The organism is Streptomyces sp. NPDC054866, assembly GCF_053610745.1.
Window position 1 is genome coordinate 915,894 of the sequence record NZ_JBSGZA010000001.1, and the last position, 57,117, is coordinate 973,010.

Sequence of the window (57,117 nt, forward strand, 5' to 3'; positions counted from 1 at the left end):
CCGCGTGCCGGGTGCCTGTGCTCTTCGGGGCTGGCCCGGGGCGCTCGTGCGCCGTCAGGACACTGTTCTTCCGCTGCACTCGCCCGAGGGGGGGGAATTCACCGCTTGAGGCACGGGCACCCGTACCCCGGCCCTTCCCGGAGTGATCGACCCGAGCGTGCTCGCGTGCCGGGCGCCTGTGCTCTCCGGGGCCGCCCCGGGTGCGCTCGCGCGCCGTCAGGTCACAGCTGGGCCGCTGCACTCGCCCGAGGGGGCACGGAGTTCACCACCTGTGGCCGTCCACCACCAACCGCACCGGCCCGCCGCCCTCAGGCGCTGGCACCCGCACCCCGGCTCGCCCCGGAGTGATCGACCCCAGCACGCTCGCGTGCCGGGCCCCCGTGCTCTCCGGCACCGTTCCCGGCAGCCCGTGTGCCGTCAGGAAGCCGAGGATCGCGAAGGCGTACGCCTCCTTTGCGGCGGACGGTAGGCCTAGCTCGTCGGACGTGCACACCGGGATCTTGGCCCCCGACGACTCGGCACCCAACTCGGCCCGCAGAAACGCCATCAGCGTCGGATTGCGCGTGCCGCCGCCGGAGGCGATGACCTCGGAGGCGCCCACCGCCCTGACGGCGTCGGCGACCGTGCGGGCGGTCAGGCGGGTGAGCGTGGCGACGACGTCCTCCGGGGCGAGGGACTCGTACGACTCGTGCCCGGTGAGAGCAGCCCGTAGGTAGGGCAGATGGAAGAGCTCCTTGCCGGTGGTCTTCGGGGCGGGGCGCGCGTAGTACGGCTCGCCGAGCAGGACCGCGAGCAGGCCTTCGTCGACCCTGCCGCGCGCTGCCATCCCGCCGTCGACGTCGTACGTGAGCCGCTCACGCGTCAACTCGCGCACGGCGGCGTCGATGAGCGCGTTCGCGGGGCCCGTGTCGAACGCGGTGCCGTCCGGGGCGGTGATGTTGGCGATGCCGCCGAGGTTCAGCGCGGCGGGGGAGCCGGGCCTGCCGCGCAGCCACATCCGGTCGACGATGCTGACCAGGGGCGCGCCCTGGCCGCCCGCGGCGATGTCACGGGGGCGGAAGTCGGCGACCACAGGAAGGCCCGTCGCCTCGGCGATCCACGCGGGCTGTCCGATCTGCAGGGTGCCGTGCACCTGGCCGTCCTCCACCCAGTGGTAGACCGTCTGCCCGTGCGACGCGACCAACTCGGCGCGCCGGTCGCACAGTTCGCGGTCCGCCTCGGCCGCCGCCGCGGCGAAGGCCTGGCCGATGCGGGTGTCGAGGCGGCAGACCTCGGCGAGCGTGGTGGCGGCGGGCGGCAGCGCGGCGGCGAGCGCCGTCCGCAGCTCCTCGTCGTACCCGCGGGTGATCAGGCCCAGCGGGGAGAGCAGCAGGCGGTCGCCGTCGATCGTCAGGTCGGCCGCCGCCGCGTCGATGGCGTCGTACGAAGTCCCCGACATCAGCCCGATTACGCGCACGTGCTGCCCCTTTCGCTCTCCTCACCAGTGCGTTTGATCATCGCAGCGACAAAGGGGCGCGCGCACTCGCACGCACGATCCAGTTCAGGCCATCGACACGGAGGGCGGGGCGACTTGCCCGTGTCCAGCATGGGATCGCCCGGTCCGGGCCCGGGGGCGCGACGTACGAACCTCACCCGAATCGGATGCGCGAACCTCACCCGAATCGACGGCATTTGGAACCGTCCGCTCCTGACACTCGGCGAGTCATGTCGAGGAACCTCGCACGACCCGCAGGAGGTGAAGCCCCCGCGTCAGCGCAGGGACAGGACGCAGAAGTCGTTGCCCTCCGGGTCGGCAAGGCACGTCCACGGCACATCGCCCTGGCCGAGGTCGGCGTTGGTGGCACCCAGAGCCAGCAGCCGGGCCACCTCCGCCGCTTTGTCGTCACCGGTGTACGGCGCCACGTCGAGATGGGCGCGGCTCACCGCGGTCGTCGTGCCGGACGTGCGGATGAACTCCAAATACGGGCCGACACCCTTGGACGAACGCATCCGCGCGTGATCGTCGGTCACCTCGTGCAGGGTCCAGTCCATCGCCTCGTCCCAGAACCGGGCCATGGCCCGCGGGTCGGCACAGTCGACCACGATCGCGGCGACCGGCCCGGTGTCCCGGTAGATCTCCCGGGGCTCCAGCACGCAGAAGACGTTGCCCTCCGGGTCGGCAAGGACCGTCCACGGGACGTCGCCCTGGCCCACGTCGGCGGGCGTCGCGCCGAGCTCCTTCAGGCGCGCGACCAGCTCCGCCTGATGGGCCACAGAAGTCGTGGCGAGATCGAGGTGCACGCGGTACTTCACCGTCTCGGGGTCCGGAACAGTGACGAGGTCGACGCAGATGGCGGAGGGATCCGGCCAGACGACGCCCTCTGGCTCGACATTGGTCACACCGGGTCCCTCGCTGGAAATGCCCCAGCCGAGCGCCTCCGCCCAGAACCGGCCGAGCGCCTCGTCGTCCCGAGCCTTGAAATTCACGTTCACAAGTCGCAGTGTCATGCTGCCGATCATATGTACCGGTGGATGGTGATCAACTGCCCTGACCCCCGGCCAGCACCAGGCGCCGGCACTCCCCGGGGCTGCCCCACGCACCGCGCAGCGCCCGCGCCTTCGTCAGCCACAGCGACAGGTCGTACTCCGCGGTGTAACCGATGGCCCCGTGCAGTTGCAGTGCCGCCCGCGCGGCGCCGTACGCGGCTTCGCCCGCCGCCACCTTCGCAGCGGCCACATCTGCCGTCGACAGGGTCAACGCCGCCCCGAACAGCAGCGGCCGGGCGAACTCAAGGCTGATCAGAACGTCCGCAAGCCGGTGCTTGACCGCCTGGAAGCCGCCGATCGCCGTGCCGAACTGGGTGCGCTGCTTCACGTACGCGACCGTCTTGTCGAGCAGTGCGAGCCCGACCCCCAAGGCCTGCGCGGCCGTCGCGAGCGAGGCCCAGTCGGCCCCGTACCGGGAAGCATTCGTCACCGCCGGGCCCGAGGCGAGGACTTCACCGGGCCTGAGCCGGGCGAGGCGCCGCACCGGGTCCAACGACCGCTCCACGCGCGCGTGCCCGGAGGCCAGGCGCAGCTCGCCGTCCGCGGCGGTCAGCCGCAGCGTCGCCGCGTCCGCGTCCAGCGCGAACGGCCCCCCTTCGGGGAGCGCGAGCGTCGCGAGGGCCTCCCCGGAGGCCAAGGACGGCAGGAGCCGTTTGGCCGGGGCCGCCTCGCCCAGCTCGGCGAGGCGGGCGAGCAGCGCGCCCGCCGCGACCGTCTCGACCACCGGCCCGGGCACAGCGTGCCGCCCCAGCTCCACCAAGGCGACCACCATGTCGACCGGGAGCAGCCCCACGCCCTCGTACTCCTCGGGGACGGCAAGGGCGAACACCCCCGCGTCCGCGAGACGTCCCCACACGGCACGCCCCGGCGCGTGGTCCCCGGCGGCCCACGCCCGCGCGGCCGCGGGGGTGTCCGCCGCCGTCAGCATCGCGCCGAGCGAGCGCGCGAACTCGCGCTGCTCGTCGTCGAGGAGGAACCTCATCAGCGGCGTCCCTTCGGCAGTCCGAGCAGCCGCTCGGCGATGATGTCGCGCTGGATCTCGTTCGTGCCCGCGTAGATCGGCCCGGCGAGCGAGAAGACGTACCCCTCGACCCATTCGCCGTGGCCTTCGCCTCCCACGTCGGCCAACTCGCCCTCCGGGCCCAGGAGATCCAGAGCGGTCTCGTGCAACGCGATGTCGTACTCCGACCAGAAGACCTTGTTCAGGCTCGACTCCGCGCCGATCGTCTCGCCCGCCGCGAAACGCGACGCGTTGGCCCAGGTGAACAGCTGATAGGCGCGGGCCCCGATCACCGCGTCGGCGACCCGGTCACGCAGCGAGGTGTCCGCGGGGTCGCCGTGCGCACGCCACTGCCGCACCAGGCGGTCGGCCGTGGCGACGAAGCGGCCGGGGGAGCGCAGCGTCAGGCCGCGTTCGTTGCCCGTCGTCGACATGGCGATCCGCCAGCCCTGGCCCGGCTCACCGATCACGTCCTCGTCCGGTACGAAGACGTCGTCGAGGAAGAGCTCGGCGAACGCGGGCTTGCCGTCGAGGCGTCCGATGGGGCGGACGGTCACGCCGTCCGCGTCGAGCGGGAACATCAGATACGTCAGGCCCCGGTGAGGCTTGGCGGAGTCGACGGCGGGGTCGCTGCGGAACAGGCCGAAGGCGCGGTCGGCGAACGCGGCCCGCGACGACCAGGTCTTCTGCCCGCTGATCAGCCAACCGCCGTCCGTACGGCGTGCGGTGGAGCGCAGCGACGCCAGGTCCGAGCCCGACTCCGGCTCGGACCAGGCCTGGGCCCAGATCACCTCGCCGCGGGCCATCGGGGGCAGGACCCGGGCGCGCTGCTCGTCGGTGCCGAAGTCGAAGAGGGTCGGCGCGAGGAGGTTGATGCCGTTCTGCGAGACCCGCCCCGGGCCGCCCGCGGCGAAGTACTCCTCCTCGAACATCAGCCACTTGACGATGTCGACGCCCTGCCCGCCGAACTCCTCCGGCCAGGAGACCACCGACCAGCGGTCGGCCGCGAGCTCGCCCTCCCAGGCGCGGTGGGCCGCGAAACCCTCCCGCGTCTCCAGCGAGGGCAGCGGCTCGGCGGGCACATGCCCGGCGAGCCAGTCACGTGCCCGCTGCCTGAACTCCCCTTCCCCGGCGGTGAAGTCGAGGTCCATCAGTGGCCCACCTCTTCGGTTGCGGTCCTTCTCCAGCGGTCTTCCGGTCTGCCGGTCTTCCCTAACAAGTGTTTGGTAGATTACCCTGAGTCGAGTCAGCCGTCGAGAGCGAGTCGAGAGCTAAGGGGGCCGAGCATGGACGCGCCCACGTACGTGCCGGGGCACGGTCTGCTCGCGGGCCGCACCGCCGTCATCACCGCCGCGGCCGGAGCGGGCATCGGCGGCGCCACGGCCCGCCGCTTTCTGGAGGAGGGCGCCCGCATCGTCATAGGCGACGCCCACGCGCGCCGCACCAAGGAGACGGTGGAGGCACTGGCCGGGGAGTTCGGCGCCGACCGGGTCGAGGGGACGCCGTGCGACGTCACGGACGAAGCCCAGGTGCAGGCTCTGTACGACCTGGCCGAGAGGCGCCACGGCGGCCTTGACGTCGTCGTGAACAACGCGGGACTCGGCGGCACCGCCGAGCTCACCGAGATGACCGACGAGCAGTGGGACAGAGTCATCGACGTGACACTGAACGGCACGTTCCGCTCCACCCGCGCCGCCCTGCGCCGCATGCGGGCCGCCGACCGGGGCGGCGTGATCGTGAACAACGCCTCGGTGCTCGGCTGGCGCGCCCAGGCAGGCCAGGCGCACTATGCCGCGGCGAAGGCGGGCGTCATGGCCCTCACCCGCTGCGCCGCCGTCGAAGCCGCGCCCCACGGCATACGGATCAACGCGGTCTCGCCGAGCCTCGCCATGCACCCGCACCTCGCGAAGGTCACCTCGCCGGAGCTGCTCGAAGAGCTCACCGCGCGCGAGGCGTTCGGGCGCCATGCCGAGCCGTGGGAGATAGCCAACGTCATCGTCTTCCTGGCCAGTGAGTACTCCTCGTACATGACGGGGGAGACGGTGTCGGTCAGCAATCAGCACGCCTAGGCGGAGAATGACCGTGTGTCGAAACAGAAGCAGAGCAGTACGAGCACGAGCACCGGTACGAGTAGCGGTACCAAGAAGACGCCCGCCAAGAAGGCTCCGGCCAAGAAGGCCGCGGTGAGTCCCTCGCCCGAGCGCCGCGGCGAACTACTCGCCATCGCGGCCGACGTCTTCGCCGAGCAGGGGTACAACGCGACCACGGTCCGCAAGATCGCGGACGCCGCCGGCATGCTCGCCGGCAGCCTCTACTACCACTTCGACTCCAAGGAGTCGATGCTCGAAGAGATCCTCTCCACCTTCCTCACCGAGCTGTGGGACGGGTACGACACCGTGCTCCAGTCGCGGCTCGGCCCCCGCGAGACCCTCGAAGCACTCGTCACCGAGTCCTTCCGGGAGATCGACCGGCACCGCTCCGCCGTCGCCATCTACCAGAAGGAGTCCAAGCACCTGGTCGCGCAGGCGCGCTTCCAGTACCTGGCCGACTCGCAGCAGCGCTTCGAGAAGACATGGCTGACGACGCTGGAGCGCGGAGTGGCGGAGCACGTCTTCCGCGACGACCTGGACATCCGGCTCGCCTACCGCTTCGTGCGCGACACCGTCTGGGTCGCCGCGTCCTGGTATCGCCCCGGCGGCGGCCACAGCCCCGAGGAGATCGCCCGCCAGTACCTCTCGATGGTCCTGGACGGCATCGCCGTACGCACCACGTAGAGCGCGTCGTCGCCCGGCGACCGCACCGACCGAGGAGCACGAGGAGTACGCAGTCATGGCCGAGGCCTACATCGTCGAAGCGGTCCGCACCCCCGTCGGCAGGCGCAAGGGCGGCCTCTCGGCCGTCCACCCCGCCGACCTGGGAGCCCATGTCCTGAAGGCACTCGTCGAGCGCACCGGAATCGACCCCGCCGCCGTCGAGGACGTCGTGTTCGGCTGCCTGGACACGGTCGGCCCGCAGGCCGGGGACATCGCCCGCACCTCCTGGCTCGCGGCAGGACTGCCCGAAGAGGTGCCCGGCGTGACGATCGACCGGCAGTGCGGATCCTCGCAGCAGGCCGTGCACTTCGCGGCGCAGGGCGTCCTGTCCGGCACACAGGACCTCGTCGTCGCGGGCGGCACACAGAACATGTCGATGATCCCCATCGCCTTCGCCTCCCGGCAGGCCGCCGAACCGCTCGGCCTCACCGAGGGTCCGTACGCGGGCAGCGAGGGCTGGCGCGCCCGCTATGGCGACCGGCCCGTCAACCAGTTCCACGGCGCCCAGCTGATCGCCGAGAAGTGGGGCATATCCCGCCTCGACATGGAGGAGTTCGCCCTCCGCTCGCACCAGCGGGCCGTGCGCGCCATCGACGAGGGCCGCTTCGACCGCGAGCTCACCGCCTATGGAGACGTGACCACCGACGAAGGCCCGCGCCGCGACACCACCCTGGAAAAGATGGCGGGCCTCAAGCCCGTCCTGGACGACGGCACCATCACCGCCGCCTGCTCCTCACAGGTCTCGGACGGCGCCGCCGCCATGCTCATCGCCGGTGAACGGGCCGTGCGGGCCCACGGATTGACACCTCGCGCCCGCATCCACCACCTCTCCGTGCGCGGGGAGGACCCGATCCGGATGCTGTCCGCGCCGATCCCCGCCACCGCGTACGCCCTCAAGAAGACCGGCATGAGCATCGGCGACATCGACCTCGCCGAGATCAACGAAGCCTTCGCGCCGGTCGTCCTCGCCTGGCTGAAGGAGACCGGCGCCGACCCGGAGAAGGTCAACGTGAACGGCGGAGCGATAGCCCTCGGCCACCCCCTCGGCGCGACCGGCGTCAAACTGATGACGACGCTCCTGCACGAACTGGAGCGCACCGGCGGCCGGTTCGGCCTCCAGACCATGTGTGAAGGCGGCGGTCAGGCGAACGTGACCATCATCGAGCGCCTCTGACGGCGTTCAGCTCCGGAGCCGACCTTCACCCCTTGCGGGAGTTGCTGTCCGGACCCGGCACCGCGAGGCCTTCTCCCCAGCTAGTCTCGATGTCTGTACGTCGATTGAGCGACCTCGGGAGGTAGCGCGATGACGCAGGGACGGCCCGGAGGTGCCTCCTGGGCCCCGCTGTGGGAGCGCGACGTGGAACTCGCCGCGGCCGAGCGGGCCGTCGACGAGCTGTGCTCCGACTCGACGACGGCGGGCGGGCTTCTCGTCTTCCAGGGTGAGGCGGGCATCGGCAAGACGGCGCTGCTCGCCGAGGTGCGCCGCATCGCGGAGGGGCGGGCCACGGTGTGGTCGGCGCGAGGCGGCGAGACCGTCACCTCCGTCCCCTTCAATGTCGTACGTCAGTTGCTGCAGCCGGCTCTCGTCGGTCTCTCCCCGGAACTGACACGGGAGTATCTCGGTGACTGGTACGAGATCGCGGGCCCCGCGCTCGGCATAGTCGAGCCGGCCGGCCTCCAGGCCGACCCGCAGGGTGTGCGACGGCCTGGTCGAGGCGGTCGCACGCCTTTCGGGACTGCACTGGCCGCTGGTCCTGCTCATCGACGACGCGCACTGGGCCGACCAGGAGACCCTGCACTGGCTGGCCGCGTTCTCCCAGCGCCTCGACGAACTGCCCGTCCTCGTGGTGGTCGCCCACCGGCCCGACGACGCCGTCGGCGACAGCGCGCGCCATCTCGCGGCGGTCGGCGCGGCAGCCCGCCCCTCGCCGCCGCTGCGCGCGCTCACCCCGGACGCGGCGGCCGGCCTCACCCGGGCCACCCTCGGCGAGCACGCGGACGCCCCGTTCTGCCGCGAGGTGTGGGCGGTCACCGGCGGCAATCCGTACGAATCCGTGGAACTGCTCGCCAAGGTGCAGGACAGCGAGCTCGAACCGGTGGAGAGCTCCGCCGCCGAACTGCGCGCCCTGAACCGCTCGGCGCGCGGCCATGGACTCGTCGCCCGTCTCGAGGGACTCGGCTCGGAGGCCACGCGATTCGCGTGGGCGGCAGCGATCCTCGGCAGCGGCATCTCGCTCGACCTCGCCGCGTCGCTCGCCCGGATCGAGCCCCGTGAGACGGCCGAGCGGTGCGCGGAGCGGCTGCGCAACGCGCGCATCCTGCGCGGCGGCGAAGAGGATATGGAATTCGTCCATCCGCTGATCGCGAGCACCGTCTACCGCTCGATCCCGACGGCTACCCGCACCGCGATGCACGGCATCGCCGCCTGGGCCGTCACCTTGTCGGGCCGTGGGGCGGCAGCCGCATCCCGGCACCTCCTCGAGGTTCATCCGGACGACGATCCCGAGCTGGTCAAGCAGTTGCGCGAAGCCGCGGCCGAGCATCTCGCGGTCGGCGCGCCGGACGCGGCCCGCCGCTGCCTCGAACGCGCCCTGCGGGAACCGCCGTTGCCCGAGGTGCACGCGCGCGTGCTCTATGAACTGGGCTGCGCCACGCTTCTCACCTCGCCCGTCAAGACCATCGGCCACCTGCGCGAGGCGCTCCACACTCCGGGTCTCGACCGCAAGCTGCGCGTGGACGCGGTGTGCCGTCTCTCCCAGGCCCTGGTGCACAACGACCAGTTGGAGGAGGCCCTGCGGGTCGTGGACGCGGAGGCCGAGCGGCTTGACCCCGGGCCCGACCGGATGCGCCTTGAGGGGGTCCACTACATGTGGGAGGGCATCCACGCGCGCGAGCATGACGCGACGGGCCGTTCGCGCAGCCTCGCGGCGGTCGCGGGACCGCTGCCGGGACGCGACAACTCCGAGCGTGCGCTGCTGACCCTGCGCGCCTTCGACGCCATGACCCGCGGGGAGAACGCGGAGGAGATCGTCGAGCTCTGCGACCGCGGCCTCGTCCACGGCCGCCTCGCGCCCGGGCTCGGCTGGACCGACACGGAGTGGGGCTTCGAACTCAAGTTGATGCTGGGCGGCGCCTACATCTTCACCGACCGGCTCGACCGCGCCGAGAGCCTCTTCGTCGAGGGGGTCCGCGGCTATGAGACGGCGGGCTGGAGCGGCGGCCATCTGGCCCTCGCCCACGCCTGGCTCGGTCTGGTGCACCGCAGGCGCGGACGCCTCGTCGATGCGGAGGCATCGCTGCGGGAGAGCCTGCGCCTGGCCGACCGCGTAGGCAGCGGGCTGCCGATGCACTGGGACGCCGCCTGCAAGCTCATCGAAACGCTGCTCGCCCGCGGCAAGGTCGAAGAGGCGCAGCAGATCGCCGACCGGTACGGCATCGCGCCGCCCTACCCCTCCACGATCTTCCTGCCCGACATCCACTACGTGCGGGGCCGCCTGCTGCTCGCCATGGGGCAACGGCGGGAGGGCGTCGCCGAATTGGAGATGGCGGCGAAGGCATCGAACGAACGCGGCCGCTACAACACGGTCGTCAACCCCTGGGCGTACGAACTCGCCCGGGTGCTCGCCGTGGAGGACCCTCGGCGGGCCGCCGAACTGGTCGCGGACGCACGGGTCCAGGCGGAGCTCTTCGGTACGGAGACGGCGATCGGCGAGGCGCTGCGGTGTGCGGCGTCCCTGGAGAGCGGCCAACGGGCGGTCGAGCTGTACGCCCGAGCCGTCGCCTGCCTGGAGGCGTCACCGTGCGCCTATGAACACGCGGTCGCCCGGGTCGAGTACGGGATCGCGGCGGGCTCCGCGAGCGAGTTGTCGCGAGGCCTCGCCCTGGCCGAATCCTGCGGAGCGACCGGCCTGGCCGCCCGGGCACGGGCTTCCCTGGAGGTGGCGGGAGTCTGAGCGGGACCGCCGGGCAGGAGAAGGCCAGCCTGTCAGGCGCCCGAGAACGCACTGGGCGAAGCCGGCGCCCGACGTCCTGCAAGGCCCCGGCGCGGGTGGCGCCCCTGGCGAGCAGCGTGGGGTCGGCCGCGGTGACGTGCTCCGGCACTGCGGCGTCCTCTGGGCGTCGCGAAGGGGCGGGGCCGGTGATCGAGGGCTCGCAAGGCTCCGGCGTAGCTGGCGCTCCTCGTGAGCAGCGTGAGGCCAGTCGCCGTCCTCGGCTCTGGGCGTCGCCAAGAGGCGGGACCGGGAAAAGACCGCCGGAGGCTTGCTCAGGTCTGGCGCAGTCGGCCCACCACCTCGGCCGCCTCCTTCATCACCCCCGAGATCAGTTCCTCGCACGACGGCAGGTCCTCGATGATGCCCGCGACTTGGCCGGACGCCATGACCCCCGCCTCCGGTAAACCGTCCACCATCGCTGTCTTCAACATCATCGGTGTGTTCGCGGCGAGCAGGATCTGACTCCATGTCATTCCCTTGCCGTGCCGCATCGCGAGGCCGTCCCGGACCATCTCGCCCCACCCCAGGCCGGATATCTTCCGGAACGCCGCCGCGTGCCTCACGGCCCGTGCGAGGGATGCCGCCCGACCTGACTTCTCGAGCGACGCGACCAACTCCGTCCGCAGCATCCGATGGGGGAGGCCGTCCACCCGTGTGGTCACCGTGACGTCCTTGACCGACGCCGCCAGATAGCGGGCCTTGACCGCGTCCGGCACCGTCGAGTCCGAGGTGAGCAGGAAGCGCGTGCCCATCGCCACCCCCGCCGCGCCATAGGCGAGCGCGGCGACGAGCCCCCGGCCGTCGAAGAAGCCGCCCGCCGCGATCACCGGAATGTCCACCGCGTCCACGACCTGCGGCAACAGCACGGTCGTCGCGACCTCGCCCGTGTGACCGCCGCCCTCACCGCCCTGCACGACGACCGCGTCCGCACCCCACGCCGCGACCTTCTCCGCATGCCGACGCGCACCGATGGACGGGATGACGACCACCCCGGCGTCCTTCAGCTCCGCGATCAGCTCCTTCGAGGGGGCGAGCGCGAAGGACGCGACCCGCACGCCCTCGTCGACGATGACCCGCACCCGGTCCCGGGCGTCACCCGCGTCGGCGCGGAGGTTGACCCCGAAGGGCTCGTCCGTACGGGACTTGACCTCGCCGACGGCGGAGCGCAGCTGGTCGACGGTCATCGTCGCGGAGGCCAGGATGCCGAGCGCGCCCGCGTTCGCCGTCGCGGAGACCAGGCGAGGCCCCGCCACCCAGCCCATGCCGGTCTGCACGATCGGATACCGGACACCGACCAGCTTCGTCAGCGCCGTCTCCATGCCCGCCGGGGCCGGCGTCACGACCGCACCTCGCGCTCGCGCAGACCGCGCGGGTCCACCACGTCCCGGATCAGCCGCAGTTCCTCCGCGGTCGGCTCGCGGGTGTACGGGACGTCGTCGGGCGTCGCGAGCATGAAGCCGGTCGACTCACGCACCTGCTCGACCGTCACGCCCGGATGCAGGGAGACGAGGCGCATCGCGTGATCCGCCGTCCCGAAGTCGAACACGCCGAGGTCCGACACGACTCGGCGCAGATCGTGGAAGCGGGTCGCGGAAGGACCTGCCGCCGCCGCGCTGTCGTAACCGACACCGCTGATCATGTCGACCTTCTCGACGAAGACCCGCGTCGAGTGCCGAGGGATCCAGTAACTCACCGGGTTGTTCAGGGTGTTGACCGGGGCGCCGCGTACCCCGAGCAGCTGGCGCTTGGGCCGCTCCCAGTCGCCGATGCAGGAGATGTTCTGATTCCCGAAGCGGTCGATCTGGCTCGCGCCCATCATCACGTGCCGCCTGCCGCCCATGACCATCGTCAGGTGTTTGCGGTACGGCAGCCAGCCCTCCGTCACCGCCGACGCCGCCCCCACGGCGGGCACATCGCCGATCAGCAGCGCCTCCCCGTCCGTGAGCAGCAGGTCCGGCGAGAACGTCAGCTTGGCCAGGCGGGCGGCGATCGAGGGGACCGTCCCCATCGGCGACGCGAGGATCTCGCCGGCGTCCCGCCAGGCCTCGGCACAGGCGATCACGCAGTACTCGGCGCGGGTGACGGCGGCCGTCTCGGACACACCGGCCACGCCGGCCGCGGCGGTCGGGTCGGTGTGCGTCATCGCTGCTCCTTGTGCCAGGTCTGGACGGCCGCTTGATAGTCCCGCTCGGAGCCGGTGAGAAGGCGGTCCTCGAATTCCTTCCAGGCGTCCGGGTCACCCGCGGCGGCGACGTACGCCTTCTGGAAGGGTTCGTCGCGGCCGTAGTCCGGCACGCACGACGTGAAGTGCGCGCCCTTGGGTGTCTCGGTCACGCCCGTCACCGCATGCCGGGAGATCAGCATCGTCTGCGGCGCCGCGTGCTCGGTCAGCTCGCTGGACTCGACGATCCGCTCGCACGACACGTACGCCGTGTCGGCCGCCTCGCAGAACAAGTCGTCGAAGTACGGATCAGGGCCCAGATACTGGGCGTTGCCCAGGCGGTCGGCGCGGTTCAGATGCACCAGCGCCGCGTCCAACCGCAGGGCGGGCACCGCGACCAGCTCCTCCCCGTCCTCGTACGGCGAAGTGACCGTACGCAGCTGGGGGTTGACCCGTAGGACGTCCGAGCCGAGGCCCGCGCGGATCGGCAGGAACGGCAGCCGCTGGGCCCCCGCGGTGAGGCCCTGCATGAACATCGCCTCGTCCAGCTCCACCATTTCGAACCCGCCACGCTCGCGTGCCGCGCGGAAGTGCGGCTCCAGGGGGATCGAGTCGAGGGTCGTGAACGCCGTGACCAGCTTGCGGATCTTTCCGGCCGCGGCGAGCAGACCGATGTCCGGGCCGCCGTACGAGACGACGGTGAGGTCCGTGATCCCCGACCGCAGGAGGGCCCGCACCAGCGCCATGGGCTTGCGGCGCGACCCCCAGCCGCCGATGCCGAGCGTCATGCCGCTCCGCAGCCGCTCCACGACCGCGTCGGGCGTCATGGTCTTGTCCGTCATGCCCTGCCCTCCTCCTTCTTCCTTCCGGGACCTGTCCCGGAGCCCGTTCCAGAACCTCCAGAACTCGGTCCAGAACCCGCTCCGAAGTCCTCGCGGATCCTGTCTGCCAGGCCGCTCAAGTTCGCCTCGAAGGTGAAGCCCTGCTCGAAGCGGTAGCTGCGGTGCACGTCCACGGGGTCGATGCCGTTGATCGCGGCCTTGGCGAACCGCAGCAGCGTCCCGTCCTTCCGCGCGATCTCCCGCGCCAACTCCAGGGCCGCAGCGCGCAGTTCCTCGCGCGGCACGACCCGCCACACGGAGCCGTGCGCGTGCAGCTCCGCCGCGGTGGCCGTGCGCGAGGTGTAGTACAGGGCGCGCATCAGGTGCTGCGGCACCAGGCGGGCGAGATGCGTCGCCGCGCCGAGCGCGCCCCGGTCCAGCTCGGGCAGGCCGAACGTCGCGTCCTCGCTCGCCACGATCGCGTCGGCGTTGCCGACCAGGCCGATACCGCCGCCCAGACAGAAGCCGTGCACCGCGGCCACGACCGGCACCTCGCATTCATACACCGCCGAAAACGCCTCGTAGCACCCGCGGTTGGCGCCTATCAGGGCGCTGTGGCCGCTGTCGCGCTGCATCTCCTTGATGTCCACGCCCGCGTTGAAACCGCGGCCCTCTGCGGCGAGGACGACGCAGCGCGTCTCGGAGTCGCGGCCCGCCGCGCGCACCGCGGCGGCCAGGTCGAACCACCCCTGCACGGGCAGGGCGTTGACGGGCGGGAAGTCGACGGTGACGACGGCCACGCCCTTGTCCGGGGTGGAGGTGGAGACAGACATCAGAGGATCCGCTACCTTTCAACCAGGCCCTTCAACCAAACATTTGTTAGTTAGAAAGGTAGCAGCGATGACTGACACCCGACAGGTGGTGGTCGTCACCGGCGGCACCCGAGGCGTCGGCGCCGGTATCGCCCGCAGCTTCCTCGCCGCCGGTGCGCGGGTCGTCGTCTGCGCCCGCAGACCGCCGGACCGCCCGGTCGAAGTGGCCGGTGCCGCAGCCGAGTTCCGGCCCCTCGACCTGCGTGACGCGGAGGCGGCACACACGTTCTTCGCCGAAGTGGCCGCCGATCACGGCCGCCTCGACGCCCTGGTGAACAACGCGGGCGGCACACCCTTCGGACTGCTCGCCGACTCCGCACCGGCCCGCCAGGCGAAGATCGTCGAACTCAACCTGCTGGCCCCGCTGTACGCGTCTTCGGCGGCGTACGAGGTGATGCGAGGCCAGAAGGACGGTGGGGGCAGCATCACCATGATCGGGAGCGTGAGCGGATCCCGCCCCTCACCCGGCACCGGCGCCTATGGGGCGGCCAAGGCGGGCCTGGAGAATCTCGCGCGCACGATGGCCGTCGAATGGGCCCCGAAGGTGCGGGTGAACACCGTCGTGCTCGGCCTCGCCCGCACCGAGAGCGCCCACTTGCACTACGGCGACGAGGACGGCATAGCGGCGGTCGCCCGCACCGTCCCGCTCGGCCGCCTCGCCGACCCGTCGGACGTCGGGGACGCGTGCGTGTTCCTCGCCTCCGACAGCGCGCGCTACATCAGCGGGGCTGCACTGCACCTGCACGGGGGCGGCGAACGCCCCGCGTTCCTGGACGCCGCGTCCGTCAACCACCCAACGAATCCGGACAGTTCCGCATGACCGAGGAGTTCCGCATGACCTCAGCCGACAAGCCGGGCACGGGAATCTGCGCGGGCCGCGTCGTGATCGTCACGGGCGCGGGCCGCGGCCTCGGCCGGGCGCACGCGCGCGCGTACGCCGCCGAGGGCGCCAAGGTCGTCGTCAACGACCTCGGGGTGGGGCCCGACGGCTCCGGAGCGTCCGGCGGGCCCGCGCACGACGTCGTGGAGGAGATCCGCGCGGCGGGAGGCGAGGCCGTCGCGCACGGCGCTGACATCGCCACGTCCGAGGGCGCCGCATCCCTGGTGCGGGCCGCACTCGACACGTACGGATGTCTCGACACCCTCGTCAACAACGCGGGGTTCCTGCGGGACCGGATGCTGGTCAATCTTGAGGAGGACGACTGGGACGCCGTGATGCGCGTACATCTGAAGGGGCACTTCCTGCCGCTGAAGCACGCGGCCGCGTACTGGCGCGGTGAGGCGAAGGCGGGGCGCGGGCGGCACGCGTGCGTGGTCAACACCAGCTCCGGGGCCGGTCTGTTGGGGAGCGTGGGGCAGGCGAACTACAGCGCGGCCAAGGCCGGGATTCTCGGGCTCACCCTGGTCGCCTCCGCGGAATTCGCCTCCTACGGGGTGCGGGTCAACGCCATCGCGCCCGCCGCGCGCACGCGCATGACGGAGCACACCTTCGCGGAGACCATGGCCGCGCCCGAAGGCGGCGGCTTCGACGCGATGGCTCCGGAGAACGTGTCGCCGGTCGTGGTGTGGCTCGGCTCCGAGGCGTCGGCCGGTGTCACGGGCCGTGTCTTCGAAGCCGAAGCGGGGCGCATCACCGTCATGGAGGGTTGGCGCCCTGGACCGACGGCCGACAAGGGGACCCGCTGGACCCCGGCCGAGGCGGGCGACGCGGCCCGCGAACTGCTCGCCGATGCCGAGGTGCCTCAGCCGGTGTACGGGGCGCGGTAGAGGGGCGCGGTTGAGGCGCGATGCCGCCGGACGGGCCCGCGACCAGGGCCCGTCCGGCGCACGAGGCGACCATCAGTCCCCGGATGCCACCCGCACCGGATCCGTGCCCTCCGCACTGTGCCGCGCCGCCCAGTTCGAGATCGACCGGGCGGTCCTGGGGCAGCGCCTCCAGCGCGTCGAGCAGCTTGGGGAGGCAGAGGAACGTGGCGTGCCCGCGTCGCGCGGGCGGGGCCGTGCGAGCCCCGCCCGGCGCAGGTCAGTGCACGTGCGGTCGGCAGTTCAGTGCACGTGCGGTCCGCCGGTCAGCTGTGGCTTTCCGCGCGGTACGAGTGCGAACGTGGCGGCCGCGCTGACCGCCGCGGCCACGGCGCACACCGTGAACGCGTCCGTGAAGCCGCCGGCGGTTCCGCCGTCGATTCCCGCCGCGGCGACCGTCGAGACCACGGCGACGCCGATGGAGCCGCCCACCTCGTGGAAGGTGTTGACCACGCCGGACGCGACGCCCGCCTCCTCGTGCGCGATGAAGCCCAGCGCGGTGGTGGTGGCCGCCACGAACACCGAACCGAGCCCAAGCGCGGCGACGGACATGCCCAGGGCGACACTCGTCCACGCGTTGCCGCTCGGCCCCGCGCCGGTGAGCAGAGCGGTGCCGAGCCCCGCTAGCGCGAGCCCCGCGGCCGCCGTGGGCCGCGCTCCCCACTGGCCCACGAACCGCCCGCCCAGGTGTGCGCCGACCCCGGTGGCCACGGCCACGGGAAGGAACAGCACCCCGGTCCGCAGGGAGCTGTAGCCGCGTACCTCCTGGAGGAACACCGACCCCAGGAAGAACAGCGAGATCAGCAACGCCGTCGCGACCAGCATCAGATAGGACCCCGCGACCACCGGACGGCGCCGCAGGACGGCCAGGTCGATCAGCGGCGCACGCTGCGCCCGCTCCACGGCGACGAACGCTCCGTAGGCCACGGCCGCCGCGGCCACCGGCACCAGCGTCCGAGGGTCCGACCAGCCCGTGTCGCCCGCGGCGACGAGTCCGTAGATGAGCGAGCCCGTGCCGGCGGTGACGAGCAGTGCCCCGGGGATGTCGAGGCGGGCGGGCCGGGGCGCGCGGGCGGGGACGACGGCGGGCAGGGCAAGCAGCAGGGCCACGCCGATGGGCACGTTGACGTAGAAGATCCACTCCCAGCCGGGGCCGTCGCTCAGGATGCCGCCGAGCAGGACGCCGATCGCGGCGCCCGCACCGCCGATCGCCGACCACACGCCGAGCGCGCGATGCCGGTCGCGGCCGTGGAAGGTCGTGGTGACGATCGCGAGGGCAGCGGGGGAGAGCAGCGCGGCCCCGACACCCTGCGCGGTACGCCCCGCGAGGAGGGTCGCCGGGCCCGTGGCGAGGCCGGTCAGGAGGGAGGCGGCGGTGAACAGGGCGAGGCCGCAGAGGAGGGTGCGGCGCGCCCCGAGGACGTCGGCGAGCCGCCCGCCGAGCAGCATCAGACCGCCGAAACAGAGCGTGTACGTCGTGACGACCCAGGTCAGAGTGGTGCGGCCGAGGTCGAGGTCGGCGGCCATGCTCGGCAGCGCGACGTTCACGACCGTCACATCGAGCACCAGCATGAACTGGGCTACGCACAGCAGCGTGAGCGCCGCCCACGGGCGTGAGCCGGTGGGGGGTGGCGCGGTCGGGGTCGGATGGGTGTGCGTCATGGCAGGTCCTTGGAGGTGGGGGACTGGGGTGGTGGAAGCATCTGAACTGTACTGGCTAGTTCATGTGAACTCAACTGTTCAGTTCAGTTCGCTGGTAAAGTGCGGCGCATGCGGAATGAGGGAAGCGGCGAGGTCAAAAGTGCGGGGCCCACAAGCTCCACGGGCCCCATGGGTCCCACAGGCCCGCGCGCGGCACGCAAGCGTGAGGCCATCGTCCGGGCCGCGCGCTCGCTGTTCCTGCGCGAGGGCTTCGGCGTCGGCATGGACGCCATCGCGGCCGAGGCGGGCGTGTCCAAGGTGACCGTCTACAACCACTTCGGCAACAAGGAGGCGCTGTTCGTCGCCGTGATCGCGGGAGCACTGGACGAACCCCTCGACGCCTCGTCATCGGTCGCCGCGCTCGACGGCCTCACCGAGGCGGACGACCTGCGCGAGGCTTTCCTGAACGTGGCCCGCGCCTGGGTCGACGTCGTCTGCAACGACCAGGAGATGAACGCCCTGCGCCACCTCGTCGCCCGGGAGATCCACCGCTTCCCTTCGCTCGGCGAGGCGTGGGGACAGCGCGGCCCCGAGGGCCATCACCCCGCGATCGCGGGCGCGTTGCGCGAACTCGCCGAGCGGGGGCGGCTCACCGTCCCGGACATGGAGACGGCGGTCATCCAGCTCTACTCCCTGCTGGTCTTCCCGCACCTCGTCTTCGGCTCGTACGGAACCGACATCAGCGACGACCTGACGGAGCGTCTCATCGTCGCCGGTGTCGACATGTTCCTGGGGTACTACGCGGCCACATAGCGCCACGGTGGCGATGCGCCCGCGTCGCCCGTATTGCGCCACCCGAAACCCCCGCGAAACCACCCCGCCGCGCCGCCCACCTACACTCCGGCCCATGGCGCGGATCCTGCCCTTCCAGCCCAGGCGGCTTCCCACCGACGACGAGAGCGGGGCCGCCCTGCGGTTCCGCACCGTGCACGGCTACCGGCGCGCGTACCGCGTCGCGGGTGAGGGACCGGCGATTCTGCTGATCCACGGCATCGGCGACTCGTCGGCGACGTGGTCCCCACTGATCCCCCGACTGGCCCGTACCCACACGGTCATCGCCCCTGACCTGCTCGGTCACGGCGCGTCCGAGAAGCCACGTGCCGACTACTCGGTGGCCGCGTACGCCAACGGAGTACGGGACCTGCTCGGCGTGCTCGGCGTCGAACGGGTCACCCTCGTCGGGCACTCGTTCGGCGGCGGGGTCGCGATGCAGTTCGCCTACCAGTTCCCCGAGCGCGTCGACCGGCTCGTCCTGGTGAGCACGGGAGGCGTAGGCCCGCAGGTCACCCCCGTCCTACGAGGTGTCTCGCTGCCCGGGGCCGCACTGCTGCTCTCCCTGCTCGGGCTGCCCGGCGCCGATCTGCCGGTGCGGGCGGTCGTCGCGCTGCTGCGGCTGCTCGACACCGGTCTCGGGCAGGACGCGCCCGAACTGATGGGCCTGGTCGACGCGTTGCCCGACGTGTGGGCGCGGGCCGCGTTCATCCGCACGCTGCGGTCCGTCGTCGACTGGCGCGGCCAAGTGGTCACGATGCTGGACCGCTGCTACCTCGCCCAGGGCATGCCCACGCTCCTGGTCTGGGGCGACCGCGACGGCGTCCTGCCGGTCGACCACGCGTACACCGCGCACGAGGCGATGCCCGGCAGCCGCTTGGAGATCTTCCCGGGGGCCGGGCACTTCCCCTTTCACGCCGATCCCGTGCGCTTCCTCTCGCTCGTCGAGGACTTCATCGGGTCGACGGAACCAGCCAGTTGGAGCATCGAGCAGTGGTGGCGTCTGCTGCGGGCGGGGCGGCCGGGCGAGGAGGCGTACGTCGACGCGATGGAGCGGCGGTACCGCGAGGCGAGCGAGCGCAGCGCCACCTAGGGCCGCCAGCCTCTGTCGGGCCCACGGGGCCACGTCTATGGGGTCATGCCTACGGAGCCCGCCAGACCGTCATGTCCGCGGTCAGGAAGCTGAACCCGTCATTCGGCAGCGCGGTCGACTTCACCTGGACCACTAGCAGGGCGATGTCTCCGGAGGGGTGCTTCACGCAGATCTCGCTGCCTGCCGCCACCGCCGCCAGCGGGAGGTCGTGGCTGTCGGCGCCCTTGAGAGCGAGACGGCACGAATCGAGGGTGGCGCCCGGCTTGCTGTACAGCATGGTGATCAGGCTCTTGTCGCTCTCCAGCGAACACCTGTCCTGCCCGCAGACGAAGCGGATGTCGCCCTTGCGGTCCTTGCGGCGCACCGGCTCCCTGAGGCTCACGGAGTTCTTCTCGTCGAACCACTCCTGGGGGTACGCGATGGGGCGCGGCGGGGTGGAAGCGTTCGAGGAGGACTTCGAGGAGGGGCGCGTCTCGTCTGACGACCCGTCGCCCTTCTCACCGGCTCCGGAGTCCGAACCGGCGGCTGATCTCTCACCGGCCTCGGATCCCGACGTGGACCCCGAGTTGGATCCCGACGTGGACCCCGACTCCCGTGCGGACGCCCCCGAACCGGACTTCGAGGCCGCGTCCCGGAAGCGGAGGTCCGTCGCGTCCATGACCATCCACGTCAGGCCCATCACCAGCAGCGAACTCCCCGTCACGATGGCCGTGATGAGCGCGTTGCGTCTTCGGCGGGCCCGCCGCTCGTCCGGCCCCGACGACGGAGGCGGCCCCTGCTGCTGCGGCGGCGCGAACAACGGCAGCGTGTGCACCGGGGTGGGGTGGGGGACCGGCGCCGGAACCATGACCTCCGGCCCCGTGACGTCCCGCCAGACGGCCAACCCCGCGCCCGCGTCGGTCTCCCCGCCAAGACGCTGACGGCACCACTCGACGATCTCCGCGGGGGTGGCACGCTCCGCCGGATCGGCGGCCAGGCACTTGGCGAACAGCGGACGGAGCTGCGCGGGGAGCAGGGTCAGGTCGGGCTCCGAGTGCACGATCCGGTACAGCACGCCGACCGAGGGCCCGTCCCCGTACAGCGGCTCGCCCAGTGCCGCGAACGCCGCGGTCTGGCCGAGCGCGAAGACGTCGGTGGCCGGGGTGACCTCACCGGCGGACGCCTGCTCCGGGGCCATGAAATGGGGTGTGCCGACGGTGGCACCCGTGGCTGTGTACGCGGAGGTGGCGCTGGAGGTCAGCGAGATGCCGAAGTCGATCACGCGCGGCCCGTCGGCGGCCAGCAGCACGTTCGACGGCTTCAGGTCCCGGTGCACGATTCCGGCGGCGTGGATGGCCTGTAGCGCCTCGGCGACCCCCGCCATCAGCCACAGCACAGCGGGCACCGGCAGCGGTCCGCGCCGGGCGACGGCCTCCGTCAGGGAGGGGCCTGGCACGTACAGAGTGGCGAGCCAGGGCGGCACGCCGTCCGCGTCGGCGTCGATCAGCTCGGCCGTGTAGGCGCCCCGGACCCGCTGGGCCGCCTTTATCTCCCGCCCGAACCGCCGCCGGAAGGCCGGGTCGTCGGCCAGCTCCGGCCGCACCACCTTGATCGCCACCGGTCGGCCGCCCTGCGTGTGCGACAGATAGACGCGACCCATGCCTCCCGCGCCCAGCCGGGCCGCGAGACGGTATCCGGCCACCACCGGTGGGTCCTCCGCCCGCAACGGCTGGAACACCTCAGACGCGTCGTTCATCGCCCCTTGCCCCCCTGCTCTCCCCTGAACCCCTGATCCCCCTGATCAGCAGCAGCCCAAGCAGCCTAAAGGGTCCCCGTGGCCGCTACTCCTCGGCGAGGACCCGCTGGGCCACCGCGAACGCCGAATTGGCGGCGGGCACACCGCAGTAGACCGCTGTCTGGAGCAGCACCGCGCCGATCTCCTCGGGTGTGAGCCCATTGCGGCGGGCCGCCCGGACATGCATGGCCAACTCGTCGTAGTGCCCGTGCGCGACCAGGGCGGTCATGGTGATCATGCTGCGTTCGCGGCGCGCGAGGGTGGGGTCGGTCCAGATCTCGCCCCAGGCGTAGCGGGAGATGAAGTCCTGGAAGCGGGCCGTGAAGGGCGTGGTGTTTGCCTGCGCGCGGTCCACGTGAGCGTCGCCGAGGACCGACCGCCGGGCAGCCATCCCGCTCGCGGCCGTACCCGTGAAGTGCGTGCGCAGTGCGGCGACGACGGCCTCCGGGCGCTCGGCCGGCGCGAGGTGCGAGGCGCCCGCCAGTTCCGTGAGGGAGGCGCCCGGCACCGCGTCGGCGATCTCACGCGCGTGGGCGGGCGGCGTCGCGGGGTCCTCGCGGCCCGCGACGACGAGTGTGGGAGCGGTGATCGTCGCCAGCGACTCCCTGATGTCGTACGCCGCCAGCGCGTCGCAGCATGCGGCGTACGCGTCGGGGTCGGTGGTCCGGTGGTCGTCGACCAGGCCGGGGACCGTGAACCCGGGGGTGAACCAGCGCTCCGGGGCGCTCTCCGCGAGCGTGGCGAGGCCCTCGCGGCGTACGAGTGCCGCGCGCTCCTCCCAGCGTGCGCTGCCGCCGAAGTGCGCCGACGAGCAGATCACGGCGAGGCTCTCCACTCGCTCCGGGTGGTGCGCGGCCAGGTGCAGGCCGACGGCGCCGCCGAGGGAGACGCCCGCGTACGCGAAGCGGTCGATGCCGAGGGAATCGGCGAGCGCGAGGACGAGGGCGGCCAGGTCGGCGACGGTCGCTCCCGGGTCGATCAGCTCGGCGGGGGACTTGCCGTGACCGGGCAGGTCCCAGCGTACGACCCGGTGGGTGGTGGAGAGATCGGGCGCCACGGCGTCCCACAGGGCGGTGGAGGTGCCGACCGAGGAGCCGAGGAAGAGCGGGGGCGCGGTCGGGGCGCCCTCGGTGGTGTGGTGCGGCAGCTTCGCGGGGGTCATCGTCGCTCCAGGGCTCGGTCCGTGAGGGTTCCGGCTGAGCCGGTGTAGTGGGCGGGGTCAGTGAGTTCGGCGAGGTCGACGTCCGCCAGAGCGGGCTCTTCGGCGAGGACCTCCGCGAGGGTCCTGCCCTCGTCGCGGGTGCGGCGGGCCGCCGACGTGAGGAGTTCCTTCGCGCGGGCCCGGCCCAGGAGGGGCGTCAGCTCAGCGGTGAGGCGCTCGGAGACGATCAACCCGTGGGTGAGGCCGAGGTGTTCGCGCATCGCCTCCGGGTGGACCTGGAGGTTCTCGGTGAGCTGTGCCGCGTGGTGGCTGGCGCCGCCGACCGTGCGGAGGAGGTCGCGCAGGGGCTCCCACTCCGCGTGCCAGGCGCCTGCCGGGCGTTCGTCCTCGGCGGCCATCGAGGCGTGGAGCGTCGCCGCCAGGGCGGGGGCGCGGCGGGCTGCGGCCGCGACGAGGGTGGAGCGCACGGGGTTCGCCTTGTGGGGCATGGCGGAAGACCCGCCACCGGCACCTTCGGTGACTTCGGCCAACTCCGTCCGGCTGAGGGTGAGGATGTCCACGGCGGCCTTGCCCAGGGCCCCGGCGGTGAAGGCGAGGACTCCGGCGAGGTCGGCGACCGGGGTGCGGAGGGTGTGCCAGGGGAGGGCGGGCTCGGCCAGCCCCAGGCAACGGGCATAGGCGCCAAGGAGACCTACCCCAGCCCTGTCCGCTCCCGAAGCCGCCTCCGCCCCCGGAGCCGCCTCCCGCGCCGAAGCCGCCGCCTCCGCTCCCGCCGAAGCCCCCGGCGAGTAGTTCCTCGCGTACGCCCCGAATGCCGCCAACGTCCCTGCGGCACCCCCCAGTTGAGCCGGAAGCGCGTCACGCACCGTCCTCACCCTGTCCCGCGCGTCGAGGGTCAGCGTTCGCCAGCCCGCGGCCTTGAGGCCGAACGTCGTCGGGACCGCGTGCTGTGTCAGGGTGCGGCCCGGCATCACCGTGTCCCGGTGTTCGGTCGCGAGGCGGGACAGCGCAGCCTCCGTGCGGGTCAGGTCCGCCAGGATCAGGTCCAGCGTGCGCCGCGCGACCAGCATCATCGCCGTGTCCATGATGTCCTGGCTGGTCGCCCCCCGGTGGACGTACGGCGCGGCCTCCGCAGGCACTGCCGCCGTCAGGTCCGCGACCAGCGGGATCACCGGATTGCCGCCGGAACGAGCGCGGAGAGCCAGCTCCCGTACGTCGAAGCGTTCGGCATCGGCCGCGGCAGTAACCGCCGTCGCCGCCTCCGCCGGGGCCAGACCCACCTCGGCCTGGGCCCTCGTCAGTGCCGCCTCCGCGTCCAGCATCGCCCGCAGAAACGCGGTGTCGCCGGTCGCGGCCTCGGCCGGTGAGCCCGCTCGCCCGGGGGCGAGCAGGCCGACGTCGGTACCTTCAAGGCCCGCTGGAACAAGACCCGCTGGAACAAGACTCACTGGAACTCCAGGAACACCGTTTCGCCCTCGCCCTGAAGGCGGATGTCGAAACGGTACGTGTGGCTCGCCTCGGGGTGGGCGACCAGCGTCGTACGCCGCGCCGGGTCGAGGGAGTTGAGGAGCGGGTCGCCGGGCTCGTCGACCAGATAGGCGCGGGTGTACAGGTGATGGAGCAGACCGCGTGCGAAGACCGCGACAGCGATGTACGAGACGCCGCCCGGCGGGAGCGTACGGACCGTCCAGTGCCCGTCCGCGTCGGTCGGGACGCGCCCGAACCCGGTGAACGCGACGCCGTCACGGCCGATGACCTCGCCCGTCACCGGGTCGTGCCGCAGCGATCCCGGCGCACCCGTGCGGGAGCCGTCGGGCGCGGGCTGCCAGGTCTCGATGAGCGCGTCGGGGACGGGGTTTCCCGCGCCGTCGTACACGTACCCGTGCAGGGTGATCGTGTCCGGATGGCCGGCCGGCGCGACCTCGCCGCCCCTCGGGAAGGGCAGCGCGTAGCCGTAGAAGGGGCCGACCGTCTGGGAGGGAGTCGGAGCGTACGACATCAGTGGTGGTCGCCTTCCTCGAAGAGCGTCGCGGCGGGGCCGTCGAGCACGATGTCCCAGCGGTAGCCGAGCGACCACTCGGGGGCGGAGAGATCGTGGTCGTAGGCGGAGACCAGGCGCTTGCGCGCCGACTCGTCGGTGACCGAGCGCAGGACCGGGTCGTAGGGGAACAGCGGGTCGCCCGGGAAGTACATCTGCGTCACCAGGCGCTGCGTGAACGCCGTGCCGAATACCGAGAAGTGGATGTGCGCGGGGCGCCACGCGTTGACGTGGTTGCGCCACGGGTACGCGCCCGGCTTGATCGTCGTGAAGGAGTACGTTCCCTCGTCGTCGGTCAGGCAGCGGCCGAAGCCCGTGAAGTTCGGGTCGAGCGGAGCCGGGTGCTGGTCCAGCTGGTGGGCGTACCTGCCGGACGCGTTGGCCTGCCACAGTTCCACCAACTGGCCGCGCACCGGGCGCCCTTCGCGGTCCAGGACCCGGCCGGAGACGGTGATCCGCTCGCCGAGCGGCTCGCCCGGGTGCTGGCGCGTCAGGTCGTGGTCGAGCGCCGTGATGTCGGTGACGCCGAACGCGGGTCCGCTCAGCTCGACGGCCTCCGGGTCACGCAGCGGGATCAGCGGCTGCTTCGGGTGGCGGAAGTGACTGCTGCGGTACGGGGGATAGTCGCGCGGCGGGTGATCGGCGGGCGAGGCCGCCGCGGCCTGCGCCTTGGCGACCTCCGTGTCTATCTCCTGCTGGCTCAGCCCGTCGGGCAGGGGTTCGGTGAGGGGCATGTCTCTCGGCTCCGTGAGTACGGCGTGCTGCGGAAGGGGGCGGCGGGGACGGTGGGGGCGCCTGGGACGCCGGGGGAGGGCGGCGGGTCAGCGTTCGAGGACCAGGGCCAGGCCCTGGCCGACGCCGATGCAGAGGGCGGCGACACCCGTGCCCGAGCCGCGCCGGGCGAGCTGGTGGGCGACGGTTCCGGCGAGCCGCGCGCCGGACGCGCCGAGCGGATGGCCGAGCGCGATGGCGCCGCCCTGCGGGTTCAGGACGGCCGGGTCGAGGTCGGGCCATTCGGCCACGCACCCCAACACCTGTGCCGCGAAAGCCTCGTTCAGCTCAAGCGTGCTCAGGTCACCGAAGGACCTGCCCGCCTTCGTGAGGGCGCGGTTGACGGCCTCGACCGGCGCGAGACCGAAGTAGTGCGGCTCGATCGCGGAGACGGCGGACGCCGAGACACGGGCCAGCGGCTCGCGGCCCGTCGCCCGCAGGCCCTCCTCGTCGACCAGGAGCAGCGCGGCGGCCCCGTCGTTGAGCGGCGACGCGTTGCCGGGCGTGACCGTGCCTGCCGGGGTGCGGAAGGACGGCTTGAGCTTGGCCATCGCCTCCAGAGAGGCGTCGGCTCGTACGCACTCGTCGCGCTCGAAGAGGACGGGCTCGCCCTTGCGCCGAGGGATCGCGACCGGCGCGATCTCCGCGTCGAACAGGCCCTTCTGCTGTGCGGCAGCGGCCTTCTGATGGCTCGTCAGGGCGCACGCGTCCTGCTGCTCGCGCGTGATCCCGTGCTTGTCCGCGATGAGTTCGGCGCTCTCGCCGAGCGGGACCGTCCACTGCGGCTCCATCTTCGGGTTGACCATGCGCCAGCCCAGAGTGGTGGAGTACAGCTCGGTGTGCCCGGCGGGGAAGGGGCTCTCGCTCTTCGGCAGCACGTAGGGGGCGCGGGTCATCGACTCGACCCCGCCGGCCAGGGCGATGGAGACGTCGCCGAGCGCGATGGCCCGCGCGGCCTGGATGACGGCTTCGAGCCCGGACGCGCAGAGCCGGTTGACGGTCACGCCCGGCACCGTCACGGGGAGACCGGCGAGCAGGGCGGCCATGCGGCCGACGTTGCGGTTCTCCTCGCCCGCGCCGTTCGCGTTGCCGAAGTAGACGTCGCCGATCCGGGCGGGGTCCAAGTCCGGTGTACGGGCGAGGAGTTCGCGGATGGCGTGGGCGCCGAGGTCGTCCGGGCGGACGCCGGCCAACGCGCCGTTGTACTTGCCGACGGGGGTGCGTACGGCGTCGACGATGTAGACGTCACGCAGGCTCATGACGGGGTTCCTTCGGAAATGGCTTCGGATACCGCTTCGGAGACCGCTTCGGGAATGCGGACCTTGGCAGCGGTCTTCGCCACGATCTCGTCGGCGCTGACGCCCGGGGCCAACTCGACGAGTTCCAGGCCCTGTTCGGTGATGTCGAGGACGCCGAGATCGGTGATGATCCGGTTCACGCAGCCCTTGCCGGTCAGCGGCAGCGCACACTCCTCAAGGATCTTGGGGGAGCCGTCCTTGGCGGTGTGCGTCATCGCCACGATCACCGTGCGCGCCCCGTGCACCAGGTCCATCGCCCCGCCGATCCCCGTGATCATCTTGCCCGGGATCGCCCAGTTGGCCAGGTCCCCGCGCGCCGAGACCTGCATGGCGCCGAGCACCGCGACATCGATGTGACCGCCGCGGATCATCCCGAAGGACAGCGCGGAGTCGAAGTAGGAGGCGCCGGGGAGTACGGTGACCGTCTCCTTGCCCGCGTTGATCAGATCCGGGTCCACCTCGGCGTCGGTGGGGTAACGACCCACGCCGAGGATGCCGTTCTCGGACTCCAGGACCACCTCGACGCCCTCGGGGAGGTAGTTGGGGATCAGCGTGGGAAGGCCGATGCCCAGGTTCACGTACTGACCGTCGTGCAGCTCGCGCGCGGCGCGGGCAGCCATCTGCTCTCGCGTCCATGGCATCAGCCGCTCACCGTCCCTCGTGCCGTCCCTCGTGCCGGAGGCGCGGAAACCGTACGCCGCTCTATCTGCTTGTCCGCGGCCTGTTCGGGGGTGAGGGCGACGATCCGCTGGACGTAGATCCCCGGCAGGTGCACCGCGTCGGGGTCGATCTCGCCCGGCTCGACCAGCTCCTCCACCTCGGCGATCGTGACCCGTCCGGCCATCGCGGCCAGGGGGTTGAAGTTGCGGGTGGACTTGTTGAACACGAGGTTCCCGTGCCGGTCGCCCTTGGCGGCCCGCACCAGTGCGAAGTCGGTCCGGATGCCGCGCTCCAGGACGTACTCCTGCCCGTCGAACTCCCGCACCTCCTTGGCCGGCGAGGCGAGCGCGACCCCGCCCGAGCCGTCGTAGCGCCACGGCAGTCCGCCGTCGGCGACCTGCGTGCCCACTCCGGCCGGCGTGTAGAACGCGGGAATCCCGCACCCTCCCGCGCGCAGCCGCTCGGCGAGTGTGCCCTGCGGGATCATCTCCACCTCCAGCTCACCGCCCAGATACTGGCGGGCGAACTCCTTGTTGGCGCCGATGTACGAACCGGTCACCCGCGCGATCCGGCCCGCCGAGAGCAGGACGGCGAGGCCCGACTCCATCGCCCCGCAGTTGTTGGACACCACCCGCAGGCCCGACACCCCGGCGTCGTACAGCGCCGCGATCAGCACGCCGGGCACACCGCTCAGCCCGAACCCGCCCACCGCGAGGGACGAGCCGTCCCCCACATCGGCCACCGCGCCGGCGGCCGAGGCCACCACCTTGTCCATCCGTCGAGCCCCATCTCTTCCAGGCCTTCGATGCCCTGCATGCTCCGTGCATTAATCAGGGCACTGACTATTTCCACGAGGTTGAACTTACGCTGCCACTCGTTCCCTAGGCCGTCAAGGGCGAGTAGTGTTCAGTACACCTACGAAAAATTCAGGCACGAGCAGGCACCGAGCACGCACAAGGCAGTGGAGGAACTCATGGCCGCGGTGGACCTGACCACCCACCCCGGGCACCTGGCCCGGCGTCTGCAGCAGGCGCACTACCTGCTGTGGAACACGATGGTCTCCGAGGAGATCACCTCGCCGCAGTTCGCCGTCCTGAACGCCCTCGTCGCCGAGCCCGGCCTCGACCAGCGCACCGTCGGCGAGCGGGTCGGCCTGGACCGGTCCACCATCGCGGAAGTCATCACTCGCCTCATCCGCCGCGAGCTGCTCGACAAGGTCCGCGACCCGCAGGACGGCCGCCGGTATCTGCTGCACCTCACCGACGAGGGCAGGCGCACGCACCGCAAGCTGACCGTGCGGACGGCCCGGATGAACCAGGTCTTCCTCGGGCCGCTCTCGGCGGACGAGCAGACCGTGTTCTTCGACCTGATCCAGCGGGTCTCGGACGCGGCGGAGGGCTTGCGCAATCCCGCCGAGCACGTTGCCGCGGCAGGCGGCTGAGCTGCCCGCCGGCCGTCACGCCTTCGCGTACACCACCCACACCTGGCCCTTCGCGAACGGCAGTTGCCCGCCGCCGTCCGCTGTCGTGAACTCCGTGCCGTCCTGCGGCGAGTACCGCTCCCAGCGTGCCTCGTAGGCCCGGCCGTCCCGCAGGACCCGCGCCTTCCCCGAGCCGACGGTCTCGGTGAACGGCGTGTTGTTGCCCGAGCGGTCGTGGAAGCGCGACTCGCGCACCTTGACGTACTGCACGACGACCGTCGACGCGCCCAGCGTCTTGCCGCCGGCTGTGCGCGCCCGCTCCCCGTCCATCGAGACCAGCCAGCGTTGCTGCTCGGCGGACCAGGTGAAGGTGAACCGCGCCGCGGGGAAGCGGACGGTCTGCTCACGTTCCGGGGTGCCGCCCTTCGGGCGCGGGCCGAAGGTGAAGCCCGTGCTCTCCAGGCCTCCCTCGCCCAGGTCGGCGTTCAGCGCTTTCGGACGTACGAAGAGGTTGTGCGGGGCCGCCCTGTCGCCGCTCCGGAAGTAGGCGTCGCCCGGCGCCTTGCCGGGCGACAGCTGTCGCAGGGGAGCGGCCGAGATCAGCGGGAGGAGCTTCGACTGCGCCCCGGAGAACACGAGAGCCGGATCGTCGAACTGCCGGAGCAGCTCAAGATCCGTCTCCCGCGCGCTGCGCACCGGGCCGATGACCGGCGGCAGCCGGCCGGCGTACACCGCCATCAGGCGGCTGAGACCCGCCTCGACCTGCTCCGCGTACACGACGTCCGCCGCCTCCAGGCCCGTCTGCGGACGCGCCGGACGTACGTTGTCGATCTTCACGGCGAGTACGCGGCCGTCGCCTGCCTTCCCGTCGCCTCCGCCGGTTTCGCTGATGGTGCAGCCGGGGGCCAGGCCCAAGGTGGCGACGGCCGCCACCGCCGCCACCGTCATGCGTCGTGTCCGTGTCCGCGTTCCCATACGGGCTTTCTACCCCGTACGCCCCTGCTCTCCCGCCCCGGAGCCACTCAGCCCAGATCGAGGGCGTTACGCAGACCGAGCCGGTAGCGGGTGCGGTCGTGGCGCTTGAGGAGCTCGATCGCGGGGGCCCGGAACAGGGAGGTCACCGTGCACCGTGCGGCATCCGAGCCGACCCTCTCCAGGATGGCGTTCACCGCCTGGCGCGCCGAGGTGTTGGCGCCCTCCATCGTCGCGAGGTCGATCGGCACGGCCACGTAGTCACCCGCCAGGCAGAGGTTGGGGATCTTCGTGGCGGCCGACGGGCGGTTGTGGAGGGTGCCGACCGGGTGGATGAGCAGCTCGTCCTCGTTGGTCGGGTTCGGCGTCCCGAGGCCGTCGACGCCCGGGTCCAGGAACCACGAGTGCAGCTTGCTGTCGCTCAGGACCACCTTGCCGGTGTCGTTGAGCGCGGCCTTGAGCTGCGCCCACACCTCCTTGGCGACCTCCTCGCGCGTGCACTGCTTGGCGGTCTTGCCGTAGAGGATGCCGGGCTTGTCCCACTCGGAGATGTCCACGGAGAGGCACTCGACCGCCACACCGTCTCCGTAGTCCGCGGGGAAGTCGCGGCCTTGCCAGTGGCCCGCCTGGGCGATGCCGGTGAGCGACCACGGCGAGTCGATGCAGTTGAAGTGGCCCTTGACGGTGGGCGGACGCTCCGTCAGATAGAACTGGATGCCCGTCATCCAGTCCGTCTCCAGCTTGTCGCAGCGCGCCAACTGCGGGTCGGCCGCCTTCAGTTCGGCGCTCCACGTCCTGCGCGCGTGCTCCACCGGCATGGCCTGGACGTACTGGTCGGCGGTGATGTCACGGCGTACGCCGTCGGGATCCTCGATGACGGCCTTCGTGATGTGGCCGCCCGCGAATCCGAGTTGGCGCACGTTCCAGCCGATCCTGAACTCCACGCCCAGGGACTTCAGATGGGTCACCCATGGGTCGATCCACGCCTCGTTCGTCGGCGCGTCCAGGACGCGGTCGGGCGGGCCGTCCGCGCCCTGGCCGAGCGCGTTGAAGACGAAGGCCTCGCCGAGCGTGCCGACGGTACGGGTGCTCGCTTCCTCGGCCTTGGTGGCGACGATGTTGCGGGTGACGCCGATCGCGAGGATGCGCTGGTAGTCCTTCGACATCTTCGCGGCGCGCACGAACTCCCACCAGGGCGTCGACTCCCAGGTGTCGTCGCGGCGTTCGTCGCAGCTGGTGAGGAAGACAAGGGCGCGGTTCACGAAGTACGCGACCTCGTGCGCGGGCAGGTTGAAGGCGGTGTCGAGGAGCGCGGTGAGCGCCCGCGCGATGTCGTCGAGGGTGAGTTTTTCCGGCTCGCTGCCCGGCCACGGGATCGGCATCCGGATGTCCTCGCGTCCGGTGCGCGCGAACGACATCTCGCGCGGTGCCGCGAGGTTGTCCCAGACGCCGTTCGCGTTCCCGGGGAAGGGGATGCGGCGCATCGTGTCCGGGAGGTTGTGGTAGATCCCCGGGATGAAGCGGAACCCGTGCTCGCCGGGCAGCGGTTTGCGGTTGCCCTTCGCGCTGTTCGGTACGTCCATGCTGCGGGCCTTGCCGCCGAGCTCCCTGCGCTCGTAGACCGTGACGGCGAAGCCGCGCTCGGCCAGCTCATGGGCCGCGGTCAGGCCCGCGACGCCGCCGCCGAGCACGGCCACGGAAACCTTCGCCGCATCCGCCCGCGGGGCACGCTCGCCGGCAGCCGCCGGAAGCGCCCCCGCCCCCAGTGCCACCACGCCGCCCGCCGCGGCCGCCCCCGCGACGAACGTCCGTCTCGTGCTGCCCGTAGCTCCCGAATACCCCACGCCCTGGCCCCCTTACCGTAAGTAACTCCTGCATCAGGCGCAGGAGCTTACGGTCGGTGTCCGTGACGTGGAAGCGGCGCGAGACCGGGGGCGCGAACATTGGCGTGATTGCGTTCCCGGCGGTTCGCGGCACCGGGTCATCGACGGTCAGCGCAGCACATCCGCCAGGTCGTAGCGGACCGGCTCCTCCAGCTGGGCGAACGTACAGCTGTCAGGGGTGCGGTCCGGTCGCCAGGTGCGGAACCGCGCGGTGTGCCGGAAGCGCTGCCCGTTCTCCATGTGGTCGTACGCCACCTCGCAGACGCGCTCGGGGCGCAGCGGCACCCAGGAGAGGTCCTTCTTGCCCGACCAGCGGCTCGGCGCGCCCGGCATGCGGGAGGTCTCGTGCGCGGCCTCGTCCGCCCAGGCGGCCCAGGGGTGACCTTCGGCCGACTTCATCCGCAGCGGTTCGAGCTCGTCCACCAGCGCCGCGCGCCGCGCCATGGAGAACGCCGCGCAGACGCCCACGTGCTGGAGGGTGCCCGAGTCGTCGTGCAGGCCCAGGAGGAGCGAGCCGACGATGGGGCCGCTCTTGTGGAAGCGGTAGCCCGCGACCACGCAGTCCGCCGTGCGCTCATGCTTGACCTTGAACATGAGGCGTTCGTTCTGCCGGTAGCGCAGGTCGAGCGGCTTGGCGATGACACCGTCGAGGCCCGCGCCCTCGTACTGCTCGAACCACTCCTGGGCCAGCTCGGGATCCGTGGTGGCGGGCGCGAGGTGGACGGGGGCGCTCACACCGTCCAAGGCCTCGGTCAGCAGTGTGCGGCGATCCGTGAGGGGCGTGTCGATGAGGGACTCGTCGTCCAGGGCGAGCAGGTCGAAGGCCACGAAGGAGGCCGGGGTCCGCTCGGCGAGCGTACGCACCCGGGAGGCTGCGGGGTGGATGCGCTCCGTGAGGGCATCGAAGTCGAGCCGCCCGTCCCTGGCGATCACGATCTCGCCGTCCAGGACACAGCGGCCGGGCAGCCGGTCGAGCAGGGCCGCGGCCAGCTCCGGGAAATAGCGGGTCAGCGGCTTCCCCGTACGGCTGCCGATCTCCAGGTCGGCGCCGTCCCGAAAGACAATCGCGCGGAACCCGTCCCACTTGGCCTCGTACTGCATGCCCGGCGGGATCCTCGCCACGGGTTTGGCGAGCATGGGCTTGACGGGGGGCATCACCGGCAGATCCATGGCTCAAATCTATGGCGAGTCCGTGGGGTCCGCCTGTTCAGCAATGACGCCACATCCCGAGGCGGAGCGAAATTTCCACCTCGGGACAAGGTTCAGCGTCGGCCTCTCGTCGCAACCCAGTAGACCAACAGGCCGCCTGGCACCGCGATGGCTGCGTAGAACAGAGCTGACTGAGCGACACTTCCGTCATCAGTCATAAATTCGCTACTGATCAGCAGAACAAAGAAAAAGGCGAATGCAGTAACGAGCATACCTTTTGAATCTGGTGTGCGCATGCTCAACCCCTATGCCTTCAGTAGCACTTGGCGCCCTTGAACTTCGCAAGGTAAGTGAACTTGAATTCGACGCCCTTCTTGCACTTGTTGATCTTATCAGCGCCCATGGATACCACTGAGGCATAGACGCCTGCGGCGACGGCCGCGCCGATTCCCCCCGTGATGGCACCGATGAGACCGGCCGCAGTGGCTGCAGACCCGGCGTTGACAGCCCTGGCCTGCGACTTGTTCAGCTTCACGTAGACGTACCAACCGAGGCTGACACCACGCGGCTTGACCTCAGAAGGCTTCCCTTCCGGGATTTCGCCCCGTACCACGGTCACAACGGGGGAATCCTTGAAGGCCTCGACGGCTTCTTCGTAGGTGTACCCCTGCGAAGCAAGATCCACGTAAGCGCCATTTTCGTCAATTCCCGCGACAGCGGCAGGCTTTACATCGCGCGGCACGGTAGTTGATGCAGACGCTGCGGGTGCAACCGCAACCAGTAGTGCACCAGTCATGACTGCCGAGCAAGTTGCTTTGAAAATACGGGACTTAGTCATTCTCAACCTCAGTGTTCACAACGCGACAGAAGTCGCGGGCTGTTCGGGCTGAAGGACCGTAACATGATCAAAGTGTCGCGAATCCCCCTCCATCGAGCATGACTGGCAAAACGTCAAAACTCGACTTTGTGAGGCGAGTTGACCGATTCTCAAACCCATGCAGGACCGCTCAAGCCTGCGCCCAGTTCATTCCGCTTTGCCCAACCGAGACCTGATCGTCACCTGTTGCGAAACGGGGCCCGAACTGCTGCTATCTGCAATGCAGGAGGCTCCGAACAAGCCTGTTCACCGCATGTCGCACCCGCGGCCCGGACATCATGCCGCCATGAACGACGAGCAACCCACCCGCACACGACCCCCTTGGTGGGACTGGGCCTTAGCCACAGTCGGGGTCAGCCTCTTCATCGCCGCCCTCATCTGGGGCCCTTGGTGGATCGAAGAACGCCATCTCCGCGATCGGAGCGGCGAACTCGTCTCCAGTGCCGGCATCATCATCACCGGGCTGCGAACCGCCTTCATCGCTATCGTCGCCGGTGCCATCGGAGGCCTGGGCCTCTGGTACACCCGCCAGAACCACCACCTCGCGCAACGGCAGTTCGAAGAGGGTCGACGCCAGTTCGCCGACCAGCTCAGGCAGTCACGCGATGAGTTCCAGCTCGCGCAGCAACAGTTCGAGCACACGCAGCGGCAGTTCGAATACGAGCAGGAGAAGGACCGAGGCACCGCACTGGAGACGAGTCACTCACGCATCACCGAGAGCTTCATCACCGCCACCAAGCTCCTCGGAAGTGAGAGCGTCAGCGAGCGGCTCGGTGCCATCTACACCCTCGAACGCATCGCCCGCGAATCGCGAACCGACCGTGACAGCATCCGACGAGTCCTCGACAGTTTCAGGCAACAAAGATCAATGGAAGAGTCCAGCAGCCCCGGCCGTCCCGGCAGAGGCTGGAACGAAATCGAAGACATCAACGCCGCATCCCGAGTCTCCCGCGAACTATCCGAGAACCCCGGCTGAAGTAACTGGCGACCAAGGGTGCCCGACGTGATCCTTGCGGCCTGGGCAGGCCGCACGAACGCGGCTTTCACGAAAGCCAGGTACGCCGCCCCGGATACGGACGACCTCCGCTCGGCCGCCGAGAGCGAAAAACCCCCTCTGACCTGCCGCGCAGGGTCCGGGTCGACTTCGGTCGGCGCGGACCGAGAAGGACCGCCCGGACCCACCCGGGCGGCTCCCTCCCGGACTACTAATCCACTGCCCGTAAGGTCCCTGACCTGGGCGTTTCTCAAGCGTCTCAGGCCCATGGCTCGATTCTGTGCCCATGCGTCGCTTTGTGCCCGGTATGCGACTCCCGTCCGTTGCGCCTAGCGTGGTCGCATGGGTGGTAGAGCGGTCGAGCTCGATGCGGGTGGGCGGACGGTGCGGTTGTCCAGTGCGGACAAGGTCGTCTTTCCGGAGCGGGGCTTCACCAAGCTGGACGTCGCCCAGTACTTCCTCGCGGTCGGCGACGGGATCGTCCGTGCCCTGCGGGAGCGCCCCACGACGCTCCAGCGCTTCCCGGACGGGGCCACCGGCGAGTTCTTCTACCAGAAGCGCGTCCCCAAGAACCACCCCGACTGGATCCCCACGGCCACCATCGCCTTCCCCAGCGGCCGCACGGCCGAGGAGATGTGCCCCATGGAGGTCGCCGCGGTCATCTGGGCCGCCCAGTTCAACACCCTCACCTTCCACCCCTGGCCGGTACGCCGCGGCGACCTCGACCATCCCGACGAACTCCGCATCGACCTGGACCCGCAGCCCGGCACGGACTACGCGGACGCTGTGCGCGCAGCGCATGAACTGCGGGCCCTGCTCGACGAGTTCGGGCTGAAGGGCTGGCCCAAGACGTCCGGCGGGCGCGGCCTGCACGTCTTCGTGCCGATCGAACCGCGGTGGGACTTCACCGGGGTGCGGCGGGCCGCGATCGCCTGCGGGCGCGAGCTGGAGCGCCGCATGCCGGACGCCGTCACGACCGCGTGGTGGAAGGAGGAGCGGGGAGCGAAGATCTTCGTCGACTACAACCAGACCGCCCGTGACCGCACCATCGCGTCCGCCTATTCGGTAAGGCCCAGGCCGCACGCCCCCGTGTCGGCCCCGCTGCGCTGGGACGAGGTCGACGACGCGGTGCCGGAGGACTTCGACATCGGCACCATGCCGGAGCGGTTCGGGCGCGTCGGGGATGTGCACGCGGACATGGACAAGCACGCGTTCTCCCTGGACGCGCTTCTCGAACTCGCCCGCCGGGACGAGCGAGATCATGGCCTCGGCGACCTGCCCTATCCGCCCGAGTACCCGAAGATGCCGGGCGAGCCGAAGCGGGTGCAGCCGAGCCGGGCCAGGCACGAGGAGTGACGAAGGCCCCCGCGCCCCGAGTCGGGGTGCGGGGGCCGGAGAGTGGCCGGTCAGCCGGTTACTACAGTTCCTTGATCCTGATGTCCCGGTACGAGATCACGTCCGTGACCCCGTGGACCTGAAGCCCCACGTAGCCGGACGAGTACCGCCGTCCGTCCGTGCCCGGGTCGTCGCCACGCGGCGGCGTGAAGTCCTGGCCGCCCGTGTTGTCGAACTCGTTGATCAGGACGCCGTTGCGGTAGATCGAGTAATGCTGGTCCACCACCTTGATCTCGTAGTCGTTCCACGTGCCCTTCGGGGTGACCCCGGCGCCGCCGAGACCCACCCGGTCGAAGCCGTAGATCGACCCCGTCTTGTACATGTCGCCGTCAGGACGGTCGAGCACCTGCACCTCGTGCCCGTACTTGATGGCGACCCACTCCGGACGCGACTCCTCCGGGTGGTCGTGGACCTGCGGGAAGCGCACGAAGACCCCGCCGTTGGCATTGCCGTTGCCCGGCGCGTCGTCCCGCCACTGGAGCTTCAGCGAGAAGTCGCCGTACTTGCGCTGCGGGAACCACAGCATGCCCATGCCCTGGACGGTGGTGCTGCTGGTGATCGAACCGTCGGGGTTCAGACCGAACTTGCCGCCGCCGACCTGCTCCCACTTGTCCAGGGAGTCCTGGGTACCGTCGAAGATCTTGCGGTAGCCCTCGGTCTGGCCCGGTTTGCCGATGCCGGACTGCTTGGCGGCGCGGTTGATCTTGTTGTACTCGCGCTGGTCGATCTCACCGGTCCTCAGGAGCTTGTCCGTGACGCTCTTGACGTGCTTGAGGAACAGCGCGTGGGACGTCCACTCCTTCTCGTCCTCGATCATCTCGTTGATGCGGCAGCGGTTGTTGGTGACCCGGTTCGGGATGCCCGTGTCGACCGTGCCCACGAAGACCGTCAACCGCTCGTCGAACTCCGGGCAGTTGGGGGCCGGGACCCCGCCGCCCTCCGCGACGGTGAAGGAGACGTCCTTGGCCGCCGAGGTGTTGCCCGCCTTGTCGCTCGCGCGGTACGCCACCGTGTGCCGGCCCACGCGGTCGACGACGACCGGGGCGGCGTACGCGAGATACGGGCCGCCGTCCAGGGAGTACTCGACCTTGTCGACCCCGGAGCCGGCGTCGGTCGCGGTGACCGTCACCTTCGCCTTGCCGACGTACGCGCCGTCCGAGTTCTTGTCGCCCTCGACCTTCGCGCTGGTCTCCGGCGGCGTCTTGTCCTCGACCGGCGGCGTGACCACGGTGAACTCGACGGCCTTCTCCGCCGCCTGGTTCCCCGCCTTGTCGGACGCGCGGTAACGGATCTTGTGCGCGCCCGCCGAGTGGACCATGACCGGAGCGGTGTACGCCGTCCACGCGCCGCGGTCACCGACCGCGTACTCGATCTTGTTGACGCCGGAGCCGGTGTCGGACGCCGTCACGGTGACGGTCGCCATCCCGACGTACTCGCCCTTGTCGTTTTTCTCGCCGCTCACCGTGGCCGAGGTCTCCGGTGGCGTCTTGTCGTCGGTCGGCGGCGGGACCACCGTGAAGTCGACGGTCTTCTCCGCCGCCACGTTGCCCGCCTTGTCGCTCGCTCTGTACCGGATCTTGTGGGTGCCGACCTGGTTGACGACCACGGGCGCTGTGTACGGCTGCCAGGCGCCGTCCGCCCCGACCGCGTACTCGGTCTTGTCGACACCCGAACCCGCGTCGGTCGCCGTCACCGAGACGGTGGCCGAACCGACGTACGCACCATCGGAGTTGGTCTGTCCCTCGACCTTCGCGGAGGTCTCGGGGGCCGTGGTGTCCTCGCCGCCGCCCTCGGTCACCACGAGGATGCCCTGCATCGCCCCGTGGCCGGGGATGGTGCAGTGGTAGCGGTAGCGGCCGGGTGTGAGGGTGACCTCCGCCGTGTGCTTGCCGCCCTGGTCGTCGTTCGGGTTGGCCAGGATGTTCAGCGGTACGTCGTTGTTGTACTCGGGGTCCGAGACGTCGAACGTCAGCGTGTGCGGCATGCCGGTCGTGTTGCCGGTCGCCTCACTGTTCTCGAAGACGATCGTCGTCGCACCCGCGACCGCCGTGGCGGGCGCGGAGAGGTACTTGTCGATGTCGTTGCCCGCGGTCCAGGTCAGGGTCTGAGCAGCCGCCCGGCCCGGGTTGTCGGGCTGGCTCGCCGCCGTGGACGTCAGGCCGAGCACCATCAGGAGCGACGCGAGAAGCGCCGTCCAGAGTCTTCGCTTGCGTACCGCGGGCACAGTCATCCCGCCCTCCTTGCCAGATCCTTGGCGGCCGGCGTGGCCTCGCCGCCCGAGTAAGTGACGCGCCACAGCGCCGACTTGGAGTCCGAGGTGAAGAAGCCGCGGCCGTAGTCGAGGACGTACAGCGAGCCGTCGGGGGCGAACTTCCAGTCCATGAGGTTCTTGATGCCGTCGTTGCCGATCGGGATGATCTTCTTCAGGGATTCGGCGTGCACCGGAAGGCCGCCGCTGCCGACCGTCTTCGGGTCGGTGAGGACCGCGTGCCGGGGCTGGTCGCCGTCGTAGAAGTCACCGACGAACCACTTGCCGTCCCAGTACGAAGGCCACTTGTCCGCACTGGTGTTGGCCGCGTCGAAGCGGTAGACCGGGCCGTTCATCGTGGCCTGGCCGCCGCCCTTGAGCCACGGTAGGAGAATCTTCTGCTCCTCCGTCTTGTAGCTCGGGACGCCGTTCGCGTCGCGTGGGTAGTCGACGCCGCCGCCCTGCGGCGAGTACCAGATGTTGTTGGGCTCGGCGGGCGGGATGTTCACCAGGCCGTCGTTGTTGGGCGACTCGTTCTTGAGGTTCTTGCAGTCGTACCAGCCGAGCGGCTTCGTCGGGTCCGGCAGATTGCGGTCGCGGTAGGGCTGGTTGTTGCCCATGCAGTACGGCCAGCCGCGGTTGGAGGCGTGGGTGATCGCGGCGAAGGTGTCGTACTTCGCGGGACCCCACGTCGTCGACGGCTGACCGGCATCGGGACCGACCCAGCCCGCGTACAGCGTGTCGGTCTTCTTGTCGATGGAGATGCGCGCCGGGTTCCTGACGCCCATCACATAGATCTCGCCGCGCGTCTTGCCGCCGCCCTCGTCCGGCTCCTTGCCGGTGAAGAGGTTGCCCTCGGGGAGCGTGTACGTCCCGTCGGCCTCCGGGTGGATGCGCAGGATCTTGCCGTTGAGGTTGTTGGTGTTGCCCGCCGTGCGGCGTGCGTCGGCGAAGGACACGCCCTTGAAGTTGGGCTGCGGGTTGTTGCCCGAGTAACCGGAGCTGAAGCCCGATGAGTTGTTGTCACCGGTCGCGATGTAGAGATTGCCCTTGGAGTCCCAGGCCATCCCGCCGCCCGAGTGGCAGCAACTGTAAATCTGAACGGGCCACTTGAGCAGAACCTTCTCGCTCGCGAGGTCCAGCTTGTTCGTGGCCTGGTCGAGGGTGAAGCGGGAGACATAGCGCTCGGCCATGTGCGTATCGCGGTTGATCTTCGAGTGGGGTGTGTAGTGCAGATACACCCACCCGTTCTCCGCGAACTTCGGGTCCAACTCGATGCCGAGCAGGCCCTCTTCGACCTTGATCAGCTCGTCGCCGCCGCCCTTGTTGCCGAAGACGGTGAGTGCTCCCGCGAGGGTCACCTTCTTGGTCTTGGGGTCGTAGACGTGGATCTCGCCCTTGCCTTTGCCGATGTCCGGGTTGTTCCAGTCGGTGACGACCGGCTGCGAGGAGTCCGCGCCGCCGCGCCCGATGTAGAAGACCCGTCCGTCGGGCGCGGTGACCAGGCCGTGCGGCTCGCCGATCTGGTCGTTCTGGCCCGGCTGGTTGGCCTGGGTCAGGCGCTGCGCCTTGTAGTTGGCGTTGATGGTCGCCTTGCAGTCGGCGCGCGCGATGCGGGTCGTCCACAGCAGTGCGCCGCGCAGGTGCTGGCGGAAGTCCGTCTCGTCGTACGAGGCCGCCGTGCCGCCCATCCCGGTGTAGAAGGAGCGTCCGCCGTCGTAGTCACGGCACCAGGAGACCGGGTGGTCGGCGCCGTTCTTGCTCTCGCCCGGCTGGTACGTCGACTCGCGCACGCGGGCCACGGTGTGGACCTCGCCGGTCGGGTTCTTGGTCCAGTTCAGCCACTGGTCGGGGCGCTTCCACTGGAGGGGCAGGTCCTTGGTGGCCGGATTCTCCCGGTCGCCGACCTCGACGGTGGCGCGCTGCACGTTCGTCGGGCTGGATTCGGCCGGGCGCGCGCCGATCAGGCCGGTGAACCACGATGAGTACGGCTCGGCACGGGCCGCGTCATGGATGCCGAGGAAACCGCCGCCCGCCTCCATGTAGGCCTCGAGGCCCGCCTCCTGCTCGGGGTCGAGGACGTCGCCGCCGCCGGTCAGGAAGGCGATCGCGTTGAACTTGCCGAGCTTGGCCTCGTTCGTGAAGACCGCGGGGTCGTCGGTCGCCTCGATCCTGAACCGCTGGGCGGCCGGGCCGGATTGGCCGATCTTCTCGATGGCCTCGATGCCGGCGTTCACGACCGGTGACTCGTCGCCGCCCGCCGCCGAGCCGTGGAAGACGAGCACGCGCACGTTCGCCTGGCCGGGCGGCGACGGCAGGGACATCGTTGTCAACGGTGGTTCGGGATAGGGCCGCGCGGTGGCGGCCTGCGTGGAGAGCGCGCCGGTGACCATGGCCCCGGAGAGCAGGGCGGCGGCCCAGGCTCGGCGCGAGCCGACCCGGTTCCGGTCGTGGTTCTTGTGCTGGCGGTTCGGTCTGCGTCTGACTCTGCTCAACCCTCGTACAGCCAAGGGCTCTTGATGCGGTGTGAGCCGCATGAGTACACCCACCCCTCGTCGGTCACAGCAACAGGCGCGGATGAAGCTAGACCTCTTTTTGCCACTCGCCAAGGGATACGACCGGAATTCCGCGAACTTTGTCCTGCGTGTGGATAAACGAAGATCCCCCCGATACCGTGTGGCCGTCTCGGGGGCCACCTGCGCCCCGTCAGTCTCCGTACCGCAGTGGGGAGTTCGGCATGGACCGACGGAGCTTCAACCGGCGGATGCTCGTGGGCGGCGTGGCCGCGACGGCCGGGGTGACATCGTTGTCGCTCGCTGCCGCGCCCGAGGCGAGCACGGCCGAAGGGCCGAAAACCGCTCCCGCGGGCGGCGAGGTGCGCCGCATCAAGATGTACGCCGAGAAGCTCCCGGACGGGCAGATGGGCTACGGCCTGGAGAAGGGCAAGGCGTCGATCCCCGGCCCGCTCATCGAGCTGAACGAGGGCGACACCCTGCACATCGAGTTCGAGAACACCATGGACGTCGACGCCAGCCTGCACGTCCACGGCATGGACTACGAGATATCCAGCGACGGCACCAGACACACCACGAGCCACGTCGAGCCGGGCGGCAAACGGACCTACACCTGGCGCACGCACGCGCCGGGCCGCCGCAAGGACGGCACGTGGCGCCCAGGGACCGCGGGCTACTGGCACTACCACGACCACGTGGTCGGCACGGATCACGGAACGGGTGGCGTGCGCAAAGGGCTCTACGGCGCGCTGATCGTGCGCCGCAAGGGCGACCTGCTGCCGGACAAGACGTTCACGATCGTCTTCAACGACATGACGATCAACAACAAGGCGGGTCACGACAGCCCCAACTTCGAGGCCACGGTGGGTGATCGGGTCGAGTTCGTCTCGATCACGCACGGCGAGTACTACCACACGTTCCACGTCCACGGTCACCGCTGGGCGGACAACCGCACCGGCCTGCTCACCGGCCCCGACGACCCGAGCCAGATTCTCGACGACAAGATCACCGGCCCGGGGGACTCGTTCGGCTTCCAGGTCATCGCGGGGGAGGGGGTGGGGGCGGGCGCCTGGATGTACCACTGCCATGTGCAGAGCCACTCCGACATGGGGATGGCGGGGCTCTTCCTGGTGAAGAAGGCGGACGGGACGATCCCGGACTACGAGCCGCATCATGCCTCGGCCGCGAAGAAGTCCGGCGGGTCGGGGGACTCCGATGAGTCCAAGGCGGGTGCGTCCGGGCACGATCACGGCTAGAGGCCGCGCAAGGCCTCGATGTCGCGCAAGGCCTCGATGAGGTCGGCGAGCAGCTCGGCCCGGTCTGCGGCGGTCAGGAACTCCACGTTCGGGCGGGCCGAGTCGGGGCTCGTGGCGCCGGGGCGCGTGGCGCCACGCACCCCGGACCGCCCAGCCCGCGTCACGTGCCGCACGTGCTGATGTCGAGGACGGTCCATGCCGTGCACGGATCCTCCTGTACGTAGATCCGCGGGCCACGGCTGACGGTCCTGCGCTGCCCGAGCGGGTCTCCGTCGGGTCCGACGAGCCGCCCGGAGACGTACGGCCGGACCTCCTCGTGCCGGAGCTCGGCGTCCACGAGCCGGTCGTGCTCGTCGCCGTATCCGCCGAAGAAGGTCGCCTGACCCTTGTGCACGGCCAGCGCATGCGACCCGGCCAGGTCGTTCGCGCGTTGCCGGACCGCGCGGCCCGGGCGGACCTCCAGGAGGGAGAAGTCACCGTAGGCGCAGACCCAGACGGCTTCGTCTGTCACGTTGAGGGCGTAGCAGTCGTAGATCTCGCTCGTGCCCTTCGACGCCTCGTACGTCCACAGCGGTTCGCCGTTCGCGTTCCAGCACCGGAGGCCCGGCTGGCTGAGCTCGTCGTCGCCGAACACCCCTTCGTCGAAGTAGCCGACCCAGAGCCGGCCCGCCCGGTCGGCCAGGAGATGCTCGACGGCGTCCCCGACGCGGAAGGCCCATGACTCACGCCCGAGCGCGTCGAAGATCTGCACGTGCTGCTCGGAGTTGCGGCTGCGCGCGTCCGCCACGACGAAACCACCGTCGGGCAGCGCGTCGACCTTCGGGAAGCGTGCTCGCACCGCGCTGAGTTCCGTGGTGTGGTCGCGCCCGTCGGTGTCGACGGTGACGAGCACCGCGTCGTACGGCTTCATCGCGCCACGTCCGGCGCCCGGTTCGCGCGTGGTGAGCAGCCAGTGGGCCTGCCCGAAGGCGTCGATGGTGCTGTGTGCGATGTGGCGGTCGTGAAAGCGGCGGGGCAGCCGTGCGTACGGGGTGAGCGGCGTCTCCTGCGTGCCGGGCCGCGGGCCCGTTCGAGCGCGCTCCGAGGCCTGCCGGGTGCCGTGCTCGGGGTCGCCCTTTCTGGTCGTCATGTGGAGATCGTGTAGGACAGGCCGATCCTCGCGCCATCCCTTTACCCAGAGGTCCACGATGGGTGTACTCCTTGTACGCCTCATCCATGCGCCACACCCGAACGTCCCCTGTGCCCTACCTCCGTGAACTGCCATTCAAGGGAGTCGAGTTGAGCAAGGACAGCGTGTACGACTACGTCATCGTCGGTGCCGGTTCCGCGGGATGTGTTCTCGCCGCACGGCTCTCCGAGGACCCCAAGGTGCGGGTGGCGCTCGTCGAGTCGGGGCCGCGCGACCGCAAGCCTGAGATCCGTATCCCGGCGGCCTTCCCGAAGCTGTTCAAGACGCCCTACGACTGGGACTACTCCACCGCGAAGCAGTCCGCGCTCGACGGCCGCGAACTGTACTGGCCGCGCGGCCACATGCTGGGCGGCTCGTCCTCGATGAACGCCATGATGTGGGTGCGCGGCCACCGCGACGACTACGACGCCTGGGGCGAGGCCGCGGGGCCCGAGTGGTCCTACGACGCGCTCGAACCGTACTTCCGGCGCGCGGAGCGGTGGACTGGCGGGGCCGGCGGGCGGCCCGGCGGTGCGGGCGCGGGTAGCGTGTACGGGAGTGAAGGGCCGCTCTGGATATCTCCGCCGCGTGCCCTCAACCCGACCACCGGCGCGTTCCTCGACGCCTGCCGCGAGGCGGGCCTGCGCGAGCTGACGGAACTGAACGAGCCCGACCACAGCGGCTTCGCGCTCACTCCGGTCAACCAGCGCCGCGGGCGCAGGTGGAGCGCCGCCGACGGCTATCTGAAACCGGCCAGGCGGCGCCGCAATCTGGACGTCCTGACCGACGCGCGGGTCCGCAGGCTGGAGTTCGATGGGACGCGCGTGGCCGGCGTCATCGCCGACGGGGTCCCCGGGAAGCTGATCGCGCGCCGCGAGGTGATCCTCAGCGCGGGCTCCATCGGCTCGCCCCAGCTCCTTCAGGCCTCCGGCGTCGGCGATCCGGCCGACCTCGCGAAGGTGGGCATCGAACCACGTATCGAGTCCCCGGGCGTGGGCCGCCACCTCCAGGACCATCTCGCCTACGCGATCACCATGCGCTGCCCGGAGCCCGTCACGCTGACCGGCGCGGACTCCCTCGCCAACGTCGGCCGCTTCCTGCTCGGCGGGCGCGGGCCGCTCACGTCGAACGTCGCCGAGGCCGTCGCCTTCATCAAGACGAGGCCCGAACTCGCGGCTCCCGACATCGAGTTGATCTACGCACCCGTTCCCTTCATCAACCACGGCCTGACCCCGCCCACCGAACACGGCATCACGATCGGCGTGGTGCTGCTCCAGCCGGAGAGCGAGGGCCGGATCAAGCCGAGGGGACCGGGAGTCGGCTCCGCGCCCCTCATCGACCCCGGTTATCTGACGGCGGAGGCAGACATCCGCACACTCGTCGCCGGAGTGCGCCGTGCGGAGGAACTCCTCGCGGGGCCTGCCCTCGCCCCGTACACATCGGGGCCCCTGGCGCCGCATCCGGGCACGGTCGACGACGCGACGTTAGCCCGGACGATCCGCGGGGCGTCCGAGACGCTCTACCACCCGGTCGGCACCTGCCGCATGGGCAGCGACGAGGCCTCCGTCACCGATCCGACGCTGCGGGTGCGGGGGGTGACGGCGCTGCGGGTGGTGGACGCCTCGGTCATGCCGCGGATCACGCGCGGCCACACGCACGCCCCCACGGTGGCGCTCGCGGAGAAGGCGGCCGAGCTGATCAGGGCGGACGCGCGGAGGTGAGGCGGGTGGGGGGTATCTCCCGCTCCCGCCCGCCGGTCGTATCCTGACCGGCGCACACCAGCCAGCCGCCCCCGAGGAGCCCACGTGACCGAGCCGCCGAGCGCTGCCCCGCGCCCCACCCTGGAGGCCGTGGCCGCACGGGCCGGAGTCTCACGGGCCACGGTGTCCCGCGTCGTCAACGGCGACGCGGGCGTACGCGAGGTGCTCGCCGAGAAGGTCAGGCAGGCGGTCGACGAGCTCGGCTACGTGCCGAACCGCGCCGCCCGCAGTCTGGTGACCCGCCGCCACGACGCGGTCGCCGTGGTGATCGCCGAGCCGGAGACACGGGTGTTCGCGGACCCCTTCTTCGCGCTTCAACTGCGTGGCATCAGCAAGGAGTTGACATCACGAGACGTCCAGTTGGTGCTGCTGCTCACGGAGGGGCGGGACGACCACGAGCGGGTCGGCCGCTATCTGGCGGGCGGCCATGTGGACGGCGCCCTCGTCTTCTCCCTGCACCTGGACGATCCGCTGCCCGGCATCATCCAGGGCGCGGGGGTGCCGACGGTCTTCGGCGGCCGTCCGGGGTGGCCGGAGGGGACGGCGACGTCTCCGTACGTCGACTGCGACAACCGCGGCGGCGCGAGGGAGGCGGTCCGCCACCTCGTCTCGCTGGGCCGCACGCGGATCGCGCACATCACCGGCGCGCTCGACCAGACGTCGGCGGTGGACCGCCTCGACGGCTTCCGTGACGTCCTGCCGGAGGCGGGGGAGAGGTTCGTCGCGCACGGAGACTTCACCCCGGCGGGCGGCGAGCGGGCGATGCGCGAGCTCCTGGACCGCGTCCCTGACGTGGACGCGGTCTTCGCCGCCAACGACCTGACGGCGTCGGGCGCGCTCCGGGTGCTCCGGGAGCGGGGGAAGCGGGTGCCGGAGGACGTCGCGGTGGTGGGCTTCGACGACATGCTGGCGGTAGCCGAACAGGTGGACCCACCGCTGACGACGGTGCGCCAGGACATCGAGGAGATGGGCCGCCTGATGGCCCGAATGCTACTGGCCGGCGGCGAGCTGCCGACGGAGAGCGTGGTACTGCCGACGGAGCTGGTGCGGAGGGGGTCGGCGTAGGCGACTCACCCCTGGGAGCCGGAGACCCGCCGGCCGCGCCGGGCTGCCGCACCGGGCCGCTGGGGGCCGACCTGCTGGGGGGAGTGGCCGGGTGGTGGTTGTTGCGGGTGGGGTCTCGTGCGCTGCGTGCGGGGTGTCGTGCTGCGGGCTGCTGCGCCAGGCACCGCATCGCGCCCTCAGGACGGCTCCGGCGTGCCGTCCCCCCGTCCCGGTGCTCCCGCTCCGGCCTCTCCCTCTTTCCCGTGGGCCGGGGTCGCTCCTGCGGGCTGCCCCGTCCCAGGGGGCCGCTCCCGGATCCCGCCCCGCCCCGCCGCCCGGGGCCCAGGGCCTCCCTCGTCCCACGAACGGGTGCCCTCGTTCCCCCGCACGGTCCACTCGCGTTTTTGTCGTACCGCCGTCGGGTGAGGCTCGTTCCAGCACTTCCACTCATCCGGAGGTAACACCATGCGCAAGTGCGCGATCCTGGCAGCAGCGGCGTTCGCCGCGGTCACCGTCATCGGCGGGGCCGGTTCCGCCGTCGCCGCCGACCCCGGCCCCGGCGCCTACGCCGAGGGCGCGGCCAAGAACTCGCCGGGCGTCCTCAGCGGCAACGTCCTCCAGGTTCCGGTCGACGTCCCGATCAACGCGTGCGGCAATTCCCTGAACGTCGTCGGCCTCCTCAACCCGGCCGCCAACAACAACTGCAAGTAGGCCTCAGGACCGGCGGGCGAGGCCTGCCGTACGGCACACCGCACACTGCCCCGTCGCGACCAGCGCGCGACGGGGCGGCGTACGTGTGCGGGGGCCCGCTGGGGGCCGTCGGCGTCAGGAGCCGACGCTCACCGTGAAACGGCGCGGGTTTCCGTCGTGTGCCGCGCCGGACACGTCAGGCTCGCCGTCCGGTCGGACGTCGTCGTACGGAAACGCGTAGCCGATGGGCGAGTTCGCGTGCACAACACGGGCCCAGTGGTTGGTCACGTCACCCTTGTAGTAGTCCCCGGCGCCCGCACCGTTCGGCTGTTCCGCGTGCGTCAGCATGATGCTCCGGTTGAACCCCGCCGCGAGCCTCGCCAGCAGGCCCTTCTTGTCGTCGGAGTCCCCGGGGTTGTTGGTGAAGGGGCCGTGGTTGCAGGTGAAGATGTCCTTCGACGTCGGCTTCGGGAACGTGTGCCCGCCGTTGAACGTCAGCGTGTCGCCACTCACCCGCCCCGTGAACACGCCCCGGCCGCCCTGGAGATCGATCTTCAGGTCCGTGCTCCGGTACTTCTCCCACGTCTCGTCGATGTAGTTGTTCCACACGTCCCTGAACGGCATTTGGTCAGGGCGGTCGAAGTATGGCGCCATAAGATTCTGCGGCGAGATCACCCGGAGCACGTCTCCGCCCTCGGCGCGGATCACCAGATCACCCCAGGGCTGCCCGTCCTTCTCCTCCTGGGCGACGAGGTCGGCGGCTATCTTGTCGACGGCGCCGTCCGGCAGCGGGGCCACCGTGTGCGTGGCGTCGCCCTCCAGGGTCAGGCCGATGGGCAGGGCCGTGACGAGGTCTACGTAGCTGATGTTGGCGTACAACTGCGTGCTGTTGAAGGTGAATTCGCAGAACGACCAGGTGCGCCCGTAGTTGGGGTCCTCTTTGGTCGCGAAGGCCGGCTCGACCAGCGAAGGGCCCGGGTTCAGGAAGAAGTCCAGCTTGTCGTCCCGTACGAAGTAGACGCGGGCGCCGAACATTTGAGGCAGCGTCAGAACCTTGGGCGCCGATCCCGCCGCGCCGAGCGGGATCGCGCAGTCGACCGGCAGTGGCGTCTGCGGGGCCGACGGCGAATCGGGGCGGTAGACGCCCCCGTCCGGCTTCAGCAGGACCCAGCGGTCGGTGCCCTGCTCGTGTCCGGTGACGTAGGCCCGTACGTCGCCGGGCAACGACTTGTTCTGGAGGGCGAGTTCACAGGTCGCGGGCGCCGCCTTGGCGCCGGGGCTGAGGGCGCTTCCCCAGACGGGATAGGTGAGGGCTCCGGCGGCTCCGGCGGCAGTGGACAGGAACACTCGACGCGAAATCACGGAAGGTCTCCCGGGATGTGTGTGTGGGGGGATGTGGGTGTGGTGGGGGGGTGTCGTGCGGCCGTGGGGGGTGGTGGCCGCGTGGTGCGACCACTGTCGCGGCGCCGAATTCGACCGTCAAGAGTTGTGACTGAGAGCGCTCTCAGAATCTTGTTTCCTTCACAAGATGGCAGCACGCACGCACTGTCAGTGCCGGGTGTCAGACTCGGAATGACGGAAGAGAGATACGACAAAGGAGTCGATCATGCTCAATACCCGTTATGTCGCGGGCGCCCCGACGTGGGTCGACCTCGGCACTCCGGATCTGGAAGCCGCCCATGCCTTCTACCGCGCCCTCTTCGGATGGGAGTTCCAGTCGGGCGGCGCGGAGTTCGGTGGATACGGCATGTATCAGGCGGACGGGAAGACCGTGGCCGGTGCCGTGACCGTCCCCGCCGACCAGGCGCCTCCGGCCTGGACGATCTACTTCAAGACGACGGACGCCGACGCGACGGTCAAGGCGGTCGAGCAGGCAGGCGGCAGCACGGTGTACGAGGCCATGGACGTCGGCGACCTCGGCCGCATGGCGGTCCTGACCGACGCCCAGGGCGTGGGCTTCGCCGTGTGGCAGCCGGGCACGAACAAGGGCCTCGACCTGGTGGACGCACCGAACAGCCTGTGCTGGGCCGAGCTCTACACCCCGGACATCAAGGCGGCCCAGGAGTTCTATGGCTCCGTGTTCGGCTGGGGCTCCACGACCCAGGCCTTCGAGGGCGGTTCGTACACGATGGTGCACCCCGCGGGCGGCACCGAGAACGACATGTTCGCCGGCCTGTGGCCGCTGTCCGACGCCCCGGAGGAAGCCGAGGCCGGGCCGTACTGGACTCCGTACTTCCAGGTGACCGACATCGACGCCGTCCTCGCCAAGGTCGAGCCGTCCGGGGGCGCGGTGCGGGTGGCGCGCATGGACCTCGCGGGCGTCGGCAGCTTCGCCAAGCTCGCCGACCCTTCCGGGGCGCGGTTCGCGCTGATGCAGCCGGAGCCGCCGAGCGCGGGCTGACAGCTGCCAGCCGCCAGCTGAGAGTCGTCCCCGCACGTTTCGCCACGTTCCTCACGGGCAAGCAGAAGAAGCCTGAAACAAGGCACGTCACGGCGTTGATCGTTCGTTGATCCCTTGTTTCGGGCGCCCTGCCAGCATCGGCGGCATGCAGATCGACATGACAGCCGAGCCTGAACTCGCCTGGCAGGAGCAGGCCCTGTGCGCCCAGACAGGATCCGAGTTCTTCTTCCCCGAACCGGGCAGCTCGGTGCGCGAGGCCAAGTACATCTGCCAGCTCTGCGAGATGCGCCCCGCGTGTCTCGAGTACGCCCTGGCCCACGACGAGCGGTTCGGCGTCTGGGGCGGCCTCTCGGAGAAGGAGCGGCTCAGCCTCAGACGCACGTGAACCCTCGCGCTCTCCTCAGGCGTAGGTGACCGTGAACCTCCTCGTCCCGGCCGGAACGTGCACGTCGTCCCCCGTCACCGTCAGGTCGCGGCCGTCCGCCGTCGCCGCCCGCACCGGGCCGAACCGGCACGGATAGACGTACCGCACCCGCTCCGGCGCCCGCGTGATGTCCACGGTCACCTTCCGCCCGCCCGCGTCATGGGTGAGCCGGTAGCCGAAAGGCGTGCCGAACAGGTTCGGGGCGTCGTCGACGGCCACCGTCGCGCCGTCCGGCACCCAGTGGGGGCGTATGCCCGGAGCGATGTAGAGGTGCGGGTCGCGGTCCTCGTCGGCCTCGAAGAAGAGGATGTCGCGGATCAGGAGCAGATACTCCGCCGCCGCCCAGCCGTGCGGGATGTCCCCCATGTACCAGTGGCGTGAGGGGACTTCGCGGTAGTCGGAGGCGATCGGGAAGGCGTGCTGCTCGTTCCACGCGCCGAGCGCCACCGCCCGCTCCTCGGTCCGCGGCAGCGACGCGCCCACGATCCAGCCGAGCAGCGCGTCCATCCGCTCGGTGTCGCCGGCCAGCAGATAGGCGTGCGCCAACTGGGTCGTGAGATAGGGGCCGTAGGTGTTCCAGGCCGCCTCGTGCCGGTAGCCGCCGGTCACGAAGTGCTCGTACATCGTGTCGAGCGTCCAGCGGGCCGCCCGGTCGATGTCCTCGCCCAGCTTGCTGCCCATGTGCAGCCGCAGCGGGTGGAAGAAGGCCGCCGTGCCGATCATCGTCGAGTCGAGCCTGCCGACGTCGGCGGGGCCGGTCGGGATGTACGTCTCCCAGGCGCCGCGCCTGCGCTGCTCCTCAAGGACCCAGCGCACCGAGGCGGCTGTGGCCCGCTTCAAGTCGTCGAAGGCGCCCCAGAGTTCGGGCACGTCGGGGGTGCCGAGCCGCTCCGCGAGGCGCGCGGCCTCGTAGAGACCGGCGATGCCCCACAGGTCGTCCCAGTAGTGCGGCTTGTCGCGCTCCCCGACGTGCTCGGCGCTCCAGCCGCTGTGCAGCAGGCCGTACTGGTCGCGGTTGTCCCGCAGCCACCGGGCGGCGTCGATGACGTACGGCGTGTAGAGCTTCGCGCCGAGCGCGGTGGACCGGCCGTGGGTCCGGTCGAAGCGGCCGATCGCCCACAGCGCCTGGCCGTTGCTGTCCCACTCGCGGTCGTCCTTCTCGTGCGGCCCGCCGTAGAAGCCGTACTCGGCGCACGGTCCGACGCGCCCCGAGCCGCGGTTGAACTTCAGCGGGTAGTGCGTGCCCAACTGGTGCTCGGCCAGGGCCGCGTCGCCGACCAGTGAGCACGCCGTGGCCTCGACGGAGGAGTCACGGATCCAGAAGGAGTCGTACACCGTCGGGCCCGGATGGATCTCGCCGTGGTCGGAGAGGATCAGGAGCTGCGAACGGCACTGACGGAACTGGTCGGACAAATGCGCGACAGGCTGAGGCAGTTGGGGCTGCACGCCCTGCTCGATCAGCTTGCCCGTCCAGAACACACGGTTGGCCTCCTCCAGTTCCGCGGCAGGAGCAGCCTTGATCTCCGCCAGATCGGCCGCCCCGCTGTAGAGGTCGACGGGAAGCCGTACGTCGAGCTCGAACAGCTCGTCGTCCGCGACCCGGTAGGGCCAGGCGAACGCCGCGCTGCACAGACCCGCGATCTGGTCCTGCGCCTGGAGGGCGCCGTTCAGCTTGCCGCCCGTGACGAGGTCGTGGAACGGGTTGCGGGTCAGATAGGAGTCCGGGTCGTACGTGAAGTCCGGGTTGCCGTACGCGCCGTACTGCTCGGGAGGCGTGTCGAACACCGGGCCCCAGCCGGTGTTGGTCTCCACCCGCCCCTCGTCGGGCAGATGACGCAGGAACGTCAGGCGCCGGTCGGTGATCTGGCGGCCATTGCGGTCGTGCCGCTGGAAGCCGCTCGGCCCCGCGGGCATGACGGCCGCGCACAGCCAGCCGTCGCGCGGCTGCCCGGTCGCGCTGCCCACGGTCAGGCGGGTCACGACGAGGTCCCGCTGCCGCGCTCCGACGGCCGTCCCGAAGGTCCGCTGCACGAACTCGGTGCCGTCAGCGGTGCGGAACGTCGTCAGGACCACCGGCAGATGGGGCGCCTCCATGCGCTGGCCGAGGGTCCCGGCGTCCGTCAGCTGCGGCAGGTGGACGGCGCCGGTCGACGGCGAGTAGAGGAAGAAGGACAGGCAGTACTTGTCGTAGACCGGCTCGATCTCGCCCGCCTGCCCGATCAGGGACTCCTGACGGTGGTCCTTGACGCCCACCATGTGCCAGTAGCGGTACAGGGCGTTGGAGGCGAAGGCGGCCTCCTTGGATTCGTACGTTCCTGAGTCGAAGTCGTCGTTCCAGCGCCGGAAGGCCGCCTGCGCCCACCAGGGCACGGGATAGGGCACCTGAGCCCGTCCCGCCCAGCCGCGCCACATGACCTCGTAGAACATCCACTCATGGGTCTGTGCCATCTGTGGCATGGGTTCCACCCCCGCTGCCCACCGTTGCACCGGGGCGGGCGGCCGTAAATCCGTTCGGCACGGCGAGCCTTGTGTGGTTACGCAATTCGCTGTCCCCGGGCCACTCCCGCCAGGCAGAATCCGCGCATGGCACAGCCCGACAAGACCGCCGCCCGCTATCTGCTCTCCGACCTCGACCCCCTGGCGTACCCGCGACGGCTGCGGGAGATCGCCGAGAGTGCCCGGGACTTCGCGGGGCGCGGCGCGCTGCGGTCCGTCCTTGAAGAGCTGGAGAGCGGCGGCCCGTACGAGCGCGGGGTCGCCATCCTGCTGGCCTGCGCCGGCAGGGACGCCGAGTGGACCGGGGCGCGGCTCGCCGACCCCGACCCCTTCGTGCGGGGGCACGCGCTGCGGGCGGCGGAGAGCCATGGGGTGCCGGACGCGGCGTTCGAGGCAGCGCTCGGCGACGCTTCCGAGGCGGTGCGGCGGCAGTTGCTGCGGGCGATCGTCGCCGGGGGCCGCACAGCGCTTGCCGATCGCCTCATCGGCCCGCTGCGGCAACAGTGGGGTGACGCCGAGGCGGCCAGGCTGCTGCCCGGCTGCTCGGGCCCCGTGGTGGAGGGGCTGCTGCCGGGGCTCTTCCATGCCGTACGGGGGTGGCAGCCCTTGGCGAAGCGGCACGCGGGTGTGCTGCTCGATGTCGCGGCACGCGAGCTCGCAGCGCTGCCCGACGCGCTGCGGGACACGTGGTGGCAGCGGTACGCGGCGGGGATCGCCGCCGTTACGGACGCGGAGCCGGTGCGGGTGCTCGACCTGCTGGAACGGTTCTCTCCCAGCGCCTTCCCGCTCCAACTCCGCTCGCATCTAGGCGTATTGGCTGACTCTGCGCCGGGGCGCGTCCTCACGATCCTGTCCGGGACCTGGGGGTGGCCGCTGCGCCGCAGTGGCGCGCTCACCTCCTCCGTGCTGCACAAGCTCGCCCGCTCGGGCGCTCCCGAACTCCTCACCTACGCCCGCACCGTCGCCGACGACTCCGACGACCTCGCCCGGCTGATGCGCGCCCACGCGCCCGCCGAGCGCGCCGCCGTCCACGCGCGTGCCGTGGAAGGCCGCGGCGCGGGGTCCGCCACCGTCGACGGGGTCATCCTCGGCGCGCTGCCCCGCAGTGCCGTCGCCGAAGAGGCGCGGCGGATGGCCGGGCGGGCCAAGGAGCAGGGCGCGCACTGGAGTTCCGTGCTGCTCGCCGAGTCCTTCCTGCCCTGCGCCGAGGTGCGCGACCGGCTGGTGGCAGCGACCCGGCGCCCCGCCGCCGATGACCGCGCCGTGGCGTGGCCGCTGCTCGTCCGCAATGCCGCACGGTCCGGCGAGAGGGCCCAAGTCACCGCCGTACTGGAAGAGATGACCCGGCTCGCGAACGAGCAGGATCCGGTACGGGCCGTGGCCCTGACCGCGCTCGCCGAGACCCGGCCCGCCCTCTTCGGAGCCGACGCCGAACCGTTCCTCGACCGGATCTCCGCCGACGCCGTCGCGGCCCGCGACTCCTCGCACGCCACCCGCGGCAGCCTCAGCCGCCTGGCCGTTGCCGTACTGCGCGAACACGCGGCGTGCGGGCAGCGGGAGTTGGTGAACTGGGCGCTGCGCACCCTCGTCCGGATCTCCGGCAACACCGGCGGCGCCGACCTCGGCCGCCTCGACCGCACCCTGCGCCGCGGCCAGGAGCACGACGTCTTCGATGCGCTGCGACCCTGGATCGAGGCGGGCGCGGAGAAGGCCGACTACAGCCTCGCCTTCGCGCTGGCCCGCGCGGTCGGCCGACGCGCCGCCGGGATGAGGGAGCTGCAGGAACTCCTGTGGCAGGCCATCCGGTTCGGCAGCAACGCGACGGTGTCGAGGGCGATCGACCTGTGGCTCGAACCGCCCGCGACCCGCGATGAACGCGTCGCCCGCGTCCTGGCACAGGATCCGTCGACGGGCGTGCTCGCCCCGGTCCGCTCCGTGCTGTGCGCCCGCCGCACGGACCTGCTCGACCAACTCCTGACCGGCACACCGCCGTACGGGCGGTTCCTGACCAAGGGCGCGGCCTGGAGCCTACCGGCTTACGCCCACCAGATCCGCCGCTGGCTCCCACGGCAACAGGAGGCTCTGGCACGGCAGTTGGAGCATGCCGCCGGTGACGCGGGCCTTCCGCAGTGGGACCGCGCCGCGGCGATCGCACGCGGCGCGGCCATTCCCGGCGCGGGGGAGGAGCTCGTCCGCCGCTGGACCGGATCACCCGACGTCGTGCTCGCGGAGGCGGCCATCGGCGCCCTCGCGCACACCTCGCGGCCCGGGGACACGCTGCCCGAACTGCTCGCGCACGCGGGCGGTGAGCGGGCCCGGGTCGCGGTGTACGCGGCGACGCGGGCGTCACGTCATGTCGCGCCGTCCCGGCTCGCGGCGCAGTTGCGGGAGGTCCTGTGCGGGCCCGGCAAGAAGGTGACGAGCCGCAAGGAGGCCGCGCGTCTCGCCGCCGTACGGCTGCCCGCGCCCGAGGCGGCGTCGTTGCTCGGCGATGCCTACGAGGCGCCGGACGCCCACCGCGACGTACGGGCGGCGTGTGTCGCCTTCGCGGGCGGGCTGCTCGGTGAGGAACGGGTGTGGGGGCTGCTGAGGGACGCAGCCGGGGGCGAGGCGGTGCTGCGGACGGCGGTGCTGCGGGTGCGGCCGCTCGACCTGGCGGAGGGGCACCGGGAGCGGTACGCGCGCCTCGTGCGCGAGGCGGTCGGCACCGATGACGACGAGGCGGCGGCGCTCGCGCTCACCGCCCTCGCGCGGTGGGCACCGTGGTCGCCGGACGCGGCTTCGGTCCTCGCGGAGGCGGTCGCGGACCTCGACCGGCGTTCCACGTGGCAGGTGGCCGCGCGGGGGCTCGTGACGGCGGCGGCGACCGCTCCCCGTGGCGGCGAGGCGTTGTGCGGCGCCCTCGTGGCCCTCGCGGGTTCCGACGCGCCTGTGCCCCCGGACCGGGATCTGCCCGCACGGCGGCGGATCGAGTACGTGGCGGCGACGCTGGCGGGCGGGGGCGAGGCGTACCGGGCCGCGGCTCTCCGCGCGGGAGAGCTGCTCGCCGGGTACGGGGATTTCGTGCCGCAGGCCGCCGGGGTGCTTGCCTGGGCGGTCGCGCTGGACGCCGGGGCCGCGGAGGTGGCGGCCCAGTTGTCGCGGCTGGCCCGGCTGCACGAGGGGCGGCCCGCGCTGGCCGTGCGGACGGCGTCGACGTTGGGCTCGCGCCTGGCCGAGGCGGAGGGGGAGAGCGCCCTGCTGCTGCCCGTGGCCCGCCGCCTGGCGGAGGACGGCAGCCCCGCGTCCGGCCTCTTCGCCGTGGCGGCGGTGGAATCGCTCGGGGAGCGGGTTGGCTGGCCGGCGGCCTGGCGGGATCTGCTGGGATCCCTGCGGGGTCACGGCGTCCCGGACGTACGGGACGCGGCGCTGACTGTGGCGGCGACGTACGAGTGACTGCGGGGCAATCGGGTGGGTGGGCGGGAAAGTCTCGCCGCGAAGCGGCGTTCTCGGGCCCACCCACCCCGGGGTGCCTACTTACCCCGAGCCGCCATCCGCGCCTTGCGCGCGGCCAGCTTCTCGTCGAACTTGGCGGCCTCGGTGTCGAGCCCGTTCATGTACAGACCGAGCTCCTCCTGCGCCTTGAGACCCTCGGGGCCGAGCCCGTCGATGTCCATGACCTTGAGGTAGCGAAGGACGGGCTGGATCACGTCGTCGTGGTGGATGCGCATGTTGTAGATCTCGCCGATCGCCATCTGCGCGGCGGCCCGCTCGAAGCCGGGCATGCCGTGTCCGGGCATCCGGAAGTTGACCACGACGTCGCGCACGGACTGCATCGTGAGGTCCGGGGCGAGCTCGAAGGCCGCGCCCAGGAGGTTGCGGTAGAAGACCATGTGGAGGTTCTCGTCGGTGGCGATGCGCGCCAGCATCCGGTCGCAGACCGGGTCGCCCGACTGGTGGCCGGTGTTGCGGTGCGAGACGCGGGTCGCGAGCTCCTGGAAGGCCACGTACGCGACCGAGTGCAGCATCGAGTGGCGGTTGTCGGACTCGAAGCCCTCGGCCATGTGCGCCATGCGGAACTGTTCGAGCTTGTCCGGGTCCACGGCACGCGAGGCAAGGAGGTAGTCACGCATCACGATGCCGTGGCGGCCCTCCTCGGCGGTCCAGCGGTGCACCCAGGTGCCCCAGGCGCCGTCGCGGCCGAAGAGGGACGCGATCTCGTGGTGGTAGCTGGGGAGGTTGTCCTCGGTCAGCAGGTTGACGACGAGGGCGATCTTTCCGATGTCGGTGACCTTGGACTGCTCGGGCTCCCAGGCCTCGCCGTCCTCGAAGTAACCGGGGAAGTTCCGGGCGTCGGAGAACGGCACGTACTCGTGCGGCATCCAGTCCTTCGCCACCTTCAGGTGGCGGTTGAGCTCCTTCTCGACCACTTCTTCCAGGGCGAACAGCAACCGGGCATCGGTCCAGTCGTCCGTGCTGCCGAGATGAGGAGAGGTGATCGTCACGGGGGCTCCAGGGGGACGGGAGTTTTTTTGCGGATTACGTGCGTAGGGGTTACGCGATAGCACGAGCGGGTGCTACCTACCTACGGTCTCGTAGGTTACGTTGCCGTAGGTTAAGCCCTCCGTAAAGTGCCTGAGTCGCCGGGGCCCACGGGCCTCTCTCGTCCCGCCCGCCTCAGGACTGGTCAGGCGTACAGCTCCCTGAGACGCACTGAGAGGCATGTCACACAGCCTTCGAGCTTCTCGAACTCGCTGATGTCCACCACGACCGGATCGAAACCGAGATCCGCGAGCAGCTCCGCGCTCTTCGGCGCGCTCGCCGCGAGCAGCAGTTTCGCGCCACCGAGCAGCACCACGTGGGCCCCGGACTCCTCGGGGACGGGCAGGAAGCGCGGGAAGAGCGAAGGGGAGTCCACGAGCGGCGGGTGGCCGATGACCGTGCCGTCCGGCAGCGCGGTCACCGCCGACTTCAGATGCAGGACCTTGCTGACGGGGACGGCCACGACCCGCGCCCCCAGCGGCTCGAAGACGGCCCGCAGCTGCCGGACGCCGGCGGCGTTCGTGCGCCCGCCACGCCCCACGTAGATCGTGTCGTCGATCTTGAGGATGTCGCCGCCGTCCAGCGTGCCCGGCTCCCACACCCAGTTCACGGAGGCGCCGAGCCGGGCCACCGCCTCCTCCACGGCGGCG

General features: G+C 70.9%; 46 protein-coding genes and 1 pseudogene (1 of these 47 cut by a window edge). 18 read left to right on the top strand and 29 right to left on the bottom strand.

What is annotated here, in order from left to right:
- Positions 1–262 precede the first annotated feature (262 nt).
- The 4 genes from ACWGI2_RS03880 to ACWGI2_RS03895 all read right to left on the bottom strand — a co-directional run bounded on the left by ACWGI2_RS03880 (position 263) and on the right by ACWGI2_RS03895 (position 4,677).
- Positions 263–1,456 carry an anhydro-N-acetylmuramic acid kinase gene (locus ACWGI2_RS03880; RefSeq protein ID WP_453693629.1) on the bottom strand — a complete coding sequence of 398 codons (1,194 nt, stop codon included), beginning with the start codon at positions 1,454–1,456 and terminating at the stop codon, positions 263–265.
- A gap of 293 nt (positions 1,457–1,749) precedes the next feature.
- Positions 1,750–2,487, bottom strand: a complete 738-nt coding sequence (locus ACWGI2_RS03885; protein WP_453693631.1) for a VOC family protein — start codon at positions 2,485–2,487, stop codon at positions 1,750–1,752.
- 31 nt (positions 2,488–2,518) lie between these two features.
- Positions 2,519–3,508, bottom strand: a complete 990-nt coding sequence (locus ACWGI2_RS03890) for an acyl-CoA dehydrogenase family protein (protein WP_453693633.1) — start codon at positions 3,506–3,508, stop codon at positions 2,519–2,521.
- Complete coding sequence (locus ACWGI2_RS03895) at positions 3,508–4,677, bottom strand: acyl-CoA dehydrogenase family protein (protein ID WP_453693635.1); 1,170 nt, start codon at positions 4,675–4,677, stop codon at positions 3,508–3,510. The genes ACWGI2_RS03890 and ACWGI2_RS03895 overlap by 1 nt, the downstream gene beginning before the upstream one ends.
- 135 nt (positions 4,678–4,812) lie before the next feature.
- On the opposite strand from ACWGI2_RS03895, the gene ACWGI2_RS03900 reads away from it, so the two are divergent.
- The 4 genes and pseudogenes from ACWGI2_RS03900 to ACWGI2_RS03915 all read left to right on the top strand — a co-directional run bounded on the left by ACWGI2_RS03900 (position 4,813) and on the right by ACWGI2_RS03915 (position 10,292).
- Positions 4,813–5,595, top strand: a complete 783-nt coding sequence (locus ACWGI2_RS03900; RefSeq protein WP_453394532.1) for an SDR family oxidoreductase — start codon at positions 4,813–4,815, stop codon at positions 5,593–5,595.
- Between the two features lie 114 nt (positions 5,596–5,709).
- A complete protein-coding gene (locus ACWGI2_RS03905) occupies positions 5,710–6,300 on the top strand; it encodes a TetR/AcrR family transcriptional regulator (RefSeq protein WP_453394921.1) in 591 nt (196 codons plus the stop codon).
- 55 nt (positions 6,301–6,355) lie between these two features.
- Positions 6,356–7,513 (top strand): acetyl-CoA C-acetyltransferase, encoded by a 1,158-nt coding sequence (locus tag ACWGI2_RS03910; protein ID WP_453693637.1) that lies wholly within the window; start codon positions 6,356–6,358, stop codon positions 7,511–7,513.
- A gap of 129 nt (positions 7,514–7,642) precedes the next feature.
- A pseudogene (locus ACWGI2_RS03915) lies at positions 7,643–10,292 on the top strand (ATP-binding protein).
- A 311-nt stretch (positions 10,293–10,603) separates the two neighbouring features.
- On the opposite strand, the gene ACWGI2_RS03920 reads toward ACWGI2_RS03915, so the two are convergent.
- The 4 genes from ACWGI2_RS03920 to ACWGI2_RS03935 are packed head-to-tail and all read right to left on the bottom strand — an operon-like array spanning position 10,604 to position 14,146.
- Positions 10,604–11,650 (bottom strand): NAD(P)H-dependent flavin oxidoreductase, encoded by a 1,047-nt coding sequence (locus ACWGI2_RS03920; protein ID WP_453694650.1) that lies wholly within the window; start codon positions 11,648–11,650, stop codon positions 10,604–10,606.
- A gap of 17 nt (positions 11,651–11,667) precedes the next feature.
- Entirely contained in the window at positions 11,668–12,474 is an 807-nt protein-coding gene (locus ACWGI2_RS03925; RefSeq protein ID WP_453693639.1) for a CoA-transferase subunit beta, read from the bottom strand.
- Entirely contained in the window at positions 12,471–13,334 is an 864-nt protein-coding gene (locus ACWGI2_RS03930) for a CoA transferase subunit A (protein ID WP_453693641.1), read from the bottom strand. The genes ACWGI2_RS03925 and ACWGI2_RS03930 overlap by 4 nt, the downstream gene beginning before the upstream one ends.
- Entirely contained in the window at positions 13,331–14,146 is an 816-nt protein-coding gene (locus ACWGI2_RS03935) for an enoyl-CoA hydratase family protein (protein WP_453693643.1), read from the bottom strand. Before ACWGI2_RS03935 ends, ACWGI2_RS03930 begins: the two co-directional genes overlap by 4 nt.
- Positions 14,147–14,213: 67 nt before the next feature.
- On the opposite strand from ACWGI2_RS03935, the gene ACWGI2_RS03940 reads away from it, so the two are divergent.
- On the top strand, positions 14,214–15,005 hold the full coding sequence (locus ACWGI2_RS03940) for an SDR family oxidoreductase (protein WP_453693645.1): 792 nt from the start codon (positions 14,214–14,216) through the stop codon (positions 15,003–15,005).
- Positions 15,006–15,019: 14 nt separating this feature from the next.
- A complete protein-coding gene (locus tag ACWGI2_RS03945; RefSeq protein ID WP_453693647.1) occupies positions 15,020–15,952 on the top strand; it encodes an SDR family oxidoreductase in 933 nt (310 codons plus the stop codon).
- A gap of 279 nt (positions 15,953–16,231) precedes the next feature.
- Here the strand turns inward: ACWGI2_RS03945 and ACWGI2_RS03950 are convergent, their stop codons facing one another.
- Entirely contained in the window at positions 16,232–17,650 is a 1,419-nt protein-coding gene (locus ACWGI2_RS03950) for a DHA2 family efflux MFS transporter permease subunit (RefSeq protein ID WP_453693649.1), read from the bottom strand.
- Between the two features lie 108 nt (positions 17,651–17,758).
- On the opposite strand from ACWGI2_RS03950, the gene ACWGI2_RS03955 reads away from it, so the two are divergent.
- Positions 17,759–18,442, top strand: a complete 684-nt coding sequence (locus tag ACWGI2_RS03955) for a TetR/AcrR family transcriptional regulator (protein WP_453693651.1) — start codon at positions 17,759–17,761, stop codon at positions 18,440–18,442.
- Positions 18,443–18,536: 94 nt separating this feature from the next.
- Positions 18,537–19,553, top strand: coding sequence for an alpha/beta fold hydrolase (locus ACWGI2_RS03960; protein ID WP_453693653.1), 1,017 nt, complete (start codon positions 18,537–18,539; stop codon positions 19,551–19,553).
- 49 nt (positions 19,554–19,602) lie between these two features.
- Here ACWGI2_RS03960 and ACWGI2_RS03965 read toward each other — a convergent pair whose 3' ends face one another.
- The 8 genes from ACWGI2_RS03965 to ACWGI2_RS04000 all read right to left on the bottom strand — a co-directional run bounded on the left by ACWGI2_RS03965 (position 19,603) and on the right by ACWGI2_RS04000 (position 28,031).
- Positions 19,603–21,288 (bottom strand): serine/threonine-protein kinase, encoded by a 1,686-nt coding sequence (locus ACWGI2_RS03965; RefSeq protein WP_453693655.1) that lies wholly within the window; start codon positions 21,286–21,288, stop codon positions 19,603–19,605.
- 85 nt (positions 21,289–21,373) lie between these two features.
- Positions 21,374–22,489 carry a bifunctional 3-oxoadipate enol-lactonase/4-carboxymuconolactone decarboxylase PcaDC gene (gene pcaDC / locus ACWGI2_RS03970; protein ID WP_453693657.1) on the bottom strand — a complete coding sequence of 372 codons (1,116 nt, stop codon included), beginning with the start codon at positions 22,487–22,489 and terminating at the stop codon, positions 21,374–21,376.
- A complete protein-coding gene (gene pcaB / locus ACWGI2_RS03975) occupies positions 22,486–23,937 on the bottom strand; it encodes a 3-carboxy-cis,cis-muconate cycloisomerase (protein ID WP_453693659.1) in 1,452 nt (483 codons plus the stop codon). The genes pcaDC and pcaB overlap by 4 nt, the downstream gene beginning before the upstream one ends.
- Positions 23,934–24,488, bottom strand: coding sequence for a protocatechuate 3,4-dioxygenase subunit alpha (gene pcaG / locus ACWGI2_RS03980; RefSeq protein WP_453693661.1), 555 nt, complete (start codon positions 24,486–24,488; stop codon positions 23,934–23,936). Before pcaG ends, pcaB begins: the two co-directional genes overlap by 4 nt.
- Positions 24,488–25,261 (bottom strand): protocatechuate 3,4-dioxygenase subunit beta, encoded by a 774-nt coding sequence (gene pcaH / locus ACWGI2_RS03985; RefSeq protein ID WP_453693663.1) that lies wholly within the window; start codon positions 25,259–25,261, stop codon positions 24,488–24,490. The genes pcaG and pcaH overlap by 1 nt, the downstream gene beginning before the upstream one ends.
- Positions 25,262–25,348: 87 nt before the next feature.
- A complete protein-coding gene (locus ACWGI2_RS03990) occupies positions 25,349–26,551 on the bottom strand; it encodes a thiolase family protein (RefSeq protein WP_453694651.1) in 1,203 nt (400 codons plus the stop codon).
- A gap of 2 nt (positions 26,552–26,553) precedes the next feature.
- Positions 26,554–27,237 (bottom strand): CoA transferase subunit B, encoded by a 684-nt coding sequence (locus tag ACWGI2_RS03995; RefSeq protein WP_453693665.1) that lies wholly within the window; start codon positions 27,235–27,237, stop codon positions 26,554–26,556.
- Entirely contained in the window at positions 27,237–28,031 is a 795-nt protein-coding gene (locus ACWGI2_RS04000) for a CoA transferase subunit A (protein WP_453693667.1), read from the bottom strand. Before ACWGI2_RS04000 ends, ACWGI2_RS03995 begins: the two co-directional genes overlap by 1 nt.
- Positions 28,032–28,229: 198 nt before the next feature.
- Here ACWGI2_RS04000 and ACWGI2_RS04005 point away from each other — a divergent pair, with 198 nt between their 5' ends.
- Positions 28,230–28,697, top strand: a complete 468-nt coding sequence (locus tag ACWGI2_RS04005; protein WP_453693669.1) for a MarR family winged helix-turn-helix transcriptional regulator — start codon at positions 28,230–28,232, stop codon at positions 28,695–28,697.
- Between the two features lie 15 nt (positions 28,698–28,712).
- Here ACWGI2_RS04005 and ACWGI2_RS04010 read toward each other — a convergent pair whose 3' ends face one another.
- From ACWGI2_RS04010 to ACWGI2_RS04025, 4 genes are all read right to left on the bottom strand, one after another.
- Complete coding sequence (locus tag ACWGI2_RS04010) at positions 28,713–29,651, bottom strand: DUF3048 domain-containing protein (protein WP_453693671.1); 939 nt, start codon at positions 29,649–29,651, stop codon at positions 28,713–28,715.
- A gap of 47 nt (positions 29,652–29,698) precedes the next feature.
- Entirely contained in the window at positions 29,699–31,492 is a 1,794-nt protein-coding gene (locus tag ACWGI2_RS04015; RefSeq protein ID WP_453693673.1) for a hydroxysqualene dehydroxylase, read from the bottom strand.
- Between the two features lie 147 nt (positions 31,493–31,639).
- Positions 31,640–32,701 carry an ATP-dependent DNA ligase gene (locus ACWGI2_RS04020; RefSeq protein WP_453693675.1) on the bottom strand — a complete coding sequence of 354 codons (1,062 nt, stop codon included), beginning with the start codon at positions 32,699–32,701 and terminating at the stop codon, positions 31,640–31,642.
- Between the two features lie 292 nt (positions 32,702–32,993).
- Positions 32,994–33,365: a hypothetical protein gene (locus tag ACWGI2_RS04025; protein ID WP_453693677.1), complete on the bottom strand. Its 372-nt coding sequence runs from the start codon at positions 33,363–33,365 to the stop codon at positions 32,994–32,996.
- Positions 33,366–33,843: 478 nt separating this feature from the next.
- On the opposite strand from ACWGI2_RS04025, the gene ACWGI2_RS04030 reads away from it, so the two are divergent.
- Together ACWGI2_RS04030 and ligD are read left to right on the top strand one after the other, a co-directional pair.
- Positions 33,844–34,533 carry a hypothetical protein gene (locus tag ACWGI2_RS04030; RefSeq protein WP_453693679.1) on the top strand — a complete coding sequence of 230 codons (690 nt, stop codon included), beginning with the start codon at positions 33,844–33,846 and terminating at the stop codon, positions 34,531–34,533.
- 360 nt (positions 34,534–34,893) lie between these two features.
- Positions 34,894–35,907 carry a non-homologous end-joining DNA ligase gene (ligD, locus tag ACWGI2_RS04035; RefSeq protein WP_453693681.1) on the top strand — a complete coding sequence of 338 codons (1,014 nt, stop codon included), beginning with the start codon at positions 34,894–34,896 and terminating at the stop codon, positions 35,905–35,907.
- Between the two features lie 61 nt (positions 35,908–35,968).
- On the opposite strand, the gene ACWGI2_RS04040 is transcribed toward ligD, so the two are convergent.
- Positions 35,969–38,176 (bottom strand): OmpL47-type beta-barrel domain-containing protein, encoded by a 2,208-nt coding sequence (locus ACWGI2_RS04040; protein ID WP_453693683.1) that lies wholly within the window; start codon positions 38,174–38,176, stop codon positions 35,969–35,971.
- Positions 38,173–40,587, bottom strand: a complete 2,415-nt coding sequence (locus ACWGI2_RS04045; RefSeq protein WP_453694652.1) for a ThuA domain-containing protein — start codon at positions 40,585–40,587, stop codon at positions 38,173–38,175. The genes ACWGI2_RS04040 and ACWGI2_RS04045 overlap by 4 nt, the downstream gene beginning before the upstream one ends.
- A gap of 344 nt (positions 40,588–40,931) precedes the next feature.
- Between ACWGI2_RS04045 and ACWGI2_RS04050 the strand changes: the two genes are divergently transcribed.
- Positions 40,932–41,963 (top strand): multicopper oxidase domain-containing protein, encoded by a 1,032-nt coding sequence (locus tag ACWGI2_RS04050; protein WP_453394559.1) that lies wholly within the window; start codon positions 40,932–40,934, stop codon positions 41,961–41,963.
- Here the strand turns inward: ACWGI2_RS04050 and ACWGI2_RS04055 are convergent.
- Together ACWGI2_RS04055 and ACWGI2_RS04060 are read right to left on the bottom strand one after the other, a co-directional pair.
- Positions 41,960–42,160, bottom strand: coding sequence for a hypothetical protein (locus ACWGI2_RS04055; RefSeq protein ID WP_453694695.1), 201 nt, complete (start codon positions 42,158–42,160; stop codon positions 41,960–41,962). The two genes, ACWGI2_RS04050 and ACWGI2_RS04055, sit on opposite strands and share 4 nt — an antisense overlap.
- Positions 42,124–43,092, bottom strand: a complete 969-nt coding sequence (locus tag ACWGI2_RS04060) for a hypothetical protein (protein ID WP_453693685.1) — start codon at positions 43,090–43,092, stop codon at positions 42,124–42,126. The genes ACWGI2_RS04055 and ACWGI2_RS04060 overlap by 37 nt, the downstream gene beginning before the upstream one ends.
- Before the next feature lie 149 nt (positions 43,093–43,241).
- Between ACWGI2_RS04060 and ACWGI2_RS04065 the strand changes: the two genes are divergently transcribed.
- The 3 genes from ACWGI2_RS04065 (at position 43,242) to ACWGI2_RS04075 (ending at position 46,646) form a co-directional block, all read left to right on the top strand.
- Positions 43,242–44,852 carry a GMC family oxidoreductase gene (locus ACWGI2_RS04065; RefSeq protein ID WP_453694653.1) on the top strand — a complete coding sequence of 537 codons (1,611 nt, stop codon included), beginning with the start codon at positions 43,242–43,244 and terminating at the stop codon, positions 44,850–44,852.
- Positions 44,853–44,936: 84 nt separating this feature from the next.
- Positions 44,937–45,956, top strand: a complete 1,020-nt coding sequence (locus ACWGI2_RS04070) for a LacI family DNA-binding transcriptional regulator (protein ID WP_453394562.1) — start codon at positions 44,937–44,939, stop codon at positions 45,954–45,956.
- A gap of 444 nt (positions 45,957–46,400) precedes the next feature.
- Positions 46,401–46,646: a chaplin gene (locus ACWGI2_RS04075; RefSeq protein ID WP_453394563.1), complete on the top strand. Its 246-nt coding sequence runs from the start codon at positions 46,401–46,403 to the stop codon at positions 46,644–46,646.
- Between the two features lie 114 nt (positions 46,647–46,760).
- Here the strand turns inward: ACWGI2_RS04075 and ACWGI2_RS04080 are convergent, their stop codons facing one another.
- The gene (locus ACWGI2_RS04080; protein ID WP_453693687.1) at positions 46,761–47,987 is read right to left on the bottom strand and encodes a glycoside hydrolase family 64 protein; all 1,227 of its coding nucleotides are present in this window, start codon (positions 47,985–47,987) and stop codon (positions 46,761–46,763) included.
- A gap of 244 nt (positions 47,988–48,231) precedes the next feature.
- On the opposite strand from ACWGI2_RS04080, the gene ACWGI2_RS04085 reads away from it, so the two are divergent.
- Complete coding sequence (locus ACWGI2_RS04085) at positions 48,232–49,026, top strand: VOC family protein (protein WP_453693689.1); 795 nt, start codon at positions 48,232–48,234, stop codon at positions 49,024–49,026.
- Between the two features lie 145 nt (positions 49,027–49,171).
- Positions 49,172–49,411 carry a WhiB family transcriptional regulator gene (locus tag ACWGI2_RS04090; protein WP_160508634.1) on the top strand — a complete coding sequence of 80 codons (240 nt, stop codon included), beginning with the start codon at positions 49,172–49,174 and terminating at the stop codon, positions 49,409–49,411.
- Positions 49,412–49,426: 15 nt separating this feature from the next.
- Here ACWGI2_RS04090 and ACWGI2_RS04095 read toward each other — a convergent pair whose 3' ends face one another.
- On the bottom strand, positions 49,427–51,907 hold the full coding sequence (locus ACWGI2_RS04095; RefSeq protein WP_453693691.1) for a hypothetical protein: 2,481 nt from the start codon (positions 51,905–51,907) through the stop codon (positions 49,427–49,429).
- Positions 51,908–52,033: 126 nt separating this feature from the next.
- Between ACWGI2_RS04095 and ACWGI2_RS04100 the strand changes: the two genes are divergently transcribed.
- Positions 52,034–55,381, top strand: coding sequence for a hypothetical protein (locus tag ACWGI2_RS04100; protein WP_453693693.1), 3,348 nt, complete (start codon positions 52,034–52,036; stop codon positions 55,379–55,381).
- A 77-nt stretch (positions 55,382–55,458) separates the two neighbouring features.
- On the opposite strand, the gene ACWGI2_RS04105 is transcribed toward ACWGI2_RS04100, so the two are convergent.
- Positions 55,459–56,430: an acyl-ACP desaturase gene (locus ACWGI2_RS04105; protein WP_453394569.1), complete on the bottom strand. Its 972-nt coding sequence runs from the start codon at positions 56,428–56,430 to the stop codon at positions 55,459–55,461.
- A 182-nt stretch (positions 56,431–56,612) separates the two neighbouring features.
- Positions 56,613–57,117, bottom strand: the 3' portion of a protein-coding gene (ddaH, locus tag ACWGI2_RS04110) for a dimethylargininase (protein ID WP_453394570.1). 272 nt of this gene lie beyond the right edge of the window; the window shows 505 of its 777 coding nt (coding positions 273–777); the start codon falls outside the window, past its right edge; it ends in the stop codon at positions 56,613–56,615.

What these genes read in the sequence shown, in the direction of transcription:
- ACWGI2_RS04075 (WP_453394563.1), top strand. Translation starts at nt 46,401, where the DNA reads ATGCGCAAGTGCGCGATCCTGGCAGCAGCGGCGTTCGCCGCGGTCACC.
- ACWGI2_RS04040 (WP_453693683.1), bottom strand. Translation starts at nt 38,176, where the DNA reads ATGACTGTGCCCGCGGTACGCAAGCGAAGACTCTGGACGGCGCTTCTC.
- ACWGI2_RS04055 (WP_453694695.1), bottom strand. Translation starts at nt 42,160, where the DNA reads ATGGACCGTCCTCGACATCAGCACGTGCGGCACGTGACGCGGGCTGGG.
- ACWGI2_RS03940 (WP_453693645.1), top strand. Translation starts at nt 14,214, where the DNA reads ATGACTGACACCCGACAGGTGGTGGTCGTCACCGGCGGCACCCGAGGC.
- ACWGI2_RS03935 (WP_453693643.1), bottom strand. Translation starts at nt 14,146, where the DNA reads ATGTCTGTCTCCACCTCCACCCCGGACAAGGGCGTGGCCGTCGTCACC.
- ACWGI2_RS04100 (WP_453693693.1), top strand. Translation starts at nt 52,034, where the DNA reads ATGGCACAGCCCGACAAGACCGCCGCCCGCTATCTGCTCTCCGACCTC.
- ACWGI2_RS04095 (WP_453693691.1), bottom strand. Translation starts at nt 51,907, where the DNA reads ATGCCACAGATGGCACAGACCCATGAGTGGATGTTCTACGAGGTCATG.
- ACWGI2_RS04020 (WP_453693675.1), bottom strand. Translation starts at nt 32,701, where the DNA reads ATGGATCTGCCGGTGATGCCCCCCGTCAAGCCCATGCTCGCCAAACCC.
- ACWGI2_RS03885 (WP_453693631.1), bottom strand. Translation starts at nt 2,487, where the DNA reads ATGACACTGCGACTTGTGAACGTGAATTTCAAGGCTCGGGACGACGAG.
- ACWGI2_RS03960 (WP_453693653.1), top strand. Translation starts at nt 18,537, where the DNA reads ATGGCGCGGATCCTGCCCTTCCAGCCCAGGCGGCTTCCCACCGACGAC.
- pcaH (WP_453693663.1), bottom strand. Translation starts at nt 25,261, where the DNA reads ATGCCCCTCACCGAACCCCTGCCCGACGGGCTGAGCCAGCAGGAGATA.
- ACWGI2_RS03890 (WP_453693633.1), bottom strand. Translation starts at nt 3,508, where the DNA reads ATGAGGTTCCTCCTCGACGACGAGCAGCGCGAGTTCGCGCGCTCGCTC.
- ACWGI2_RS04010 (WP_453693671.1), bottom strand. Translation starts at nt 29,651, where the DNA reads ATGGGAACGCGGACACGGACACGACGCATGACGGTGGCGGCGGTGGCG.
- pcaG (WP_453693661.1), bottom strand. Translation starts at nt 24,488, where the DNA reads ATGTCGTACGCTCCGACTCCCTCCCAGACGGTCGGCCCCTTCTACGGC.
- ACWGI2_RS03945 (WP_453693647.1), top strand. Translation starts at nt 15,020, where the DNA reads ATGACCTCAGCCGACAAGCCGGGCACGGGAATCTGCGCGGGCCGCGTC.
- pcaDC (WP_453693657.1), bottom strand. Translation starts at nt 22,489, where the DNA reads ATGACCCCCGCGAAGCTGCCGCACCACACCACCGAGGGCGCCCCGACC.
- ACWGI2_RS03895 (WP_453693635.1), bottom strand. Translation starts at nt 4,677, where the DNA reads ATGGACCTCGACTTCACCGCCGGGGAAGGGGAGTTCAGGCAGCGGGCA.
- ACWGI2_RS03900 (WP_453394532.1), top strand. Translation starts at nt 4,813, where the DNA reads ATGGACGCGCCCACGTACGTGCCGGGGCACGGTCTGCTCGCGGGCCGC.
- ACWGI2_RS03965 (WP_453693655.1), bottom strand. Translation starts at nt 21,288, where the DNA reads ATGAACGACGCGTCTGAGGTGTTCCAGCCGTTGCGGGCGGAGGACCCA.
- ACWGI2_RS03950 (WP_453693649.1), bottom strand. Translation starts at nt 17,650, where the DNA reads ATGACGCACACCCATCCGACCCCGACCGCGCCACCCCCCACCGGCTCA.
- ACWGI2_RS03995 (WP_453693665.1), bottom strand. Translation starts at nt 27,237, where the DNA reads ATGCCATGGACGCGAGAGCAGATGGCTGCCCGCGCCGCGCGCGAGCTG.
- ACWGI2_RS04005 (WP_453693669.1), top strand. Translation starts at nt 28,230, where the DNA reads ATGGCCGCGGTGGACCTGACCACCCACCCCGGGCACCTGGCCCGGCGT.
- ligD (WP_453693681.1), top strand. Translation starts at nt 34,894, where the DNA reads ATGGGTGGTAGAGCGGTCGAGCTCGATGCGGGTGGGCGGACGGTGCGG.
- ACWGI2_RS03955 (WP_453693651.1), top strand. Translation starts at nt 17,759, where the DNA reads ATGCGGAATGAGGGAAGCGGCGAGGTCAAAAGTGCGGGGCCCACAAGC.
- ACWGI2_RS04030 (WP_453693679.1), top strand. Translation starts at nt 33,844, where the DNA reads ATGAACGACGAGCAACCCACCCGCACACGACCCCCTTGGTGGGACTGG.
- ACWGI2_RS04045 (WP_453694652.1), bottom strand. Translation starts at nt 40,587, where the DNA reads ATGGTCACCGGCGCGCTCTCCACGCAGGCCGCCACCGCGCGGCCCTAT.
- ACWGI2_RS03925 (WP_453693639.1), bottom strand. Translation starts at nt 12,474, where the DNA reads ATGACGCACACCGACCCGACCGCCGCGGCCGGCGTGGCCGGTGTGTCC.
- ACWGI2_RS03910 (WP_453693637.1), top strand. Translation starts at nt 6,356, where the DNA reads ATGGCCGAGGCCTACATCGTCGAAGCGGTCCGCACCCCCGTCGGCAGG.
- ACWGI2_RS04090 (WP_160508634.1), top strand. Translation starts at nt 49,172, where the DNA reads ATGCAGATCGACATGACAGCCGAGCCTGAACTCGCCTGGCAGGAGCAG.
- ACWGI2_RS03920 (WP_453694650.1), bottom strand. Translation starts at nt 11,650, where the DNA reads ATGGAGACGGCGCTGACGAAGCTGGTCGGTGTCCGGTATCCGATCGTG.
- ACWGI2_RS04085 (WP_453693689.1), top strand. Translation starts at nt 48,232, where the DNA reads ATGCTCAATACCCGTTATGTCGCGGGCGCCCCGACGTGGGTCGACCTC.
- ACWGI2_RS04050 (WP_453394559.1), top strand. Translation starts at nt 40,932, where the DNA reads ATGGACCGACGGAGCTTCAACCGGCGGATGCTCGTGGGCGGCGTGGCC.
- ACWGI2_RS03930 (WP_453693641.1), bottom strand. Translation starts at nt 13,334, where the DNA reads ATGACGGACAAGACCATGACGCCCGACGCGGTCGTGGAGCGGCTGCGG.
- ACWGI2_RS04060 (WP_453693685.1), bottom strand. Translation starts at nt 43,092, where the DNA reads ATGACGACCAGAAAGGGCGACCCCGAGCACGGCACCCGGCAGGCCTCG.
- ACWGI2_RS04000 (WP_453693667.1), bottom strand. Translation starts at nt 28,031, where the DNA reads ATGGACAAGGTGGTGGCCTCGGCCGCCGGCGCGGTGGCCGATGTGGGG.